The organism is Limnohabitans sp. Jir72 (assembly GCF_003063575.1).
Lineage (GTDB): Bacteria > Pseudomonadota > Gammaproteobacteria > Burkholderiales > Burkholderiaceae_C > Limnohabitans_A.
Genome location: NZ_NESC01000001.1, coordinates 573,381 through 629,584 on the forward strand (window position 1 = coordinate 573,381; position 56,204 = coordinate 629,584).

General features: G+C 60.4%; 53 protein-coding genes and 1 tRNA gene (2 of these 54 cut by a window edge). 18 read left to right on the plus strand and 36 right to left on the minus strand.

Translation table 11 applies throughout. From position 1 onward, the window contains the following. From nuoL to rpsO, 18 genes are all read right to left on the minus strand, one after another. A protein-coding gene (nuoL, locus tag B9Z52_RS02455; RefSeq protein ID WP_108412247.1) for an NADH-quinone oxidoreductase subunit L crosses the window boundary here: on the minus strand, window positions 1–721 show its beginning. The gene continues 1,298 nt to the left of window position 1, outside the view; 721 of the gene's 2,019 nt are visible here — the first part of the coding sequence; it begins with the start codon at window positions 719–721; the stop codon falls past the left edge of the window. A 7-nt stretch (window positions 722–728) separates the two neighbouring features. After that, window positions 729–1,037, minus strand: a complete 309-nt coding sequence (gene nuoK / locus B9Z52_RS02460) for an NADH-quinone oxidoreductase subunit NuoK (protein WP_108412357.1) — start codon at window positions 1,035–1,037, stop codon at window positions 729–731. Then, the gene (locus B9Z52_RS02465; protein WP_108412248.1) at window positions 1,037–1,687 is read right to left on the minus strand and encodes an NADH-quinone oxidoreductase subunit J; all 651 of its coding nucleotides are present in this window, start codon (window positions 1,685–1,687) and stop codon (window positions 1,037–1,039) included. Before B9Z52_RS02465 ends, nuoK begins: the two co-directional genes overlap by 1 nt. Before the next feature lie 37 nt (window positions 1,688–1,724). Next, window positions 1,725–2,222, minus strand: coding sequence for an NADH-quinone oxidoreductase subunit NuoI (gene nuoI, locus B9Z52_RS02470; RefSeq protein ID WP_369907838.1), 498 nt, complete (start codon window positions 2,220–2,222; stop codon window positions 1,725–1,727). A gap of 23 nt (window positions 2,223–2,245) precedes the next feature. Beyond that, window positions 2,246–3,328, minus strand: coding sequence for an NADH-quinone oxidoreductase subunit NuoH (gene nuoH / locus B9Z52_RS02475; RefSeq protein WP_108412249.1), 1,083 nt, complete (start codon window positions 3,326–3,328; stop codon window positions 2,246–2,248). Continuing rightward, window positions 3,325–5,433, minus strand: a complete 2,109-nt coding sequence (nuoG, locus tag B9Z52_RS02480) for an NADH-quinone oxidoreductase subunit NuoG (RefSeq protein WP_108412250.1) — start codon at window positions 5,431–5,433, stop codon at window positions 3,325–3,327. Before nuoG ends, nuoH begins: the two co-directional genes overlap by 4 nt. Beyond that, a complete protein-coding gene (gene nuoF / locus B9Z52_RS02485) occupies window positions 5,426–6,802 on the minus strand; it encodes an NADH-quinone oxidoreductase subunit NuoF (protein ID WP_108412251.1) in 1,377 nt (458 codons plus the stop codon). The genes nuoG and nuoF overlap by 8 nt, the downstream gene beginning before the upstream one ends. Further along, window positions 6,802–7,290 carry an NADH-quinone oxidoreductase subunit NuoE gene (gene nuoE, locus B9Z52_RS02490; protein WP_108412252.1) on the minus strand — a complete coding sequence of 163 codons (489 nt, stop codon included), beginning with the start codon at window positions 7,288–7,290 and terminating at the stop codon, window positions 6,802–6,804. The genes nuoF and nuoE overlap by 1 nt, the downstream gene beginning before the upstream one ends. After that, window positions 7,287–8,540 (minus strand): NADH-quinone oxidoreductase subunit D, encoded by a 1,254-nt coding sequence (locus B9Z52_RS02495; RefSeq protein ID WP_108412253.1) that lies wholly within the window; start codon window positions 8,538–8,540, stop codon window positions 7,287–7,289. The genes nuoE and B9Z52_RS02495 overlap by 4 nt, the downstream gene beginning before the upstream one ends. A gap of 1 nt (window position 8,541) precedes the next feature. Continuing rightward, window positions 8,542–9,150, minus strand: a complete 609-nt coding sequence (locus B9Z52_RS02500; RefSeq protein ID WP_108412254.1) for an NADH-quinone oxidoreductase subunit C — start codon at window positions 9,148–9,150, stop codon at window positions 8,542–8,544. Between the two features lie 10 nt (window positions 9,151–9,160). Beyond that, window positions 9,161–9,640, minus strand: a complete 480-nt coding sequence (locus B9Z52_RS02505; protein WP_108412255.1) for an NADH-quinone oxidoreductase subunit B family protein — start codon at window positions 9,638–9,640, stop codon at window positions 9,161–9,163. Between the two features lie 46 nt (window positions 9,641–9,686). After that, a complete protein-coding gene (locus B9Z52_RS02510; protein WP_108412256.1) occupies window positions 9,687–10,046 on the minus strand; it encodes an NADH-quinone oxidoreductase subunit A in 360 nt (119 codons plus the stop codon). 64 nt (window positions 10,047–10,110) lie between these two features. Then, window positions 10,111–10,195 (minus strand) — tRNA-Leu (locus B9Z52_RS02515). Window positions 10,196–10,339: 144 nt separating this feature from the next. Continuing rightward, window positions 10,340–10,708, minus strand: a complete 369-nt coding sequence (gene secG, locus B9Z52_RS02520; RefSeq protein WP_108412257.1) for a preprotein translocase subunit SecG — start codon at window positions 10,706–10,708, stop codon at window positions 10,340–10,342. A gap of 31 nt (window positions 10,709–10,739) precedes the next feature. Next, a complete protein-coding gene (gene tpiA / locus B9Z52_RS02525) occupies window positions 10,740–11,486 on the minus strand; it encodes a triose-phosphate isomerase (RefSeq protein ID WP_108412258.1) in 747 nt (248 codons plus the stop codon). Next, window positions 11,483–12,502: an NAD(P)H-quinone oxidoreductase gene (locus B9Z52_RS02530; protein WP_108412259.1), complete on the minus strand. Its 1,020-nt coding sequence runs from the start codon at window positions 12,500–12,502 to the stop codon at window positions 11,483–11,485. The genes tpiA and B9Z52_RS02530 overlap by 4 nt, the downstream gene beginning before the upstream one ends. Window positions 12,503–12,561: 59 nt before the next feature. Further along, on the minus strand, window positions 12,562–14,667 hold the full coding sequence (pnp, locus tag B9Z52_RS02535; RefSeq protein ID WP_108412260.1) for a polyribonucleotide nucleotidyltransferase: 2,106 nt from the start codon (window positions 14,665–14,667) through the stop codon (window positions 12,562–12,564). Window positions 14,668–14,876: 209 nt separating this feature from the next. Continuing rightward, window positions 14,877–15,143 (minus strand): 30S ribosomal protein S15, encoded by a 267-nt coding sequence (gene rpsO / locus B9Z52_RS02540; protein WP_019428565.1) that lies wholly within the window; start codon window positions 15,141–15,143, stop codon window positions 14,877–14,879. Between the two features lie 315 nt (window positions 15,144–15,458). On the opposite strand from rpsO, the gene pobA reads away from it, so the two are divergent. Both pobA and B9Z52_RS02550 read left to right on the plus strand, forming a co-directional pair. Beyond that, on the plus strand, window positions 15,459–16,655 hold the full coding sequence (gene pobA / locus B9Z52_RS02545) for a 4-hydroxybenzoate 3-monooxygenase (RefSeq protein WP_108412261.1): 1,197 nt from the start codon (window positions 15,459–15,461) through the stop codon (window positions 16,653–16,655). A 275-nt stretch (window positions 16,656–16,930) separates the two neighbouring features. Continuing rightward, window positions 16,931–17,800, plus strand: a complete 870-nt coding sequence (locus B9Z52_RS02550) for a CoA transferase (protein WP_108412262.1) — start codon at window positions 16,931–16,933, stop codon at window positions 17,798–17,800. A gap of 231 nt (window positions 17,801–18,031) precedes the next feature. Here the strand turns inward: B9Z52_RS02550 and B9Z52_RS02555 are convergent, their stop codons facing one another. The 4 genes from B9Z52_RS02555 to B9Z52_RS17815 all read right to left on the minus strand — a co-directional run bounded on the left by B9Z52_RS02555 (window position 18,032) and on the right by B9Z52_RS17815 (window position 20,840). Beyond that, window positions 18,032–18,844: an enoyl-CoA hydratase gene (locus B9Z52_RS02555; protein WP_108412263.1), complete on the minus strand. Its 813-nt coding sequence runs from the start codon at window positions 18,842–18,844 to the stop codon at window positions 18,032–18,034. Window positions 18,845–18,871: 27 nt separating this feature from the next. Further along, window positions 18,872–19,369: a nuclear transport factor 2 family protein gene (locus tag B9Z52_RS02560; protein ID WP_108412264.1), complete on the minus strand. Its 498-nt coding sequence runs from the start codon at window positions 19,367–19,369 to the stop codon at window positions 18,872–18,874. A 35-nt stretch (window positions 19,370–19,404) separates the two neighbouring features. Next, the gene (locus B9Z52_RS02565; protein WP_199222018.1) at window positions 19,405–20,631 is read right to left on the minus strand and encodes an MFS transporter; all 1,227 of its coding nucleotides are present in this window, start codon (window positions 20,629–20,631) and stop codon (window positions 19,405–19,407) included. Between the two features lie 62 nt (window positions 20,632–20,693). Beyond that, entirely contained in the window at window positions 20,694–20,840 is a 147-nt protein-coding gene (locus B9Z52_RS17815) for a hypothetical protein (protein WP_158270496.1), read from the minus strand. Here B9Z52_RS17815 and B9Z52_RS02570 point away from each other — a divergent pair. Then, complete coding sequence (locus tag B9Z52_RS02570) at window positions 20,839–22,941, plus strand: alpha/beta hydrolase domain-containing protein (RefSeq protein WP_108412266.1); 2,103 nt, start codon at window positions 20,839–20,841, stop codon at window positions 22,939–22,941. The genes B9Z52_RS17815 and B9Z52_RS02570 overlap by 2 nt on opposite strands. Before the next feature lie 23 nt (window positions 22,942–22,964). Further along, the gene (locus tag B9Z52_RS02575; protein WP_108412267.1) at window positions 22,965–23,936 is read left to right on the plus strand and encodes a tripartite tricarboxylate transporter substrate binding protein; all 972 of its coding nucleotides are present in this window, start codon (window positions 22,965–22,967) and stop codon (window positions 23,934–23,936) included. A gap of 212 nt (window positions 23,937–24,148) precedes the next feature. On the opposite strand, the gene hppD is transcribed toward B9Z52_RS02575, so the two are convergent. After that, window positions 24,149–25,231 (minus strand): 4-hydroxyphenylpyruvate dioxygenase, encoded by a 1,083-nt coding sequence (hppD, locus tag B9Z52_RS02580; protein WP_108412268.1) that lies wholly within the window; start codon window positions 25,229–25,231, stop codon window positions 24,149–24,151. Between hppD and B9Z52_RS02585 the strand changes: the two genes are divergently transcribed. After that, window positions 25,230–25,673, plus strand: a complete 444-nt coding sequence (locus B9Z52_RS02585) for a hypothetical protein (protein ID WP_108412269.1) — start codon at window positions 25,230–25,232, stop codon at window positions 25,671–25,673. The genes hppD and B9Z52_RS02585 overlap by 2 nt on opposite strands. Window positions 25,674–25,838: 165 nt before the next feature. After that, window positions 25,839–26,387, plus strand: coding sequence for a DUF1003 domain-containing protein (locus tag B9Z52_RS02590; RefSeq protein ID WP_108412270.1), 549 nt, complete (start codon window positions 25,839–25,841; stop codon window positions 26,385–26,387). 17 nt (window positions 26,388–26,404) lie between these two features. On the opposite strand, the gene B9Z52_RS02595 is transcribed toward B9Z52_RS02590, so the two are convergent. The 4 genes from B9Z52_RS02595 to B9Z52_RS02610 all read right to left on the minus strand — a co-directional run bounded on the left by B9Z52_RS02595 (window position 26,405) and on the right by B9Z52_RS02610 (window position 31,386). Then, on the minus strand, window positions 26,405–26,953 hold the full coding sequence (locus B9Z52_RS02595) for a hypothetical protein (RefSeq protein WP_108412271.1): 549 nt from the start codon (window positions 26,951–26,953) through the stop codon (window positions 26,405–26,407). 105 nt (window positions 26,954–27,058) lie between these two features. Then, the gene (locus tag B9Z52_RS02600; protein WP_108412272.1) at window positions 27,059–28,660 is read right to left on the minus strand and encodes a DHA2 family efflux MFS transporter permease subunit; all 1,602 of its coding nucleotides are present in this window, start codon (window positions 28,658–28,660) and stop codon (window positions 27,059–27,061) included. Window positions 28,661–28,675: 15 nt separating this feature from the next. Then, window positions 28,676–29,890 (minus strand): HlyD family efflux transporter periplasmic adaptor subunit, encoded by a 1,215-nt coding sequence (locus tag B9Z52_RS02605; RefSeq protein WP_369907839.1) that lies wholly within the window; start codon window positions 29,888–29,890, stop codon window positions 28,676–28,678. A 41-nt stretch (window positions 29,891–29,931) separates the two neighbouring features. Next, window positions 29,932–31,386 (minus strand): efflux transporter outer membrane subunit, encoded by a 1,455-nt coding sequence (locus tag B9Z52_RS02610; RefSeq protein ID WP_233251777.1) that lies wholly within the window; start codon window positions 31,384–31,386, stop codon window positions 29,932–29,934. Window positions 31,387–31,704: 318 nt separating this feature from the next. Between B9Z52_RS02610 and B9Z52_RS02615 the strand changes: the two genes are divergently transcribed. Both B9Z52_RS02615 and B9Z52_RS02620 read left to right on the plus strand, forming a co-directional pair. After that, window positions 31,705–33,108 (plus strand): phosphatidylserine/phosphatidylglycerophosphate/cardiolipin synthase family protein, encoded by a 1,404-nt coding sequence (locus B9Z52_RS02615; protein WP_233251778.1) that lies wholly within the window; start codon window positions 31,705–31,707, stop codon window positions 33,106–33,108. Between the two features lie 158 nt (window positions 33,109–33,266). Further along, window positions 33,267–33,860 (plus strand): DUF4377 domain-containing protein, encoded by a 594-nt coding sequence (locus B9Z52_RS02620; RefSeq protein WP_146182765.1) that lies wholly within the window; start codon window positions 33,267–33,269, stop codon window positions 33,858–33,860. 127 nt (window positions 33,861–33,987) lie between these two features. On the opposite strand, the gene B9Z52_RS02625 is transcribed toward B9Z52_RS02620, so the two are convergent. Continuing rightward, window positions 33,988–35,349: an MATE family efflux transporter gene (locus B9Z52_RS02625; RefSeq protein ID WP_108412276.1), complete on the minus strand. Its 1,362-nt coding sequence runs from the start codon at window positions 35,347–35,349 to the stop codon at window positions 33,988–33,990. A 28-nt stretch (window positions 35,350–35,377) separates the two neighbouring features. Beyond that, window positions 35,378–35,845 carry a MarR family winged helix-turn-helix transcriptional regulator gene (locus tag B9Z52_RS02630; RefSeq protein WP_108412277.1) on the minus strand — a complete coding sequence of 156 codons (468 nt, stop codon included), beginning with the start codon at window positions 35,843–35,845 and terminating at the stop codon, window positions 35,378–35,380. Between the two features lie 201 nt (window positions 35,846–36,046). On the opposite strand from B9Z52_RS02630, the gene B9Z52_RS02635 reads away from it, so the two are divergent. After that, window positions 36,047–36,598, plus strand: a complete 552-nt coding sequence (locus tag B9Z52_RS02635; protein ID WP_108412278.1) for a hypothetical protein — start codon at window positions 36,047–36,049, stop codon at window positions 36,596–36,598. A 130-nt stretch (window positions 36,599–36,728) separates the two neighbouring features. Continuing rightward, window positions 36,729–37,994 carry a D-alanyl-D-alanine carboxypeptidase family protein gene (locus B9Z52_RS02640; protein ID WP_108412279.1) on the plus strand — a complete coding sequence of 422 codons (1,266 nt, stop codon included), beginning with the start codon at window positions 36,729–36,731 and terminating at the stop codon, window positions 37,992–37,994. A 112-nt stretch (window positions 37,995–38,106) separates the two neighbouring features. Here the strand turns inward: B9Z52_RS02640 and B9Z52_RS02645 are convergent, their stop codons facing one another. The 4 genes from B9Z52_RS02645 to hrpA form a co-directional block, all read right to left on the minus strand. After that, window positions 38,107–40,317 (minus strand): OsmC domain/YcaO domain-containing protein, encoded by a 2,211-nt coding sequence (locus tag B9Z52_RS02645; protein ID WP_108412280.1) that lies wholly within the window; start codon window positions 40,315–40,317, stop codon window positions 38,107–38,109. Between the two features lie 193 nt (window positions 40,318–40,510). After that, entirely contained in the window at window positions 40,511–40,819 is a 309-nt protein-coding gene (locus tag B9Z52_RS02650; protein ID WP_108287065.1) for a HigA family addiction module antitoxin, read from the minus strand. A gap of 12 nt (window positions 40,820–40,831) precedes the next feature. Further along, window positions 40,832–41,113 carry a type II toxin-antitoxin system RelE/ParE family toxin gene (locus tag B9Z52_RS02655; protein ID WP_108412281.1) on the minus strand — a complete coding sequence of 94 codons (282 nt, stop codon included), beginning with the start codon at window positions 41,111–41,113 and terminating at the stop codon, window positions 40,832–40,834. Between the two features lie 67 nt (window positions 41,114–41,180). Further along, window positions 41,181–45,206, minus strand: coding sequence for an ATP-dependent RNA helicase HrpA (hrpA, locus tag B9Z52_RS02660; protein WP_108412360.1), 4,026 nt, complete (start codon window positions 45,204–45,206; stop codon window positions 41,181–41,183). 87 nt (window positions 45,207–45,293) lie between these two features. On the opposite strand from hrpA, the gene argA reads away from it, so the two are divergent. After that, window positions 45,294–46,640: an amino-acid N-acetyltransferase gene (gene argA, locus B9Z52_RS02665; RefSeq protein WP_108412282.1), complete on the plus strand. Its 1,347-nt coding sequence runs from the start codon at window positions 45,294–45,296 to the stop codon at window positions 46,638–46,640. A 95-nt stretch (window positions 46,641–46,735) separates the two neighbouring features. On the opposite strand, the gene B9Z52_RS02670 is transcribed toward argA, so the two are convergent. Both B9Z52_RS02670 and B9Z52_RS02675 read right to left on the minus strand, forming a co-directional pair. Next, a complete protein-coding gene (locus B9Z52_RS02670) occupies window positions 46,736–47,236 on the minus strand; it encodes a disulfide bond formation protein B (RefSeq protein WP_108412283.1) in 501 nt (166 codons plus the stop codon). Window positions 47,237–47,336: 100 nt separating this feature from the next. Then, window positions 47,337–48,113, minus strand: a complete 777-nt coding sequence (locus tag B9Z52_RS02675; protein WP_108412284.1) for a ferredoxin--NADP reductase — start codon at window positions 48,111–48,113, stop codon at window positions 47,337–47,339. Between the two features lie 212 nt (window positions 48,114–48,325). On the opposite strand from B9Z52_RS02675, the gene B9Z52_RS02680 reads away from it, so the two are divergent. Beyond that, on the plus strand, window positions 48,326–48,601 hold the full coding sequence (locus B9Z52_RS02680; RefSeq protein WP_108412285.1) for an oxidative damage protection protein: 276 nt from the start codon (window positions 48,326–48,328) through the stop codon (window positions 48,599–48,601). A gap of 2 nt (window positions 48,602–48,603) precedes the next feature. Then, entirely contained in the window at window positions 48,604–49,812 is a 1,209-nt protein-coding gene (gene mnmC, locus B9Z52_RS02685; protein WP_233251779.1) for an FAD-dependent 5-carboxymethylaminomethyl-2-thiouridine(34) oxidoreductase MnmC, read from the plus strand. 47 nt (window positions 49,813–49,859) lie between these two features. Here mnmC and B9Z52_RS02690 read toward each other — a convergent pair whose 3' ends face one another. After that, on the minus strand, window positions 49,860–51,071 hold the full coding sequence (locus B9Z52_RS02690) for an ABC transporter substrate-binding protein (RefSeq protein ID WP_233251780.1): 1,212 nt from the start codon (window positions 51,069–51,071) through the stop codon (window positions 49,860–49,862). 75 nt (window positions 51,072–51,146) lie between these two features. Here B9Z52_RS02690 and B9Z52_RS02695 point away from each other — a divergent pair, with 75 nt between their 5' ends. The 5 genes from B9Z52_RS02695 to B9Z52_RS02715 all read left to right on the plus strand — a co-directional run. Then, a complete protein-coding gene (locus tag B9Z52_RS02695; RefSeq protein WP_233251781.1) occupies window positions 51,147–52,508 on the plus strand; it encodes an MFS transporter in 1,362 nt (453 codons plus the stop codon). A gap of 82 nt (window positions 52,509–52,590) precedes the next feature. Continuing rightward, entirely contained in the window at window positions 52,591–53,382 is a 792-nt protein-coding gene (locus tag B9Z52_RS02700) for a sulfite exporter TauE/SafE family protein (protein WP_108412287.1), read from the plus strand. A gap of 19 nt (window positions 53,383–53,401) precedes the next feature. Further along, window positions 53,402–55,210 carry a nitrite/sulfite reductase gene (locus tag B9Z52_RS02705; RefSeq protein WP_108412288.1) on the plus strand — a complete coding sequence of 603 codons (1,809 nt, stop codon included), beginning with the start codon at window positions 53,402–53,404 and terminating at the stop codon, window positions 55,208–55,210. Between the two features lie 96 nt (window positions 55,211–55,306). After that, window positions 55,307–55,684, plus strand: coding sequence for a DUF934 domain-containing protein (locus B9Z52_RS02710; RefSeq protein ID WP_108412363.1), 378 nt, complete (start codon window positions 55,307–55,309; stop codon window positions 55,682–55,684). Window positions 55,685–55,819: 135 nt separating this feature from the next. Next, window positions 55,820–56,204: the 5' portion of a phosphoadenylyl-sulfate reductase gene (locus B9Z52_RS02715; protein WP_108412289.1), read on the plus strand. The gene runs 371 nt beyond the window's last position; only the first 385 of its 756 coding nucleotides appear in the window; it begins with the start codon at window positions 55,820–55,822; the stop codon falls past the right edge of the window.

Here is a 56,204-nt window from a genome sequence, read left to right on the forward strand (position 1 = left end):
TGGCACCGATGAAAAGGCAAATGCAGATCACAGTCACCAGCATCCAGTCGGTACCGGGGAATGTGAGTGCGCCCAGTTCGGCGGTCTTGGCAAACGCTTCGGCATAGTTGAGCGTGCCGGCATAAGCGGCGATCAGGCCAATGCCCAGGATGAAACCGAAGTCACCCACACGGTTGACCAAAAAGGCCTTCATATTGGCAAAAATGGCCGTGGGCTTGTTGAACCAGAAACCGATCAGCAGATAAGACACCAGGCCCACGGCTTCCCAGCCGAAGAACAGCTGCAGCATGTTGTTGCTCATGACGAGCATCAGCATGGAGAAGGTGAACAGAGAGATGTAGGCGAAGAAGCGGTTGTAGCCTTCGTCTTCTTCCATGTAGCCAATGGTGTAGATGTGCACCATCAGCGACACAAAGGTCACCACGCACATCATCATGGCCGTCAGGCTGTCGATCAAGAAGCCCACTTCCATCTTGAGGCCACCCACCACCATCCAGGTGTAGATCGTCTCGTTGAATCGGGCGCCATCGATCACGCTCTTGAGCGTCATGGCCGACAGGATGAATGCCACCAAGACACCCAAAATGGTCAGGGTGTGCGACAGGCGGCGGCCAATCCAGTTGCCACCGAATTGCGTACCAAAGATACCGGCCAGTGCCGAGCCCACCAGGGGCGCGAGCGGCACAACCAGCAGCGTGCTTGCGTTGAGGGTTTGACTCATATTCTTATTAACCCTTGAGCGAATTGAGTTCGTCTACGTTGATGGTGTTCTTGTTGCGGAACAACAGCACGAGGATCGCCAGACCGATGGCCGACTCGGCCGCCGCCACCGTCAGGATGAAAAACACGAACACTTGGCCGTGCATATCACCCAAGTAGTGAGAAAAGGCCACAAAGTTCATGTTCACGGCCAGCAACATCAGTTCGATGGCCATGAGCAAGACGATCAGGTTCTTGCGATTCAAGAAAATGCCGATCACGGCCAATGCAAACAGCATGGCACCGAGCGACAAGAAATGTCCGAGGGTCAGGGCGATCATTTGTTCTCCTGTGCAGCTTCGGGAGCCACGGGGGCGGGGGCCGCTTGGGTGACAGCGACTTTGACCACACTCAATCGGTCAGCAGCGCGCACACGGACCTGGATCGAGGGATCGATCGCTTTGCTGTCCTTGCGTTGACGCAGTGTCAAGGCAATTGCAGCGACCATCGCCACCAGCAAGATCGCTGCAGCAATTTGGATGGGCATGAGGTACTCGGTGTACAGCAAGATACCCAAGGCTTTGGCATTGGAGACCGGTGCGGCACCAGCCACGGCAGCCACCGCTTTGGGCACCGAAGACAAGCGAAAACCGCTCATCAGCACGGCGGCCATTTCGAGAGCAACAATGGTGCCCAAGGTGGCGGCCAGCGGGAAATGCTTCCAGAAGCCTTCGCGCAAGGTGTCGATGTTGATGTCCAGCATCATCACCACGAACAAAAACAGCACCATCACCGCACCCAAGTACACCAGCACCAGGGTGATGGCCAGGAATTCGGCGCCGAGCAGCAGCCAGATGGCGGAGGCCTGAGAGAAGGCCAACATGAGGTACAGCACAGCGTGCACAGGGTTGCGCGCCGTCACCACGCGGAAGGCTGAAAACATCAGCACCACCGAGAAGAGATAAAAGAAACCGGTCTTGACGTCCATAAGTCTGTCTTTTTAAATGTTCAGGACTGGGCCACGTTCAACGGTAAGGAGCGTCAGCCGCTTTGGCAGCTGAGATCTCTTTTTCGTAACGGTCGCCCACGGCCAGCAACATGTCCTTGGTGAAGTACAAGTCGCCACGCTTTTCGCCGTGGTATTCGAAAATGTGGGTCTCGACGATGGAGTCCACCGGGCAGCTTTCTTCGCAAAAACCGCAAAAAATGCACTTGGTCAAGTCGATGTCATAACGCGTGGTGCGCCGGGACCCGTCTTCGCGTTGACCGGCCTCAATGGTGATGGCCATCGCGGGGCACACGGCTTCGCACAGTTTGCAGGCGATGCAACGCTCCTCACCGTTGTCATAACGGCGCAGCGCATGCAGGCCTCGAAAACGGGGCGACAGGGGTGTTTTTTCCTCCGGGAACTGCACCGTCACTTTGCGAGCGAAAGCGTAGCGTCCGGTCAGGGCCATGCCCTTGAGCAACTCCACGAGCAGGAAGCTCTTGAGGAAGTCCTTGATGGAGAAAGAAGATGTCATGGTGGTCATGTTCTGTACACCGCTCATTTCCAAATGTTCCAGGGTGAGAACAGCCAAGCGCCCACCACCAGCAGCCACACCAAGGTGACCGGAATGAAAATCTTCCAGCCCAGACGCATGATCTGGTCATAACGGAAGCGCGGGAATGTGGCACGGATCCAGATGAACATGGACACGACCAAGAAAGTTTTCAGGCCCAGCCAGATCCAGCCGGGGATCAGGTTAAAAACGGTGCTGTCGATGGGCGACAACCAGCCACCCAAAAACATGATCACAGCCAGGATGGACACCAGCCACATGCTGGCGTATTCGGCCAAGAAGAAGATCGCAAAGCCCATACCCGAATACTCGACCATGTGACCGGCCACGATTTCGGCTTCACCTTCCACCACGTCAAAGGGGTGACGGTTGGTTTCGGCCACACCCGAGATCAGGTACACCAAGAAGATGGGCAACAAAGGCAACCAGTTCCAGGACAGGAAGTTCAGACCCATGCGAGCCATGCTGCCTTTGTCTTGGGCCAGCACGATGTCGGTCAGGTTCATGCTGCCGGACACCATCAAGACCACCAAGAAGCAAAAGCCCATGGCAATTTCGTAGCTGACCATCTGCGCGGAGGCACGCAAGGCACCCAGGAAAGCGTACTTGGAGTTCGAGGCCCAACCGGCAATGATCACGCCGTACACCTCGATCGAGGTGATCGCCATCACCAGCATCAGGCCGGTGTTGATGTTGGTCAGCGCCACTTCAGGACCAAAAGGAATCGCCACCCAGGCAGCCAGTGCCGGCATGATGGCCATGATCGGGCCCAAACGGAACAAGCCTTGGCTGGCTGCGGTGGGGTTGATCAGTTCCTTGGTCAGCAGTTTGAGCGCATCGGCGATCGGTTGCAGCAAACCCATGGGGCCCACGCGGTTGGGACCATGGCGCACTTGCATGAAGCCCAGCAGCTTGCGCTCCCAGAGCGTCAAATAAGCCACTGCACCCATCAGGGGGGCCAAAACGGCGACGATCTTGAGCAAGATCCACAGGACCGGCCAAACCATGGTTGCCCACCAAGTGGCAGCGACCAGGTTCAGACCGCCGTTGTACAGAGCGTCAATCATGCTGTCACCTCCTGGCGAGCGTCTGCAGTCAACTGCAAGGACGGTGCGCGGCGCACGATGCCATCCAGTTGGTAAATGGCAGCCACTGCAGGCGTACCCGCTGCTGCAGCCAAGTTGATCGCAGCGCGTGTGGCGTTGGATGCTGCCAGCGGCTTGGCCGTGGCACGTGCCAGCACGTCTTGCGATGTCTCGAAAGACACGCCCGGCACGTCCAGCAAGTTGGCAAGCACGCGCAGCACTTTCCAGGCTGGGCGGGTTTCGGCCAAAGGCTTGACCACAGCGTGGAAGCTTTGCAGGCGGCCTTCGGCATTGACGAAGGAGCCCGAAGTCTCGGTGAACGGGGCAATCGGCAACAACACATCGCTGAAAGCCATGTTGGCTTTGAACGGGCTGAGCGTGACGACCATCTCGGCCTGACCCAAAGCCTGTGCAGCGGCGCTGCCTGCGGCGCTGTCGAACTCGGGTTCGGTGTTGAGCAAGATCGCGGCTTTGAGGCCGCCTGCCAGCATCTGGCCAGCGTTCTTGCCACCGGTTTGCGGCTGAGCACCCACCCACTGCGCACCCACGGTGTTGGCCGATTCGGTCAGGTAACCCACGGTCGCGCCGGTTTGCTCAGCAATCCAGTTGGCAAGGGCCAGCAGGCTGGAGGCATTGGCGTGGTGCGCTGCGGCATTGCCCAGCAACACGGCCTTGCGTTCACCGCCGAGCAAGGACTTGGCGATGGCTTGTGCCTGCGTTGTTGCATTACCAGCAGCAGGGGCTGCAACGCCCTTCTCTGCTGCAATCGCGGCGGCCACATCGGCCAGGGTTTGAGCCCAGCCCGAAGCATCGGCCAGCACCGCTTGCGCCACGGGCATGGCCCAAGCGTCGGCGTGGCTGAAAGCGACTTGCGAAGTGATCACGTTCAGCTGAGCACCGTGGCGCACAGCGTGGCGCACGCGCAAAGCAAACAGTGGATGGTCCTTGCGCAGGTTGGAGCCCACGACCAGCACGCGCTGCAGTGTGGACAGCGATGCAATCGATGTGCCCAAGGTGCGCACGCCTTCAGCAGCGCCAAACTCGGCGTTGCGCAGTCGGTAATCGATGTTGTCCGAACCCAAGCCACGCACCAAGGCGCCAGCCAAGTACAACTCTTCAACCGTGCTTTGAGGGCTGACCAATGCGCCGATGCTGTTGGCACCGTGGTCACGCTGGATGTTTTTCAGGCCATTGGCCACGTATTCCAGAGCGGTCTGCCAGTCAACGGTTTTCCACTCGCCGCCTTGCTTGAGCATGGGCTGTGTCAGGCGCTCGGTGCCATTCAAGGCTTCATAAGAAAAGCGATCACGGTCGGCAATCCAGCACTCGTTGACCTCTTCGTTTTCGAGAGGCACGACGCGCATGACCTGGTTGTTCTTGACCTGCACGATCAGGTTGGCACCCGAGGAGTCGTGCGCAGCCACCGACTTGCGGCGCGACAACTCCCAAGTGCGGGCGTGGTAGCGGAATGGCTTGCTGGTCAAGGCACCCACAGGGCAGATATCGATCATGTTGCCCGACAGCTCGGAGTCGATCGTCTGGCCCAAGAAGGTTTCGATCTCGGCGTGCTCACCACGGTGGGACATGCCCAACTCCATGGCACCGGCCACTTCTTGACCGAAGCGGACGCAACGCGTGCAGTGGATGCAGCGGCTCATCTCTTCCATCGAGATCAACGGACCGACTTCCTTGTGAAAGACCACGCGCTTTTCTTCTTCGTAACGCGAGGTCGAACCACCATATCCCACAGCCAAGTCTTGCAACTGGCACTCACCGCCTTGGTCGCAGATGGGGCAATCCAGCGGGTGATTGATCAGCAAAAACTCCATGACCGACTTTTGGGCCGCAATGGCCCGGTCGCTCTTGGTGCGCACAATCATGCCTTGCGTGACCGGTGTCGCACAGGCGGGCATGGGCTTGGGGGCTTTTTCAACCTCGACCAAACACATGCGGCAGTTGGCAGCGATGGAAAGTTTCTTGTGGTAGCAGAAGTGAGGAATGTAGGTGCCGGCTTTTTCGGCTGCATGCATGACCATGCTGCCTTCGGCAACTTCCACTTTCTGACCGTCGAGTTCTATTTCAACCATGGGTCTTCACCGTTGTTGCATCGGCACCGACCATGGAGGTCTTGTGCTCGATAAGGTGTACAAATTCGTGACGGAAATGCTTGAGCATGCCGCGCACCGGCATGGCCGCTGCGTCGCCCAAGGCGCAAATCGTGCGGCCCATGATGTTGCCGGCCACGCTGTCGAGCATGTCGATGTCGCTGGCACGGCCCTGACCGTGTTCAATGCGGTCGACCATGCGCCACAGCCAACCTGTGCCTTCGCGGCAAGGTGTGCATTGGCCGCAAGACTCGTGAGAATAAAAGTAAGACAAACGCGCCAGAGCCTTGACCATGCAGCGCGTCTCGTCCATGACGATCACCGCGCCCGAACCCAACATCGAACCGCCTTCTTTGGCGATGCTGTCGTAGTCCATGGTCAGCTTCATCATCAACTCGGCTGGAACCACCGGCGAAGACGATCCGCCAGGGATCACGGCCTTGAGCTTGCGGCCGCCGCGCACGCCACCAGCCAGTTCGAGCAGCTTGGCAAACGGTGTGCCCATGGGCACTTCGTAGTTGCCGGGGCGCTCCACGTCACCGCTGACCGAGAAGATCTTGGTGCCGCCGTTGTTGGGCTTGCCGCATTCGAGGTAAGCCTGACCACCGTTGCGGATGATCCAGGGCACCGCTGCGAATGTTTCGGTGTTGTTGATGGTGGTGGGCTTGCCGTACAGACCAAAGCTGGCTGGGAACGGTGGCTTGAAGCGTGGCTGGCCTTTTTTGCCTTCCAGCGATTCGAGCAAAGCGGTTTCTTCGCCGCAAATGTAAGCGCCAAAACCATGCGAGGCATGCAGCTGGAAGCTGAAGGTGCTGCCCAAAATGTTGTCACCCAGATAACCCGCAGCGCGGGCTTCTTCCAGAGCCGCTTCAAAGCGCTCATAAGTATGGAAAATTTCGCCGTGGATGTAGTTGTAACCCACGCTGATGCCCATGGCATACGCCGCGATGATCATGCCTTCGATCACCGTGTGCGGGTTGTACTCCATGATGTCACGGTCTTTGCACGTCCCCGGTTCGCCTTCGTCCGAGTTGCAAACCAGGTACTTTTGACCGGGGAACTGGCGGGGCATGAAGCTCCACTTCAGACCCGTGGGGAAACCCGCGCCGCCACGACCACGCAGACCGGACTCTTTCACAGTGGCGATCACTTGGTCTTGCGTCAGACCTTCGCCTCCATCTTTACCCAAAATCTTGCGCAAGGCCGCGTAGCCGCCGCGCGCTTCGTAATCTTTGATGCTCCAGTTCTGACCGTTCAGACCTGCATAAATTTGCGGGTTGATGTGGCGATCATGGAAGCACGTGTCCACGCCTGAGGCCTGGAATTGACCGAGGATTTGCTCGACGTTCATCAGACCGCCTCCGCTTTCTTCAAGCTGTCGATCAACTGATCGAGCTTGTCGTTGCTCATGAAGCTGCACATGTGGCGATCGTTCACCAGCATGACGGGGGCGTCAGCACAAGCACCCTGGCATTCGCTGGGCTGCAAGGTGAACAGGCCGTCAGCCGTGGTCTCGCCCGCGTGCACACCCAATTTGTGTTCCAGGTGTTGCAAGGCCTGCTGACCTCCGCGCAACTGGCAAGGCAGGTTGGTGCAGACGTTCAGTTTGAACTTGCCCACCGGCTTTTGGTTGTACATGTTGTAGAAGGTGGTGACTTCGTGCACCGCCATCGCTGGCATGCCGAGGTAGTCAGCAACGCCCTGCTCGCTCTCAGGGCTGACCCAGCCCTGCTCTTGCTGAACGATCGACAAGCAGGCCATCACGGCCGACTGTTTTTGGTCAGCCGGGAACTTGGCAACTTCACGCGCAAAGCGTGTTTTTGTGGATTCCGAGATCATCGGTCAATCTCTCCAAACACAATGTCCATGGTCCCGATGATGGCGACAGCGTCGGCCAGCATGTGGCCACGGGCCATTTCATCGAGGGTGGCCAAATGGGCAAAGCCCGGGGCACGGATTTTCAGGCGATAGGGCTTGTTGGCACCATCGCTGACCATGTAAATGCCGAACTCGCCTTTCGGGTGTTCGACGGCGGCATAGGCTTCGCCTTCGGGCACATGAAAACCTTCTGTGAAAAGCTTGAAATGGTGGATCAAGTCTTCCATGTTGGACTTCATGCCTTCACGCGAGGGCGGCGCGATCTTGTGGTTATCGGTGATGACCGGACCCGGGTTGGCGCGCAACCAAGCCACGCACTGCTGGATGATGCGGTTCGATTCGCGCATCTCTTGCACACGCACCAAATAGCGGTCGTAGCTGTCACCGGTCTTGCCTACAGGCACGTCGAACTCGACTTGGTCGTAGGCATCGTAAGGCTGCGTCTTGCGCAAGTCCCAAGCGAAGCCCGAGCCACGCAACATGGGACCGGTCATGCCCAGATTGAGGGCGCGCTCAGGTGGCACCACGCCGATGCCGACAGTGCGCTGTTTCCAGATGCGGTTGTCGGTCAGCAGGGTTTCGTACTCGTCCACGCACTTGGGGAAGCGCTGCGTGAAGTCATCGATGAAGTCCAGCAAAGAACCGCAGCGGTTCTTGTTCAGCTGCTCAATCGCCTTGGCGTTTTTGATCTTGCTGACCTTGTACTGCGGCATGCTGTCGGGCAGGTCACGGTACACGCCACCGGGACGGAAATAAGCGGCGTGCATGCGGGCACCCGAGACAGCTTCGTACATGTCGAACAGGTCTTCACGTTCACGGAAGGTGTAGATCAGGATAGTCGAGCTGCCGCAATCGTTGCCATGCGAGCCGAGCCACATGAGGTGGTTCAGAATGCGCGTGATTTCCGAGAACATCACGCGGATGTACTGGGCGCGCATGGGCACTTCCAGACCGAGCATCTTTTCGATGGCCAGGCAGTAAGCGTGCTCATTGCACATCATCGACACGTAGTCCAAGCGGTCCATGTAGGGCAGCGACTGGATATAGGTCTTGTGTTCGGCCAGCTTTTCGGTGGCGCGGTGCAGCAGGCCAATGTGCGGATCGGCGCGTTGCACGACTTCGCCGTCCAACTCCAGCACCAGACGCAACACACCGTGTGCTGCAGGGTGCTGAGGACCGAAGTTCAGGGTGTAGTTTTTGATTTCGGCCATATCAGTTCAGGCCTCCGTAGTTCTCTTCACGGATGATGCGCGGCGTGATTTCACGTGGCTCGATGCTCACGGGCTCGTACACCACACGCTTGCGCTCGGCGTCGTAACGCATTTCGACATGACCCGACAGCGGGAAGTCCTTGCGGAAGGGGTGACCAATGAAACCGTAATCGGTCAGGATTCGGCGCAAGTCGTTGTGACCTTCGAACACGATGCCGAACAAATCGAAGGCTTCGCGCTCGTACCAGTTGGCCGAGTTCCACAAGTCGTTGACCGAAGCCACTAAAGGCAAATCGTCATCGGGGCACAGCACCTTCACGCGCACGCGCTGGTTCAGACTCACGGACAAAAGGTGGACGGTCACACCAAAACGGGGGCCGTCGGTGCCAACTTCGCGGTAAGTGGAATAGTCCACACCGGCCAAGTCGATCAGCTGTTCAAATTTGCAGCCTGCAGTGTCGCGCAGGGTCTGCATGACGCTCAGATAGTGGGCGGCGTTGACATGCACCGTCACTTCGCCCAAGGCGATGGTGATGCGTGCAGCACGCTCACCCAGCGCAGCGGCCAAGGTGCTTTGCAGGTCTTCGGGGCGAATGGCGAACTGGGTCATCGTCTTTCCCTCAAACACGCGCGATGGTGTGCGTGCGGCGGATCTTCTGCTGCAGCTGGATGATGCCGTAGATCAGCGCTTCGGCCGTGGGCGGACAACCGGGCACATAGACATCCACCGGCACCACACGGTCACAACCGCGCACCACCGAATAGCTGTAGTGGTAGTAACCACCGCCATTGGCGCAAGAGCCCATCGAGATCACCCAGCGTGGCTCGGACATCTGGTCATACACCTTGCGCAGGGCCGGAGCCATCTTGTTGCACAAAGTACCGGCCACAATCATCAAGTCAGCCTGACGGGGACTCGCACGAAACACTTCAGCACCAAAACGGGCCAAGTCATAACGCGCTGTTGCCGAGTGCATCATCTCGACCGCGCAACAAGCCAGACCAAAGGTCATCGGCCAGAGCGAGCCGGTCTTGGCCCAATTCACCACGGAGTCGTAACTCGTGGTGATGAAACCTTCCTTCATCACGCCTTCAATCATTTTTTATATCCTCAAGCAGGCTGAACGCTGTGGTCTGTGCGAACGATCATTCCCAGTCCAGGGCGCCTTTTTTCCACTCATAGACAAAGCCCACGACCAAAATAGCCAGAAAAATCACCACGGCGATGAAGCCGGTCAAACCCACCTCCTTGAGCGCCACGGCCCAGGGAAACAAGAAGGCAATTTCCAGATCGAACAAGATGAACAAAATGGCCACCAAGTAGTAGCGCACATCGAACTTCATGCGAGCGTCTTCGAAAGCTTCGAAGCCGCATTCATAAGGGGAGTTTTTTTCTGCGTCAGGTCGATTGGGGCCCAGGATGTAGCCCAAAACCTGCGGGATGACGCCGACAGCGATGCCGACCAAAATGAACAAGAGAATGGGGAGGTATTGGTCGAGGTTCATCTTGAGACTGACGGTATTACCGAATGAAGAGCTCAGGCACGGTGCCTGAGCTGTTCTGATTGTCTGGTGCCGTCGGCGAGACTCGAACTCGCACAGCTTTCGCCACTACCCCCTCAAGATAGCGTGTCTACCAATTTCACCACGACGGCGGGATGCACTGTCCGGATGGCTTGAGGAAAGCATGCAAGCACGCTTTGGGCTCTCCGGACAATCCCTGATTCTACTCTGAAAACCGGGTCATTTCCCTGTCAAAACCCGGAAATTTGTGCACAGCAACAAAGCTGATGCCAAGCTTACTTGGCAGGTGCTGCAGGGTTGTTGCCGGGGATCTGCGAAGCAGTGCTGTTATCGGCAGCAGGCGCTGCCGGTGCGGGTGCAGTCACTGCAGCGCCTTCGAGCACGCTGCCCGATGCGCCTGCCGGGCGGTTGTTGCCCAAATAAGCCAGCAGCAAGGTGCATACGAAGAAAACACCGGCCAGCACGGCCGTGGTGCGGGACAGGAAATTGGCACCACCCGTCGCACCAAACAAGCTGCCCGAGCCGCCGCTGCCAAAAGCTGCCCCCATATCCGCGCCTTTGCCATGCTGCACCAAGATCAAACCGATCATGGTCAAAGCAGACAACATTTGTACCACCAAAATCACAGTCATCAAAAAGCTCATCTTTTTCTCTCCAATATCAATCTTCAAAAGCTCAGCGGGAAGCTGAAGCCAAAATAGTCAAAAAGTCATCCGCTTTCAAGGCAGCGCCGCCGATCAAACCGCCATCCACATCGGGCTGGGCCAGCAAGGTCGCAGCATTTTCCGCGTTCATGCTGCCGCCATACAAGATGGCCATACGGTCAGCTTGAGCAGTGGCCGCCTGCAGCTGCTTGCGCAGCAAACCATGCACGACCTGCGCCTGCTCAGGGCTGGCCGTCAATCCCGTGCCAATGGCCCAAACCGGCTCATAAGCCACCACGATTTCGCTGATGCAATGACCGTTGGCGTGGATCACTGCGGCCAATTGGCGCTTGACCACCGCTTCGGTTTGGCCTGCAGCACGCTCAGCCTGCGTCTCACCCACACACACGATGGGGGTGATCCCGGCAGACAAAGCACGTTGTGCCTTGGTGGCCACCAAGGTATCGCTTTCCGCATGGTATTGGCGGCGCTCTGAATGGCCCACCAGGCAATAACGCACTCCGAAGTCTCGCAACATGCTGGCCGACACTTCACCGGTGTAAGCACCGGATTCGTGCGCAGACACATCTTGCGCGCCCCAGGCCAAAGAAGAACCCACCAAAAGCGTTTGCATCTGCGCCAGATAAGGCGAAGGCACACACACCGCAGCACGGCATGTCACACTGGACAAGCCCGATTGAATGGCCGACAGCAAGGCTGAATTGGCCTGCAGGCCTCCATTCATCTTCCAGTTGCCAACAATCAGTTTGCTTTTCATGCCTGCGCCCAAGTCAAAACAATCTTGCCGACGTGTTGATTGGATTCCATCAGGGCATGCGCCTGCGCTGCGCCAGAAGGCAAACCAGCACCGGCTTGCGCCGCCACAAATACACTGTGGATCACGGGTTTGATGCGGCCCGACTCCAAGGCAGGCCAAACGTTTTCACGCAATGCGCGAGCAATGACGCCCTTGAATTCGATGGGGCGTGGACGCAGTGTCGAGCCCGTGATGGTCAAGCGCCGACGCAGCACAGCACCCGCATTGAAGCCGCTGTCGAGCCCGCCTTGCACCGCGATGATGACCAGACGGCCATCTTCGGCCAAGGCCTCCACCTCACGCGCGACATAGTTGCCAGCGACCATGTCCAAAACCACATTCACCCCTGCCCCGCCGGTCAGGCGCTTGGCCTCGGCGACGAAGTCGGTGGTTTTGTAGTTGATGGCGTGGTCCGCACCCAATGCCAAGCAAGCTTGGCATTTGTCGTCCGATCCAGCCGTCACGATCACGGTCGCTCCTGCGGCCTTGGCCATCTGGATGGCCGTGACGCCAATACCGCTTGAGCCGCCCTGAATGAGCAAGGTCTCGCCCGCTTGCAGATGCCCGCGGTCAAACACATTGCTCCAGACGGTGAAGAAGGTCTCAGGCAGCGATGCCGCCTCGATGTCCGTCAGGCCTTTGGGCACGGGCAGACATTGGGCCACCGGCGCCACGCACAGTTCGGCATATCCACCACCAGCGACCAAGGCACACACCCGGTCACCCACAGCCAGGCCCGATGCAGCCATGGCCAGGGCATCGCCCGCCACCACCACGCCGGCCACTTCCAAGCCAGGAATATCCGAGGCACCGGGTGGCACGGGGTACAAGCCCTTGCGCTGCAGCACATCAGGGCGATTGACCCCGCTGGCCGACACGCGGATAAGCAACTCCCCTGCCCCGGCAACCGGGTCAGGGCGTTGTGCAGGCACCAGCACCTCTGGGGCGCCAGGACTTTGAATTTCAATGACATTCATGAAGCAATGCTCCGTTGGAATCCAGCACGGGCGACCTCTCGGTCACCCGCAACCCTTGATCAGCCCTGTGCAGGACGGTCCAGCAAGGCCTTCATAGACAGCTTGATGCGGCCTTTTTCGTCGGTTTCCATGACCTTGACTTTGACGATCTGACCTTCGGTCAGGTAATCAGAAACTTTTTCAACACGCTCGTGCGCAATCTGGCTGATGTGCAGCAAGCCGTCTTTGCCAGGCAGCAGGTTGATCAGTGCACCAAAGTCCAGAACCTTGGTCACTGGGCCTTCGTAGATCTTGCCAATTTCAACTTCGGCCGTGATCTGCTCGATCCGCTTCTTGGCAATGTCGGCCTTCTCGCCGTCAGTGGCCGCAATGGTGATCGTGCCGTCTTCACCGATGTTGATCTGGCAGCCGGTTTCTTCGGTCAGGGCGCGGATGGTCGCGCCGCCCTTGCCGATCACGTCACGGATCTTCTCGGGGTTGATCTTCATGGTGAAGAGTTTGGGCGCGAAATCCGACACTTCGGTGTTGGCCGTGCTCATCGCCTCTTGCATCTTGCCCAAAATGTGCATGCGCGCTTCTTTGGCTTGGGCCAAAGCGACTTGCATGATTTCTTTGGTGATGCCCTGGATCTTGATGTCCATTTGCAAAGCAGTGATGCCGTTGGTGGTACCGGCCACTTTGAAGTCCATGTCACCCAGGTGGTCTTCGTCACCCAGGATGTCGGTCAACACCGCAAAGCGGTTGTCTTCCTTGATCAGGCCCATGGCGATACCGGCCACGTGGGCTTTCATCGGCACGCCAGCGTCCATCATCGACAAGCAGCCGCCGCAGACCGAAGCCATGGACGAAGAACCGTTCGATTCGGTGATCTCGGACACCACACGCATGGTGTAGGGGAACTCTTCTTTGCTCGGCAGCACAGCGGCCAAAGCACGCTTGGCCAAACGGCCGTGACCGATTTCGCGGCGCTTGGTGCTGCCCATGCGGCCCACTTCGCCAGTGGCAAAGGGAGGCATGTTGTAGTGGAACATGAAGCGGTCTTCGAACTCGCCAGCCAGCGCGTCGATGCGCTGTGCATCGCGCTCGGTGCCCAGGGTGGTCACGACCAAAGCCTGTGTTTCGCCACGTGTGAACAGGGCCGAGCCGTGTGTGCGGGGCAGCACGCTGTTGCGGATTTCGATGGGGCGCACGGTGCGTGTGTCGCGGCCGTCGATGCGGGGCTCACCGGCCAAAATCTGGCTGCGCACGATGCGCGCTTCGATTTCGAACATCAGGCCATCGAGCTTGACGCTGTCGAAGGCCACGCCCTCTTCGGCCAAAGCGACTTTGACCGAGGCGTAAGCTTCACGGCAAGCGTGTGTGCGGGCTTGCTTGTTGCGCAACTGGTATGCAGCGCGCAGTTTTTCTTCTGCCAAGGAAGCCAGCTTGGCTTCGAAAGCCAGGTCACGGGCAGGCGCTTGCCAGTCCCATGCGGGCTTGCCAGCCTCACGCACCAGTTCGTGGATCGCATTGATGGCAATGGCCGATTGGGCGTGACCGTAAACCACACCACCCAACATGATTTCTTCGGACAGTTGCTGGGCTTCGGATTCGACCATCAGCACAGCGGCTTCGGTACCAGCCACAACCAGGTCCATCACGCTGTCTTTGCGCTGGGTCTGGCCAGGGTTCAGGACGTATTCGCCATTGATGTAGCCCACGCGTGCGGCGCCGATGGGGCCGTTGAACGGGATGCCCGAGATGGACAAGGCGGCAGACACGGCGATCATCGCAGCGATGTCGGCGTCAACTTCAGGGTTCAAAGACACGGTGTGGATGACCACGTGCACGTCGTTGTAGAAACCTTCGGGGAACAGGGGGCGGATCGGACGGTCGATCAGGCGGCTGGTCAGCGTCTCGTGCTCGCTGGGCTTGGCTTCACGCTTGAAAAAGCTGCCAGGGATCTTGCCTGCGGCGTAGGTCTTCTCGATGTAATCGACAGTCAGGGGAAAGAAGTCTTGACCGGCTTTGGCGATCTTGGAACCCACGACGGTGGCCAGCACCACAGTGCCTTCCATGTCGAGCAGCACAGCGCCGCCGGCTTGGCGGGCGACTTCGCCGGTTTCCATCTTGACCGTGTGCTGGCCCCATTGGAATGTCTTGGTAACTTTGTTGAAAATGGACATGTTCAGAACTCCTGAAATCTAAAGCGCATGAGGCTGCACTGTGGGCCCGGAAATTGACGCTCTGAACTCGATGCCATTCCACAAATCCTGGCTTGACAAGCCTTGTGGAATGACACAGCGCGGGTTCTTCCTGACAAATTCCGACTGAAAAAAGAATAAAGCGCCTGAGCTAGTGTCCTAACTCAGGCGCTTTTCATCTGGAGAGACGATTACTTACGCAGGCCAAGCTTGGCGATCAGCGCAACGTAACGGTCAGCATCACGGGACTTGAGGTAGTCCAGCAGCTTGCGGCGACGGCTGACCATGCGCAGCAAACCACGGCGACCGTGATGGTCTTTGGCGTGTGTTTTGAAGTGGGGAGTCAACTCGTTGATGCGAGCAGTCAGCAAAGCGACTTGGACTTCTGGGGAGCCAGTGTCGTTTGCAGCACGTGCGTTGGCCTTGACGACCTCGGCTTTGATTGAAGATGCAATCATGGGTTTTCCTTGTATTTCGCGTGGATTCAAAAATGAATTTCAGCGTGTGAATGACTTGCGCCAACTGCCGGAAAAGCGGATGGCGTGCGCTTTGCAAATCGCAAAACAGATCAATTATAGCGCGAAACGATTCAAGCCCAAACACCGTGCCGCCAGCAATTTGTATGACTGAGAAAAAATGACAAGCGTCAATTTGCGCGATATTCGCACAAAAAAACCAACAAACGTGCAAAGCATCCCACCAAATCACCTAAGGCCGTCAAGCACTGCATAAGCTCGCGCTCAAGGTTTTGAGACACCAACACGGAGACACCCATGAGCACCACACGTACCCAAGTTGCCATCATCGGCGCAGGCCCTTCGGGCTTGTTACTGGGCCAATTGCTTTTCAAAGCAGGCATCGATGCCATCATCGTAGAGCGCCAAACCGGAGACTACGTGCTCTCGCGCATCAGGGCAGGCGTACTGGAACAAGTCACCATGGACCTGCTGGATGAGGCCGGTGTGGGTCAGCGGATGCACGCAGAAGGCCTGATCCACGGCGGCTTTGACCTGCTGTTCAAGGGTGCGCGCCACCGCATCGACATGAACAAGCTCACCGACGGCAAAAACGTGATCGTCTATGGCCAAACCGAAGTCACCCGCGACCTGATGGACGCACGCCAGGCTGCAGGGCTGCCGACGGTGTACGACGCAGGCAAGGTGCAGGTGCACGACTTCGACAGCCAAAAGCCCCGCGTCACTTACGAAAAAAACGGCCAGCTGCACACCATCGAATGCGACTTCATCGCCGGTTGCGATGGCTTTCACGGCGTGTGCCGCGCCAGCGCACCCAAGAGTGCCATCAAGGAATACGAAAAGGTCTACCCCTTCGGCTGGCTGGGCGTGCTGTCTGACACACCGCCCGTCCACCACGAATTGATTTACGCCAACAGCACACGCGGCTTTGCCCTGTGCTCGCAACGCAGCGCCACGCGCAGCCGTTATTACCTGCAAGTGCCGCTGACCGACAAGGTTGAGCAATGGTCCGACGAAGCCTTCTGGGACGAACTTCGCAACCGACTTGACCCCGAAGCCCGGGAACACTTGGTGACCGGCCCGAGCATCGAAAAAAGCATCGCCCCGCTGCGCAGCTTTGTGACCGAGCCCATGCGCTTTGGCCGCATGTTCCTGGCGGGTGACGCCGCGCACATCGTGCCGCCCACCGGTGCCAAGGGCCTGAACCTGGCCGCCACCGATGTGAAGTACCTGTCCACCGCCATCATCGAGTTCTACCAGGACAAGACCGACGCGGGCATCGACAGCTACTCCGAACGGTGCCTGCGCCGCATCTGGCGCGCCGAGCGCTTTTCGTGGTGGTTCACCAGCCTGATGCACCACTTCCCGGAAAACGGCGAGATCGGCCAAAAGTTCCAGGACGCCGAACTCGACTACCTGATCCACAGCGAAGCGGGCTCGCGCACCATGGCCGAGAACTATGTGGGCTTGCCGCTGGACTTTGGCGATCATTAAGGCTCCGGTCACCCGCCCCATGGAGACCGGGACACAGCCCACCAACGCAGCTGGGGTCAGCACTGTTGATTGCCAGAAACACACCCTGCGGGCGATTGCCGATTTCTGTAGGAGCCCACCCTGTGGGCGATTCCGTGAATGGCCGGTATGCCCAAAATCGCCCACGGGGTGGGCTCTTACAAGGACACCGACAAAGCGTGCAAAGCCTGCGTGACACGGTACGGATCAGGGCATACCGATAATGTCAAGTGTCTTTCACTGCCCTCAGATTCAGCATGTCTTCCACAAAACCCCTGCGCGGTGCGCGCGTCCTCAGCCTTGCCTTGAACCTGCCTGGCCCTGCCGCGCTGATGCGCCTGGCGCAAATGGGGGCCAGCTGCACCAAGGTCAACCCGCCATCGGGCGACCCGATGCAACACTACACACCCGACGGCTATGAGCTGCTGCACAAAGGTGCCAAGCACAAAACGCTGGACCTCAAAAACGCCGCCGGTCAGGCCGCACTGCACAAGCTGCTGACCAAGACCGATGTGCTGCTGACCTCGTTTCGTCCTTCGGCCCTGCGGAAATTGGGCTTGAGCTGGAAAACACTGCACAAGCAATACCCCACACTGAGCTTGATCGAAGTGGTCGGTGCCCCCGGCCCGCTGGCCGAAATCCCTGGGCACGACCTCACGTACCAAGCGGAAGTCGGCTTGGTCAACGGCATGGACTTGCCCCCCAGCCTGTTCGCCGACATGGGCGGTGCGCTCATGGCCAGTGAAGCGACACTCAAGGCCTTGATCACGCTCAAGACCACCGGCAAAGGCAGCCACCACGAAGTGGCCTTGTCAGACGCTGCCAAGTGGCTGGCACTGCCCCGCCAGTTGCGCATGACCACACCCGAGGGTGCAGTGGGTGGTGCGCACGCGGGCTACCGCATTTATGCCTGCAAGAACGGCCGCGTGGCCGTGGCGGCGCTGGAGCCGCACTTTGCCATCAGCCTGTGCGAAGCCGCTGGCGTGAAGCTGGCGCACCCGGTCAAAGACCTGTTCAAGCCCGCCACGCGACAAGCCATCGAGACCTTCCTGGCCAGCCAGACCCGCGCGCAACTGGACAAACTGGCCACGGCCAAAGACATCCCCCTGATGACACTCGACAAGTGATTCGTTGACAGCCCCTGCGTCTGCCCCTTATGGAACCGGCCCCTTGAAGTCTTGAGTGACAGGCAAGGGATGGGTGCTTTGTAGGAGCCCACCCCTGTGGGCGATGGCTTGCGATGGAGGTATGGGTTCAATCGCCCACGGGGTGGGCTCCCACAAAAACAAACGCATGGCCGAGCAACACAGGGGCAATTCAAACTTCATGGAGCCGAATCGACAGTCCGCCCCTGAGCTTCATTTACCCGTGAATTGCGGCGCGCGTTTTTCCATGAAATGCGCCACGCCTTCGCGGAAGTCTTCACTCGCAAAACTGCGGGCCATCTCTGTGTTGGCCTGGCGGGTGTTTTCTGCCAGCGTCTGGAACGGCGCGTCGTACTGCTGGCGCTTGATCACCGCCATCGAGCGCGGCGACACGTTGTCCACCAAGTCACGCGCATAGGCGTACGTTGCGGCGGCCAAAGCCTCGGGCGCAAACACCTTGTTGACCAAGCCCATGGCCTGCGCCTCGGGGGCCAGCACCTTGCGGGCCGACAGCAGCAAATCCATGGCGTTGGCGTGGCCCACGATCTTGGGCAGCATCCAGCTCAAGCCGTGTTCGGCAATCAAGCCGCGCCTTGAAAACGCGGTGGTGAACACCGCGTTTTCCGCCGCAAAGCGGATGTCGCAATACAAGGCGTGCACCAAGCCAATGCCCGCTGTTGCGCCGTTGAGCATGCCGATGACCGGCTTGGGGATCGCCGGGTAAAACCCGTAACGCGTCTGGTAGTCCAGCCGCTGGTTCACATCAAAAGGCCGCGTCCAGCTGGTGGCGGTGATGTCGCTCGGGTCCAGGCCCTTGAGCAAATCCATGTCGGCCCCCGCGCAAAAGCCCCGCCCTGCCCCCGTGAGCACGATCGCGCGCACGCCCTCGTCTGCGGCGGCCGCGTCCATGGCCTCGCGCACCTCGCGCTCCATGACGGCGGTCCAGGCGTTGAGCTTGTCCGGGCGGTTCAAGGTGATGGTCGCGATGCGGTGTTCCACCTTGTAAATGATGTCTTGGTAACTCATGACAGGCCTTTCAAAGCGTTTAACCACTCACACCGTGCGTTTGGCACGGGCCAAAAATGCTTGGGTGGCAGGCTGGTCAATCAACTGCTGACTCCAGCGCTTGAGCACCTTCTCCAGGCGCGGCGCAGCCACCCCCAGCTGCACCATGGCCACACCGCCGTTGACCGATTCGCTGTAGTCGGCAATCAAGCCATCACGCAGCTCAAAGCGGCTGATGCCGTCGATCACCACCTGTCGCCCCGCAAAATCATGCACCTTGGAGGTGAAGCTCGACAAAGACCGGGCATAGGCCAATGACCCATTGCACACAGGCTCGAACATCTCCCAGCGGTAATCGGGGCCGGCATCGCGGTGAAACAGGTCGCTCATCATGTGGGCGATGTCGGCCCGGCCCGTGTGGTCGCCGTAGATGTAGTCGTGGTACACGCCGTCCGGCGTGAAGCACTGCGCAAAGGCCTCGCCATCGCCTGCTTCGGCGGCGGCCGAAAACCGTTTCAACAACGCTTCAAATGCGGCTTGTTCCATGGTCTTGTCTCCTCTGTGGTTTCTCTTCAATCGGCTCAGGTGTCGGGTAAGGGGTCAGGCAAGCGCTGGAGTGTGCGCACCTTGGACGCGGTGATGATCACGGCCTGCAAGCCAAAGCCCAACACCACGCACCACAGGCTGACCGAGGCCGGGAAATACACCCCCAACACACCGCCCAGCGCCGCACCCAGAGGCCGTGCGCCCGTGCTCGCCACGATGATGATGGACGTGACCCGCCCGATCATGGCGCGTGGCGTGACCGTCTGGCGCAAGGTGGTCGAGGTGATGACCCAAAGGATCGGGCCCGCACCGTACAAAAAGTAGGACAAAGCCGCCAACCAACCGTAGGGCCAAAACAAGGTCAAGGCCATCGTCAGCGCCGACAGAACCGAGACATACGGCCCCACCAAAATCGCCCGGCCAAAGGGCAATGCCGCCACCACGCGCGGTGCCAGCAAAGACCCCACGATCATGCCCACGCCATAGCAAGCCAGCGTCACCCCCACGCCGCTGGCGTCCAGCCCCAGGTCGTGGATGGCATAGGGCACATAAGCCGCTTGCAGCATGAACCACGAGATGTTCCAGGCGACCGAACAAAACACCATGGGCCTGAGCAGATCACTTTGCCAAACCCACTTGGCACCATCTTGCAACTCCAACAAGGGGTGCCTTGCGGGCATGGCCGCCCGTGCGGGTTCGGCAATGCCGCGCAAACACAGCACCGCAGCCACCGACAACATGCCCGACAGCACAAACGCCGCTGGTGCACCGGTCCAAGCGATCAGCGCACCGGCCAATGCAGGCCCTGCAGCAAAGGCAGCGCTGCGGGCCAGCTCCAATCGGCCATTGGCCCGCGCCAACCCCTCCACCTGCACCAGCGCGGGCACCAGCGAAGGCGCGGCCACGCTGAAGGCCACCGTTCCCACAGCGGCCATGAAGCCGATCACCGCCAGCGCCGTGATCGACACCTGCCCTGTGAGGATCAAGACCAACAACAGCAACAAGGCCAGCGCCCGCAAGGCCTCGGCCAAGGCCATCAGGCGCGTGCGTGAGGTGCGGTCGGCCAGCAAACCCAAAGGCATGGACATCAGCAAAAACGGCAAGGACTGAACAGTGGCGAGCAAGCCGATCTCGCCAGGCCCGGCCTTGAGCATCAGCACCGCCACAATGGGCACCGCCGCCAAGCTCAATTGTTCGGCCGATTGGGCCAAAAGGTTGGACAGCGCCAGACGCTTGAATGCAGCGGAAAAAGGTGGAGACATCAAAAGCCTTTCAATCTGGCCCATGCTAGGGCCTGCCAGCGCGGCGGGCAGTCACGCATGCTTCAGCCGCACACCGTTCCAGCGCTGTCACCAAGGCGGCTGTTCAGACCTTCGCGCCCCCGCCACTGCGGGTCTGCACCCTTGAAGCCACCGTGCGATTCCGATTGAATCGAAATCCACTGCCATCCGGCAGCCCCTGGAGTTTTCATGAACGCACCCTCCTCTTGGCTCTTGGCCAGCGCACTGCTCGGACTGGTGAGCACCACCACCCAAGCCCGCGTCACCCGCATCGTGATCGACGACACACGACCTGTGACAGCCGTCCCCGGCAAGCCTGCGGGCATCGCATACGAACAAGTCGTTGGCCGCGCCTTTGGCGAACTGGACCCCAAGCTGGCGCAAAACGCCATCATCCAGGACATTGAGCTGGCCAAAGACGCCGACGGCAAAGCCCGCTACATGGCGTCCTTTGTGATCTACAAGCCCGTGAACCTCAAAGACGCCAATGGCCTCATGTGGCATGACGTGCCCAACCGGGGCCGGGTGGGCTTGCCCGCTGAGCAAGAGCTGGCTGCAGGCGACATTGGCCTGCTCAGCGCCTGGCAAGGCGACAACGCAGGCGCCACCACCGTCAAACCCAAGGCCACCATCGACGGCATGCAGTTTTTGCAGGTGCCCGTGGCGCGCAACGCCGACGGCAGCCCAGTCATTGGCCAAGTGTTCGCCCGCATCGTCAACCGCTCTGGCCCGGCATCACAGCCGCTCATGGTGCAGACCAACCCCGTGCCCTACAAACCCGCCAGCCTCGACACCACCCAAGCGACCTTGGTCTCGCGCGGGCGCGAGAACATGAACGGCGAAGTCTTTGACGAGCAAAGCATCGCCCCCACCGACTGGGCCTGGGCCCAATGCGACGCGCAAAACCCCTTTCCGGGCACGCCCGACCCCACACAGATTTGCCTGAAAAACGGGTTTGATGCCAAGCGCCTGTACCAGGGGGTCTTCACGGCGCAAGACCCCTATGTGCTGGGCATCGGCTTTGCCGCTTGGCGCGATGTGGCTGTGTTCTTCAAGCACGCCAAGGCCGACGACGCGGGCACCCCCAACCCGGTGGCCAGCGCGGTCACGCACAGCATTGCGCGGGGCGTGTCGCAGTCGGGCAATTACCTGCGCGGCTGGCTGCACCTGGGCTTCAACCAGGACGAGGCAGGCCAACAAGTGCACGAAGGCCTGTGGCCCATCATCGCGGGCCGCCGCATCGCGCTCAACTTCCGCTGGGCGCAGCCCGATGGCGTGCTGGAGCTGTACCAGGCGGGCAGCGAAGGCCCGCAGTGGTGGCTGCCCCACCCCGACCCGGTGCGCGGCACGCCCGCAGCGGGCATCTTGGACCGCTGCACCCAGACCCGCACCTGCCCCAAGATCATGGAGCACTTTGGCTCGGCCGAAGTCTGGGCCTTGAAGCTCACGCCCGAATGGATCGGCACCGATGCCAAGCAAGACCTGCCGCTGCCCGCCCATGTGCGCCGCTACTACATCGCCAGCAGCAACCACGGCGGTGGCGCAGGCGGTTTTGACACCAGTGTGCCTGGCGCAGGCTTGCCCAAGGCTGGCCCCATGTGCCCGGGCAACAACTTCGGCCAGGGCTTGCTGCCTGCCAACCCGGTGCCGCACAAAGAGACCGTCAACGCCTTGCGCCTGCACTTTCGCCACTGGGTCATGAAAGGCACCGAGCCGCCCGCCAGCCGTTACCCCATGTTGGGCAAAAACCAATTGGCTGTGGCCGAGAAAACCGCGCTGGGCTACCCCAGCCTGCCGGGCCTGCGCCCCACCGTGCCTGAGCGCGACTTCATCATGCCCGTGCACGACTACGACTGGGGCCCTGGTTTCAAGGCCGTCGATGGCTCGGGCGTGCCCAGCAACGCACCTCCAAAAATCAAACAAGTGCTGAAGATGTACGCGCCCAAAGTGGACGCCGATGGCAACGAAGTCGGTGGCGTGCCCGTGGTGCTGCTCGATGCCCCGTTGGGCACGTACTTGGGCTGGAACGTGACCGCAGGCGGCGCCAAACCCTTCCATCAGGGCGAGATCTGCAACTACGTGGGCGGCATGGTGCCCTTTGCCAAAACGGCTGCCGAGCGGCAAGCCAACAACGACACCCGCCTGTCGTTGCAAGAGCGCTACGGCTCGCACGACGGTTATGTGCAGGCTGTTCAGAAAGCGGCTGACAGCGCCATGAAAGAAGGCTTCCTCTTGCCCGAAGACGCGCAAGCCCTGATCGACGCCGCCCAAAAGAGCGCCGTGCTGCGCTGACACCAACTCATCTGAATCCGACCATGAAAAAACACATCTTTTGTCTGGCCACCGCACTGTGCATGGTGCCTGCCCTCGCGCAGGCACAAAGCGCCGACTGGCCCAGCAAGCCCATCCGCCTGATCGTGCCGTTTCCGGCGGGCGGGCCGACCGATCTGGTGGCCCGTGAAGCGGCCAACATCTTGCGTGAAGAGTTCAAACAAACCGTCATCGTGGACAACAAGCCCGGTGGCAACGGCACCCTCGGTCATGCCGTGTTGGCCAAATCACCGGCCGATGGTTACACCATTGGCCTGCTGGTCATCACCGTGGCGATTGCGCCGCACTTGGGCAACGCCCCGTTTGACACCTTTAAAGACTTCGCGCCCATCAGCAACATGGTCTCGATGACACCCATCGTGGTGGCCAACAACAACGCGCCTTTCAACACCCTGGCCGAACTGGCCAGCCAAGCCAAGGCCAGCCCCGGCAAGCTGGCATTTGGCACACCGGGCGTGGCCACCGTGCCGCACCTGGCTGCCGAGCTGTTCCAGATGCAGTCAGGCACACAGCTCAACCACATCCCTTACAAAGGCGCAACGCAACAAATCCAGGATTTGATCGGCGGCTCCACGCAGCTGGACTTCCAAAGCTCCTTGGTGGTGGCCATGCCGCAAATCAAGGCTGAACGCATCAAGGCCCTGGCCGTGCTGTCCGACCAACGCTCACCCCAGCTGCCCAACGTGCCCACGGCCAAAGAGTCAGGCTACCCAGGTCTGGTGGTGTCGCCCTGGTTCGGACTGGGTGCGCCTGCGGGCACGCCCGCTGACATCGTTCAGAAAATGCATGGCGCCATTGCCAAAGGCTTGGGCAGCAAGGAAGTCCAAGACCGCTTCGCGGCCATCGGCGCGTCAGTACATCCCAACAAATCCCCCGCCGAATTCTCGGCCTACATCAAATCGGAGTTCGAGCGCTGGGGCAAAGTCATCAAAGCTGCCAACATCAAGGCCGAGTAAGCACCCAGTGACGGCCAGCCCAAGCCCTGCTGTCGACATTTGCGACAATACGGCCCATGCATTCAGAAAACCTGTTGGAACAATGGACCATGCTGGCTTATCGCTTGGCCGGTTACGCCACGACCAACCTGATCGATGACCCGGCCATGCTGGCCCTGATTTTTTGCTGAGCCCTTGGGCCCACAGCGTGATGCTAATGGGCCCCATTTTTTTCAGGCCGCGTCCACTTCGATCGCCCCTCGGCGAATCTGATCGCGCTCCAGACTCTCAAACAAGGCCTTGAAGTTGCCTTCGCCAAAGCCCTCGTCGGCCTTGCGCTGGATGAACTCGAAGAACACCGGACCCAGCAGCGTTTGGCTGAAGATCTGCAGCAGCAAACGCTTCTCGCCATGGGCCGTGGAGCCGTCCATCAAAATGCCACGCGCCTGCAACTCGGGCACGGGCTCGCCATGGCCCTTCAGGCGCTCTTCGAGCATCTCGTAATAGATGTCGTTGGGCGCGGTCATGAGCGGAATGCCCGCCATCTGCAAGGCATCCACACTCTTCAAAATGTCGTCGGTCAGCAGCGCAATGTGCTGGATGCCCTCGCCGTTGAATTGCATCAGGAACTCCTCGATCTGCCCGCCGGTCTTGCCCGACTCTTCGTTGAGCGGGATGCGGATCATGCCGTCGGGTGCCGTCATGGCGCGGCTGGTCAGGCCCGTGTGCGTGCCTTGAATGTCGAAGTAACGGATCTCGCGAAAGTTGAAGATCTTCTCGTAAAAGCTGCCCCAAAAAGCCATGCGACCTTTGTAGACGTTGTGCGTCAAGTGGTCGATGAGTTTGAAGCCATGGCCGGGCGGGTGACGGTCCACGCCCTCGATGAATTCAAAGTCGATGTCGTAAATGCTCTTGCCGTCTTCATAGCGGTCGATCAAATACAGCGGCGCACCGCCGATGCCCTTGATGGCGGGCAGGCGCAACTCCATGGGCCCGGTGGGCACATCCACCGGCTGCGCGCCCATCTCCAATGCGCGGGCATAGGCCTTGTGCGAGTCCTTCACACGAAAGGCCAAGGCGCAGGCACAAGGGCCGTGCTCGGAGGCGAAGTAACCCGCCAGGCTCTTGGGCTCGCGGTTGACGATGAAATTGATATCGCCCTGACGGTACAGCACCACGTCTTTGGACCGGTGTTTGGCCACCAGCGAAAAGCCCATTTTTTCAAACAAGGGTTCCAGCAAACCAGGCACAGGCGAGGCGAACTCGACAAACTCAAAACCGCACAAACCCATGGGGTTCTCAAACAAATCAGCCATGAAATTCTCCAGCCATAAACAGGGCCATACTGCCTTGTACGCACGGCCCGAATTGAAATCGGTCAAACAAAAAAGGGGGTTTGCAGGACGGATCTTCAGGTCCGACGTGGCGCTTGTGGATCACCAACATGTCGGGGCTGAAGCCGCCGACCTGCAAGGAAAAATTCACACCGACTGCGGCGGCGCACAAGGCTTGCCCCGCGTGCTGCGCGCGAGGTGGATACCGACGATCAAGACTTGGATGCTCATGGGGAAATTGTCAACAGCAGCCTTTGAGTTTGCCTGCATTTGGGTCATCGGTCCAGTTTTAAAATATGAACACATCGGCCAAGGCCACACTGACCCCTCTTGCAGACAGCGCACCGCCGTGCCCAGCCCAATGCCAATCGCAGTACCCGTGATGAGGTTCGTTTTCTGGGGCAATCGCATGGCCATTTCTTGAATGTGAAAGCGCCTGACCGACAAACGCGCCAAACCAAGAGACCTTCGCAACTCAAACGCCACTGCGAAGCACTGCACCAAACCCGGTAAAGAGCCAGCCGGCATGACGCGAAGCCTGCTAGCCTGCTAGCCTGCTAACCTGCAACGCCACACCGACGAGGTCCACATGACATCCAAAAACAACGCGGTCAAACTCTCCCCGCATGACGAAGCCCAGCAGCTTGAGTTGCTGCGCAAGCACCGTCGGGCTCACCGGGAAAAACACGCCATCATCCCGACCCTGTCGGTCGAACACATCAAAATTGCGCCGCCCACCCGCGGCCAATGGCTTGCCGACATCGTGGCCGCCACGGTGGGTTCGTGGCGGTTCATCATCATCCAGAGCACCGCCATCGTGGTCTGGATCGTGGGCAACGTCTTGAGCGGCACAGCGGCCTGGGACCCCTACCCCTTCATCTTGCTGAACTTGCTGCTCTCGTTTCAGGCGGCCTACACCGCGCCAGCGATCATGATGAGTCAAAACCGCCAGTCCGAGATGGACCGCCGACATGCGCAGAACGACTACGAGATCAACGTCAAGGCGGAGCTTGAAATCGAACTCTTGCACGAAAAAATCGACATCATGAAAGAACAGGAATTGCTGATGCTGACCCAGGCCGTGCGCGAGCTGTCCGAGGAAGTGAAGGTTCTCTCAAAGCGGCTGACTGCCCACTGAACAGGCCAAACAAACCCTCAGAAACCTCGACCCGCACCCATGCCACCACTCATGCCACCGCCTCGGCGGCGCATCTCATTGCCAGAGCGCGACTCAGGGCGACGCCCATCGCCGAAAGCGCTGTCGGGCCCCGCCATGGGCAAAAAACTGGGTAAGGTGCCCAGCAAAGCCTGATTGGCCAACAGCTGCTGGGGCGGCGTCAATGCGGCATACAAATGCTTGGCCGCCAGCTCTGCGTCTTCCAGCAAGGTCAAGCGGTTTTGCAAATTCATCACCAAAAGACCCATTTGTGCAGGTGCAGACTCCTGTGCGCTCGGCACCACAGGCCGCTCACGGTAAAAATGCTGGGTGTAAGCCTCGACCTTGGACTGGTATGCCCGCCATAAGGACAATTGCTCTGCGTTCAACTGCAGTTGAAGTTGCACCTGCTCCAGAGAATCCACGGGACGCGCGGCCGAGATGCCCTGAGCACGAGGCACCGCATCTGGCGATGCATCAGCCAACGTGGGCTGCGCGTGACTGGCCAGCGCAAACACCCACCCCAACAAGCCAACGATTTTTTTCATGTACCAACAATGCCTTGGATGAGCACCCAGCTTAGCGCTTGCAGGGGGCGAAGCGCAACGCGGCAAAGCAAAGTTAAATGAAGTGGCGAGGCTGCGCTGACCTGTTCAATGCGCACCACCCGCATCTGAAGTGCCAGAAGCCGCACCACGCGCAGCCGGTCTGCGGGTCAGCCAGATCATGCTGATCAGGCCCAGGAAAATCCAGGCCGAGGCCATGAAAATGTCATCGGCGGCACGCGTGTAGGCCTGCTGGTCAATCAGCCGGTTGATTTGCAGCAAGGCCTGTTCAGCGCTCAGGCCTGATGCCTGCAACGAGGCCACGGTCACACCAAACACCCCTTGGCCCTGCACCAGGGTTTCGGTCAGGTGGGCATGGTGCATCGCAGCGCGGCTGTCCCACAGCGTGGTCACAATGGATGTGCCCATGGCCCCAGCCGTGATGCGGGTGAAATTGCTCAAACCCGCAGCCGAAGGGATCCGTGCAGGTTCAATGCCCGCCAGCGTCAGCGTGGTCAGCGGAATGAAAAACATTGCCATGGCGGCGCCTTGCAACACGGTGGGGATCAGGATGTGCGCCATGTCGGTTTGGGTGGTGAATTGCGAACGCATCCACAACACCACGGCAAAACCGATGAACGCTACCGTCGCGATGCGTCTGGGGTCCCAAACAGCGATCTTTTTGCCCACCACCGGTGTCAGCAAAATGGCCAGCAAACCCACCGGAGCCAGCGCCATGCCGGCCGATGTGGCGGTGTAACCCATCCACTGCTGCAACCACAAAGGCAAGAGCACCACATTGCCAAAAAACAAGGCATACGCGACCGACAAAGACAGCGCACCGAATGAGAAATTGCGCCGCTTGAACAGGCGCAAGTCCACCACCGGGTGCGCGTCGGTCAGCTCCCAAACCACAAAGACCGCAAACGAAATCACGGCCACGAGACCCAAGATGACGATCTGATCAGAAGCAAACCAGTCCAGCTCTTTGCCCTTGTCGAGCATGAGCTGCAAGGCCCCCACCCACAGCACCAGCAAGGTCAAACCGACGCTGTCGATGGGCAGTTTGCGTGTGGGCGTCTCGCGGTGTTTGTAAATGCTCCAGGCCATGCCCACCGCCAACAAACCAACCGGCACGTTGATGTAAAAAATCCACGGCCAAGAAATGTTGTCGGTGATCCAACCGCCCAAAAGCGGCCCGACCACGGGTGCCACCAGCGTGGTCATGCCCCACACCGCCAAGGCCATGCCAGCTTTGGCCGCTGGGTAACTGCTGAGCAACAAGGTTTGCGACAAAGGAATCATCGGCCCCGCCACCAAGCCCTGGATCACCCTGAAAAATATCAGCATCTCCAGCGATGGCGCAAAGCCACACAGCCAGCTGGCCAGTACAAACAGCAGGATGCTCATGCAAAAAAGACGCACTGCACCGAATCGCTGCGTCAACCAGCCCGTCAAAGGCACAGAAATCGCATTGGCCACACCAAAGCTGGTGATCACCCAAGTGCCTTGGCCCGGGCTCACGCCAAGATCACCCGCGATGGCGGGAATGGACACGTTGGCAATCGACGAATCCAGCACATTCATGAAGGTCGCCAAGGACAAGGCCAAGGTGCCCAGCAACAAGGTTGGGCCTTGCAAAGGCGGCAAAACTGCCGGTGCCAGTGAGCCCATGCCGGGTGGTGTGCTTGCAGTGTCGGTAGAACTCATACGAGGTACTGCAGATCAGCGCACCGTGACCACCGGGCGGCCTAAGTTGGCCGCGATGATCTGCTTGACCCGCTGCTGGGCACCTTGCTGCTGCGAATCAAATACCGCCGTGGTCACCGCAGCCGCTGCGCGCGGGACATCGGCCAGCGACTTGCCACTGCTGTCTTTGGTGTCCACGGTCACGTCCATCGACAGGCCCACGCGCAAAGGGTGCTCAGCCAAGTCTTTGGGTTCAATCGTGATGCGCACCGGTACGCGCTGCACCACCTTGATCCAGTTGCCCGTGGCATTTTGCGCAGGCAGCAAGGCAAAGGCCGCGCCCGTGCCAGCACCCAGCCCCAACACTTTGCCGTGGTAGACCACTTTCTGACCATACACATCGGCTTGCATCTCGGCAGTCTGACCTATGCGCAGGCTTTGCAACTGGCTCTCTTTGAAATTGGCATCGACCCACAACTGGTCCAAAGCGACCAGGGTCATCAGCGGCGCTCCAGCCTGCACCCGCTGGCCCAACTGCACACCGCGTTTGGCGATGTGGCCATCAATGGGGGCCAGCAGCTCTACACGTTGGCGGGCCAAATAAGTCTCCTGCACTTTGGCCGCGGCCCGCTGCACGCCAGGGTGCTCGGACACACTCGTGCCATCGGTCTGGGCCTGGCTGGCAGCCAGCTGCTCCTTGGCCGCCTGCACGGCAGATTGGGCTGCCGTCACAGCGCTTTGAGCTGCCGTCACCTGGGCGGTGGCGTGCTGGAACTCTTCTTTGCCAATGGCCCCGCTGGCCACCAAGGGCGCACGGCGCTGGGCATCGGCCTCAGACCGCGCCAAATCGGTCTGAATGCGGCGCAAATCTGCTTCGCGGGCTTGAACCTGGGCCTGCACGGTGCTGGTGTTGGCAAACAGCGTGCGCACCTCGCGCACCGTCTGTGCCAACTGGGCTTCGGCCTGGGCCAGCGCCACTTGCGCATCCGCCGCATCAAGCTTGACCAAAACCTGGCCGGCTTTGACAAAGTCGGTGTCCTCCGCGCCGATGGCCACCACCGTGCCGCCCATTTGTGGCGTGATTTGCATCACATTGCCCGCGACATAAGCGTTGTCGGTGTTTTGGTAGTGCCGCCCGGTGAACCAATGCCAGCCCCCCCAAATCAAGCCGCACACGCCCACGGTGACGGCAATGAGGGTCAAGCCCTTGCGGCGGGCGGTACTGGATTCGGTCGGCGTCAATGAAGTCATGGTCATGCTTTGAAAAATTGGTCTTGTGCTTGAAGACCGGCTCACAGGCCAGTCCGTGCGATAGGGGCTGTCGGGGTCGATGTGTCATGCCAGCCACCGCCCAAGGCCCGCATGAGGTTCACTCGGGTATCGAGCTGGCGAGCCTTCAGGTCAATCGCGGCCCGGCGCTGCGACAACACCAAGGACTCTGCCGACAACACGGCCAACAGATTGCCCAAACCGGCTTGGTAACGCTGTTGCGCCAAGGCATGGGCGCGCTCGGCACTGGCCAGCGCCAAAGATTGCTGGCCGTACTGGCGATCTACCGATTGGCTGGAACTGATCGCATCGGTGGTTTCCTTGACAGCCTCCAACACCGTGCTGTTGTACTGGGCAATGGCCATCTCGCGCTCGGCCTGACGGCCCGACAGCTGCGCACGCAGGCGCCCACCATCAAACAGCGGCAGGCGCAAAGCCGGGGTCACGCCGTACTGGCGGCTGCCCGAGTCCAGCAACTGGTTCAGGCCCAGTGCGTTGAAGCCGACGAAAGCACTGAGATTGATGTTGGGATAAAACTGCGTGCGGGCTTGCTTGACGTCCTGCTGGGCCGCCTCGACCCGCCAAAGCGCAGCCACCACATCAGGGCGGCGCCCCAGCAAATCAGCACCCACCCTGGCTGGCAAAACTTCCAACTCAAGGGCGCTCAGCTGAGGGCTCAGTCCATCCAGTGCGTGGGGCGGCTGCGCACTGAGCGCCGCCAGTTGGTGACGCGTCAGTGCCACTTGTTCTTTCAGGCCCTCGACTTGTGCCTGTGCATCGGACAGGCTGCTGTCCGACTGGGCTTGGTCCAATTGCGTGTCCAGGCCCGCCTCGCGGCGCTGCACCACGATTTGCTGAACCGCCTGGCGCTGCTGCTGCATGCGCTCGGCCACGGCCAGCTGCGCCATCCAACGGGCCAACACCACATAAGCATGGGCCACCTGACTGGCCAGTGCGTTGGCAGCCACAGCCGCGTCAGCCTGGGCTGCGCGGGTTTGGCCAATCGCCGAGGCCAGCTCGGCAGCATGCTGACCCCAGACATCGGGTGACCAGCCCAGGTTCAGCTGCGCCGTATCGTTGCTCCAGACGCTGCCAGCAATCGGTTTGGGGAACAGGCCATTGGCGCTGTAACGCTGGCGGCTGAAATCGGCCCCCAGGGTGGCCTGCGGCAAACTGGCCGCACCGACCACACCAGCGAGCGCCTGCATGCGCTGCACCCGGGCCTGCGCCGTGGCCATGGACGGGTTGTCTTGCAAACTTTGCCGAATCAACGCATCCAGCTGAGGATCGCGCCAGCTTTGCCACCAGGCATCCATCACCAGCGATGTGCGGACCTCCGGCAAACCCAAGGCTGGTGCTTGCAACAGTGCGGCAGAAGTTGGCCCCGTGTCGGGGGTCGAACACGCGACCAGCCCTGCGGTCACGCTCACGGTCAAAGCGATGGTGCGGCCCGCAGAAAATGTGGGGGGGAACTTCATGAGGGAACTCATTTTCAAAATAGAGAAGGCTGGAGGCTGCGCTGAACATCGGCTCAGGCACCACCCGACCTTGTGAGAACCGTTGATGCTAACCGCCGCAGCCGTGGCGGGTCTTCGTCAAGGTCATTCACCTGCTGTTATTTCGCCTCGCTGCGCGATCCCCGAACGCTGCAATGGGTGGACAATCAACACCGCCCATGCTCAAATTTTCAACACATTCATCCCATCTTGTGATGGGCCTTCTGATCGCTTGTGTCGGACTGGCCCAAGTCGATTGGGAAGACATGCCCAACCAGCCCCTATACAGCGAGCCCGTGCATGTGGCGTGAACTTTTCGCGCCGCAATGGGTTTCAGTGCACGGGCTGGTGACCACATTGGCTTTGGGCATCTACTTGGCCAATTCGCATGCCCGCAAACAGCGCAGGCACCCATCGGCCGCCATCGCTTGGTTCGTGTCCTTGGCACTGATGCCCTACCTGGCGCTGCCGCTTTACCTGCTGCTGGGCAGCCGAAAGATACCGCGCAATCTTGTCGGTCTGCACGTCCAACCCACGGCTGCAGCTATGAAGCCTCCAGGCTTGTCGCGTACCCAGATCCTGGCCAGCACGCTGGGCCTGCCTCCGGCCTCAACTTACGAGCATTTTGAACTGCACGAAGACGGCCGCCAGGCGAGGCAGTCCTTGATGGCCATGATCGACAGCGCCACCACCACACTGGACATCTGTGTGTTTGTGATGGGGCAAGACGCGCTGGGTCAGGAAGTGGCTTTGCACCTCATTCAAAGTGCTCAAAAAGGCGTTCAGGTCAGACTGCTGGTGGATGGTGTCGGGGCCTATCTGGGCGGGCGCCTCAATTGGCGCGCATTGACCGACGCGGGTGTGCATGTCAGCCGGTTTGTCTCCCCTTTCCTCTCGCCTTTGCCGGGACGAACCAACCTGCGCAACCACAGAAAAATGGCCATAGCAGACAGCTGCCGCGTGTGGATGGGCGGACGCAATTTGGCGGCCGAATATTTTGAAGGCGACCCCAGCCGGCGCCAGCCCAAAACAGCCTGGACCGACCTGAGTTTCGTATTGAGCGGTGCCATCGCGCTGCAAGCGCAAAACCAATTCCACCAAGACTGGACCTTTGCCACACAAGCGCAGCGTCAAGAACCCACAGCGCCGCCAGATATGACCGTGGCTGCACCCTGCGTGCAATGGCTGCCCAGCGGTCCAGACCAGGCCGAAGACACGCTCTACACCTTGTTGATCTCCAGTTGCTTTGCAGCGCAAAACCGAATCATGGCGGTCTCGCCTTATTTTGTTCCGGATGCCACGTTGCAAATGGCACTCACTTTGGCCGCACGGCGCGGCGTGCTTGTCGATCTGGTGCTGCCTCGCAAATCGAATCACCGATTGGCCGACATGGCCCGCCACGCCGCACTTCGCGAGCTGACAGCAGCCGGCGCACGTGTCTGGCTGACGCCTGAAATGATCCACGCCAAAGCCGTGGTCATTGACGATGAACTGGCCATGGCAGGCTCGGCCAACTTGGATGAAAGAAGCCTCTTCCTCAACTACGAAGTGATGGTGGCCTTCTACAAACCCACCGACATTGAACAATTTGCCCAATGGATGGCGCGCCGCCGCCAAAGCGCTCAGCCTTACGAAGCCCAAGCCACCAGCCTGCTGCGAGAACTGTTGGAGGGCATGGTGCGGTGGCTGGCCTTCCAGCTCTGATGCGCAGGCGACCCAACAAAAAATTTCCAGCAAATCACCAGCAAAGGCACAAGCGCCTGTGAAATCAACAAAACCGCTACGCGGCTTTTCGTACACTGAGCCAGCTGCACACACCGCTTGGTGGTACACCGTTGATGGCCACACGATTTGAAAACTTCATGAAAAAAGCCCGACTCCTCCCGTCGCTCTGTGCCAGCTTGATCGCGGCCATCGGCTTGTGTGCCAGCAGCACGGCCTTGGCACAAATTTGCACCCGCGAATACGCACCCGTGTGCGGTCAAGTGCCAGGAGAGCCAGCCCCCCACACATTTGCCAACCGCTGCTTGCTTGACGCGGCGAAAGCCAGCTTCGTGTCGCAAGGCGAATGCACAGCGAAGCGCACACCATCCCCCACACCGACGCCCATGGTCGGCAACGATGTCGATGCCCACGGCTGCAAAAGCTCGGCAGGCTTCGTCTGGAACGAGGAGCTCAACCAATGCGTGCGGCCCTGGATGAGCAGCGCCATCACGCTGGAAGTGGCCCCCCACCGCCGCACCTGCACCGGCGTGATGGTCATGCAATGCCTCAAGGTGCGCGAACGGGTGCCTGGACAAGCCACCCCCAAATGGGTTCCGTTTTTTGGCGACATCGCAGGTTTCAAGCACGTGCCAGGCCAGCACTACACCCTGCGCGTGCGCAAAGACAAACTCGAAACACCACCCGCCGACGCGCCTGACATCACCTACACACTGCTGAAGGTCTTGCCTTGACAGCGCCACTGGCGCCACTGAAAAACCCCAGGTCGTCGGCACCTGCGACGAAACACCACAGAAAACCCTCAAACTGCGTTCTCTGTCTACACCTGTCCGGCTTCGCCAGCATGCACAACGGGCCAGGCTAGACCTTGCTGGCGCTCTCGCCCCAAGGCGTGGCGCGCATGATGAGCACCGTGCTCAGGCCATAGACGGCCATGCCTGCCCCCACCAAGGCAAAGATCATCCAAGCGGGGGACTGCCAATCAGCCAGCAGCCACCCACCCAAGGCCACCACCAGCAGTCGCAAGGTGCCAGCGATCACGGGGCCGATGGCTTTGCCCGCGCCGAGTGACGAAAAGTAGAGCGACAAGCCCAAACCAAAAAATCCATAGAACGGCCCGGCCCACAAAAAGTAGCTGCCTGCGGACGCGAGCACCGACGCGTCTTTGGAATACAGCGACGTCCACACATCAGGGGCCAAGGTCACGATCAGGCCCAACACCGCCAGCAAGGCGGTGGCCACGGCAGCAGCCGTCCACGCCACTTGGCGAGCCCGGGCAATGTGGCCCGCACCAATGGCCATGCCCACCAAAGGCACCGAAGCCACGCCCACAGCAAACGCAATGGGTACCAACAAAAACTCCAGGCGCGTACCGATGCCATAACCCGCCAAAGCCTCGGTGCCAAAAGTGGCCACCAAACGGGTCAGGATCAAAATGGTCAGCACCGTTTGAAAAGGCGAAATGCAGGCCACCGCCCCCACGCGCAAAATGTCCAGCAGGTGCTTGCGATCGAGTGGCGTGTTGCGCACGGTGAGTCGGATCTTGCCGCGCCCAGACGACAGGTAGACCCATAAAAACACCGCTCCGCCCAGGTTGGCCAACACACCACCCGCCGCCACGCCGTGCATGCCCAGTTGCGGCATTGGGCCCCAGCCCAGACCCAGGGCCCCTGCCAGAAGCACCTGCGCCAAGGCCACCACAAAGAGTGTGACCGAGGGCACCAACATGTTGCCGCTGCCGCGGATGACCGAAGACAGCGTGTTCACGATCCACACGAACACCGAGCCGACAAAGGCCACTTCGCAATACGCCACGGCTTGGGCCAGTGCCTCGCCCTTGCCGCCCAGCGCAGACATCATCGCCCCGCCCAACAGCGCCATCAAGAGCATGAACACCAGGCCCAGCGAACACCCAATCCACAAAGCATGCACCGCCAGCACATTGGCCCGCGCAGCATCGCCTGCGCCCAAAGCCCGACTCACGGCAGACGACACGCCACCGCCCATGGCCCCGGCAGACATCATGGTCTGAAGCATCACAAACGGAAACACCAACGCCATGCCCGCCAAGGCGGGCGCGCCAAACTGCCCCACATAACTGGTCTCGGCAATGGCGGCCAGCGCCGTGGCCAGCATGGCCACCATATTGGGCAGAGAAAACTTCAGCAACATCGGCAAGATCGGCCCGACCAGCAAAGGGTTGGCTGTAGCGTTTGAATTCATGGGGTTTCCGTTCAGGGGTGGTTTGAATTCACTCACCGCTGGCCACACCGGCCAGGGGTTCGAGCAAAGCCATGGAACTGTCAATCAAATCATGCAGCTGCGCGACCTTGTCCGGGCCGAGCATGCGGTGGATGTCGTCTTGCGCCACACGCCAGCGGCGCTGCGCTTCGGTGCGCTTGAGGCGCCCGGCTTCGGTCAGGCTCACCAAGCGGCTTCGGGCGTCTGGGCCCGCAGACACCAGCACCCATTGCGCATCCACCAAAGGCTTGAGGTTGCGCGACAGTGTGGATGTGCCCATCTTGATGCGACCGGCCAGCTCGGTTTGCCCAATGGGCCCCAACTTGGCGATGTAAGAGAGCAAAGAGTATTGGGTGGTCTTCAAGCCCACCTTGGCCAGCTGCACGTCGTAGTGCTGCGTCACACGCCGCATGAACTGCCGCAACTTGAGGTTGGTGCAACCCTGTGGACTGGCCGCAAGAGAAAAAGTCTCTGTCATTGAACAATTGTAACTGCAACAATTGCATATGCAATCAAAAAGCACTGATGACCAAGCCTCTGATCTGAGCACGGCACGACATGCTGCTTTTTTACTTTGGACGGATGCCAGCCCTTGAGCCAAATGCGTACGTTGCCGCACTGAAGCCCCAGGGCCATGCGTGAGTCAATAGGTCCTCCTCATCACCCCAAGGCCATCTTCATGAAAAACCACCCATACATCCCAACAGCCATCTTGTGCCTGAGCCTGCTGACACTGACGGGTGCGCACGCCCAGACGCTGAGCAAAACCGAGTACAAGGCCAGTAAATCGCGCATCAGCGCAGAGTACAAAACCGAAAAAATGGCTTGCAATTCGCAGGCGGGCAATGCCAAGGACATCTGCGAAGAAGAAGCCAAAGGCAAAGAAAAAGTAGCACGCGCCGAACTGGAGTACAGCTTCACAGGCAAACCCGCCGACCGCAATCATGTGTTGGTCACCAAGGCCAAAGCGGCATACGAGGTGGCCAAAGAACGCTGTGACGATCAGGCGGGCAACGCCAAAAACGTGTGCATCGAAGAAGCCAAGGCGGCCGAAAAGAAAGCCTTGGCCAACGCCAAGATGAATAAAGACATAGGCGATGCCAAAAAAGACGCCGCGACAGAAAAGTTGGACGCTGACTACAAAGTGGCACACGAAAAGTGCGAGGCCCAAGCAGGCGATGCCAAAGCCAGCTGCATTGCTGACGCCAAAACCAAGTTCGGCAAACACTGAGTCACGACCCCAGTCTCACGGGCCAGAGGCACAAAGTGCCTTTGCGCCCTGCAGTCGATTCAGATTTCGCTGACCGGGCCGGTCATGCCCAATTTGATCGGCGACAATCGAGACTCTGACCGTGAACACCATGCAAGCCAAGACCCCCCCATTTTTGACGCTCCTCTTCGCCATCGCCGCTGGCGCTTTGATCCCCGCCTCGGCCGCCTTCGCTGCCAGCCACAAACCCGCCAAGCCTGCCGAGCATCAAAAGGCCTCCTCCAACAAGAAGGCCGCTGCTGCTGCCAATGCACTGCCCCCCTTGGCGGCCGAGGCCGCTTTGGCAGACAACGCCCCGGCACTCTCCGCCAAAGCCTGGCTGCTGATGGACTACGACTCCGGCCAAGTGCTCGCCTCGGCCAACGCCGACGAAGCCCTGCCACCGGCCTCGCTCACCAAGATGATGACCAGCTACATCGTCGAGCAGGCCCTGCGCACGGGCAAGCTCAAGCCCACCGACCTGGTTTCGGTCAGCCAAAACGCCTGGTGCCGAGGCTCTAGCACCGAGTCGTGCATGTACCTGCCACTCAACGGTCAGGCCACCGTCATTGACATCTTGCGCGGCATCATCATCCAGTCAGGCAACGACGCCTCCAAAGCAATTGCCGAGCACATGGCCGGCTCCGAAGCGGGCTTTGCCAAGCTGATGAACGCCGAAGCTCAGCGCCTGGGCATGACGCACACACATTTCGTCAACCCCACAGGCCTGCCCGACCCGACGCACAAATCGTCTGCGCGCGACCTCGCCATTCTGGCGCGCGCCATCATCGGGGGCAGCGCAGACTATTACCCGCTCTATGCGGAACGCGAATTCAAGTACAACGGCATCAAGCAAGGCAACCGCAATGCCCTGCTCTACACCGATCCCAGCGTGGATGGCTTAAAGACAGGCCACACCGATGAAGCCGGTTACTGCTTGGTCACCTCCTCCAAGCGCAACGACATGCGCCTGATCACGGTCATCCTCAACACCAACAGCCCCCAAGCACGCGCTGACCAGACCCGCACCATGCTGGGCTGGGGATTTGGCAACTTTGAAAAAACCACCCCGATTCAAGCCAACACTGTCGTCACGACAGCCAAGGTCCGCTTCGGCAAAGCAGCCACCGTTGCCGCAGGCTTGGGCGCACCGTGGCTCTTGACCGTGCCACGCGGGCAACAACAAGTGCAAACGACAGTGGAACTCACACCAGGCCTGGAAGCGCCTGTGGCAAAAGGTGCAGTGATCGGCAAAGTGATCGCCTCTGCCAACGGCAAACCCGTGGGCGAAGCGCCACTGGTGGCTCAAGCCGAGGTGGAACGCGCAGGCTTGCTGCTGCGCGGCTGGCAGCATGTGACGCAGTTGTTTGGCCAATAAGCGTCAACCAGGCCTGCCCTACAAACATCAGTCACCAAGGCACCTGCGGGTGCCTTTTTCATGGGCAGGCATCTGCAGACACCCTGCAAGGGCAGCTGCCCTCTTGGCGGGTTTAAACCAAGGCCTGCTTCGCCGCCACACGCGCCCGCGCCGCGTGCAGTTTTTTGTAGCTGTCAAGCAAGCGCTGGTGGCGGTCCAAGCCCTCCAGCTGCAAGCTGGTGGGCGTGAGGCCATGAAAGCGCACGCTGCCGTCCACCGAGCCGGTGGCCGCATCCATGCGCTCGTTGCCAAACATGCGCCGGAAATTCACCACGTAGTCTTCCAACGCCAACTCGTCATCCAGCGTGACTTCCAGCACCACATTCAGGGCTTGGTAAAACAAGCGGCGCTCCACCGTGTTGTCGTTGTATTGCAAGAAAGCGCCCACCAGCTCATGCGCCTCTTCCAGCTGCTGCAACGCCAAGTGAATCAAGAGCTTGAGCTCCATCACCGTCAACTGGCCCCACACCGTGTTGTCGTCAAACTCGATGCCGATCAGGGTGGCGATGTCCAGGTAATCGTCGAGCTCGTTGTTCTCCAAACGGTCGAGCAAGGCCTCCAAGGCTTCATCGTCCAAGCGGTGCAGGTTGAGCACATCGGCACGGAACAAGAGCGCTTTGTTGGTGTTGTCCCAGATCAAGTCGTCGATCGGGTACACCTCAGAATAGCCCGGCACCAAGATGCGGCAGGCGGTGGCGCCCAGTTGGTCGTGCACCGCCACATAGGCTTCTTTGCCCATGGCCTGCAAGATGCCGAACAGCTTGGCGGCCTCTTGGGCGGTGGCGTCGTGCCCTTGCGAAGAAAAATCCCACTCCACAAACTCGTGGTCGGCTTGGGCGCTGAAAAACCGCCACGACACGATGCCGCTGGAGTCAATGAAGTGCTCTACAAAATTATTGGGCTCAGTCACCGCGTTGCTGATGAAGGTGGGCGCGGGCAAGTCATTCAGGCCCTCAAAACTGCGGCCCTGCAGCAGCTCGGTCAGGCTGCGCTCGAGTGCCACCTCCAAGCGCGGGTGTGCGCCAAAAGAAGCGAACACACCGCCCGTGCGCGGGTTCATCAGGGTCACGCACATCACTGGGTACACACCACCGAGCGACGCGTCTTTGACCAAGACCGGGAAGCCCTGCGCCTCCAAAGCCTCGATGCCGGCCACGATGCCGGGGTACTTCGCGAGCACGGCTGGCGGTACATCGGGCAAAGCCATCTCGCCTTCCAAGATCTCGCGCTTGACGGCCCGCTCAAAAATTTCTGACAGGCACTGCACCTGCGCTTCGACCAGCGTGTTGCCCGCGCTCATGCCGTTGCTCACGAACAGGTTTTCCACCAAGTTGGACGGAAAGTAGACCACCTCACCGTCGGACTGGCGCACATAGGGCAGCGCACAAATGCCGCGCTCGGTGTTGCCCGAGTTGGTGTCGAACAGGTGCGATGCCTTGAGCTCGCCGTCGGGGTTGTAAACGCTCAGGCAATGCTTGTCCAACAAGCCCTTGGGCAGCGCGTCGCGCTTGCCGGGCTGGAACCAGCGCTCGCGGGGGTCGTGCACAAAGTCGGCCTGCGCAATGTCTTCGCCAAAAAACACGCCTGCATAAAAGTGGTTGTTGTTCAGGCGCTCGATGTATTCACCCAACGCCGAGGCCAAGGCACTCTCTTTGGTCGAGCCCTTGCCGTTGGTGAAGCACATGGGCGAATGCGCGTCGCGGATGTGCAGCGACCAGACGTTGGGCACCAAATTGCGCCAAGACGCGATCTCGATCTTGATGCCCAAGTTGGCCAAGACCGCGGTCATGTTGGCGATGGTCTGCTCCAGTGGCAAGTCCTTGCCCGCAATAAAGGTCTGCGCCTGCGCATCAGGGCTCAGGGTGAGTAAGGCCTGTGCGTCAGCGTCCAGGTTGTCCACCGCCTCAACGATGAAAGTGGGCCCCGCTTGAATCGCCTTTTTGACCGTGCAACGATCGATAGACCGCAAAATTCCCAAGCGGTCTTTGTCGGACATGTCGGCCGGCAACTCCACCTGGATCTTGATGGTCTGCAGGTAGCGGTTGTCGGGGTCCACGATGTTGTTTTGCGACAGGCGAATGTGCTCGGTCGAGATGTTGCGCGTCTGGCAATACAACTTCACAAAATACGCGGCACACAAAGCCGACGACGCCAAAAAGTAATCAAACGGTCCCGGCGCCGAGCCATCGCCCTTGTAGCGAATGGGCTGATCGGCCAGCACGGTGAAGTCGTCAAACTTGGCCTCCAGGCGCAGTTTGTCGAGAAAGTTGACTTTGATTTCCATGCGGTGGTTCCTAGGAATGGATGCGCCCCAGCGGTCGACTATCAGTCGATCAGCGGCTGGGTAGGTGAACAAAAGGTATGTAGGTTTACTGAACGGGGCAGCCCGGCAGTTTTCATCCTTGACCTTGTCGAATTCCCGGATATAGCACGATCCAGAACAATCAATAAGTCGGTCTCAGGGGTCAAGGATTCACTCATGCCACTGCCAATGGCCGCACATCTTTCAAACTGTCTTTCATTTGAATCTGCGCCACTTTCAGGTCATAAGCAGATTGCAGGTTGAGCCAATATTGCGGCGTTTGACCCAAGGCACGACCAAGGCGCAGAGCCAACTCGGCTGTAACAGGGCGATCGCCTTTGAGTAAATGCGATACACGCATGGCGGATACCCCAATGGCTTCGGCGAATGCAGCTTGGGTCATGGCCAGTTCTTCCAGTGTCTCGTGCAAGAACTCGCCTGGGTGGATGGCAGGCAGACCATCCACAGGATTTTTGGCAGTCATCTTCATCACTCCTCAGTGGTAATCCACAATTTCAACGTCATGCGCATGCCCATGCTCAAACCGAAAGCACAAACGCCAGCGGTCGTTGACACGAACGCTCCATTTACCGACAAGGTCACCCGTCAACGCCTCCAAGCGGTTGGAAGGCGGCATGCGCAAGTCATCCACTTCAACCGCCGCGTGAAGCTGCAAGAGGCGCATCACGGCTCGCTTGAGGATCTCAGGTGGCAGACGGCGCGATTTGCCCGTCGCAAACAGACGCTCAGTTTCGTCGCTGGCAAAGCTTTCGATCATGTCGCCATTATAAACAATTTGTTTATAAATAGCATTCCGCGTTGAATATCAAGGCAAAGATGACGCCTCAATGGTTCAATTGCCCCCAAGCCTTCTCCAGCCGCTTGATGCTGACCGGCTGCGGGGTGCGCAGTTCTTGCGCAAAGAAGCTCACGCGCAGCTCTTCGAGTAGCCAGCGGAACTCCAGCATGCGGGCGTCTTGCGCGCCTTTGCGTTCGGCCACCAGGCGCCAGTAGCGTTGTTCTTGGGGTTTGAGCTCAGCCAAGCGCTGGGCGTCGCGGGCGGGGTCGGCGCGGTATTTGTCCAGGCGCAGGGTGATGGCCTTGAGGTAGCGGGCGTAATGCTGCAACTGCGGCCAGGGGGTGGCGGCCATGAAGTTTTTGGGCATCAGGCGTTGCAGTTGCTGCGTGCAGTCTACCGTCGCGTCGGGGGCGTTTTTGGTGTCCTTGATCTTGCGGGTGGCTGCGCCAAACTCCAGCAAGATGGTGCCTGCCAGCCGGGCCACTTCGTTGGCGATCAGGGTCAGGCGGCCCCGGCCCTCGTCGATGCGGCGCTTGAATGTGGCCTCATCGTTGGGCAGCGGGTCGAGCAAGAAGGCGCGGTCCAGGGCTACATCGATGATCTGGGTTTTCAACTCGTCGGCGGTGCCCAGCGGCATGTAGGCCACGGCCATTTTTTGCAGGTCGGGGATGTTTTTCTCAAGGTATTTGAGCGCGTCTTTGATCTGCAGCGCAAACAGGCGGCGCAGGCCCGCTCGGTTTTTGCTGGCGGCCACTTCGGGTTCGTCAAACACTTCGATGGTGACGGCGTCTTGCACGTCCACCAGCGCGGGGAAGCCAATCAAGGTCTGGCCGCCTTTGCTGATTTCCATCAGCTCCGGCAGTTCACCAAAGGTCCAGACGGTGTAGCGCTGGGGGGCGATGGGCTGGGGGGTGGCTGGCTTTTCCCCTCGGGCTGAGGTGTTGCGTCCGACCGCATCGCGCTGAGGCAAATGGGGGTCTGACCCCGATTTTTTGGTGTCCCCCTTGTTTGGGGGTTCAGAGGCAGAAGCAGGCGCTGCCGCCACCTTCAGCTGCGCAAGTGCCTGGAATGCACCCCGCGCTTTGGCACCCAGCTCGCCTTTGAGCGCCCCCAGATTGCGGCCCATGCCCAGCTGGCGGCCGTGCTCGTCCACCACCAGCAGGTTCATGAACAAATGCGGGCTGAGCATCTCGTGTTTGAAGTCGGTGCGCTTGACGTCCAAGCTGGTTTCGTCGCGCACTTTTTTGAGCAGCACGTCGGTGAGCGACCCACTGCCAAACAATTCGGGCACCGACAGCTCGGCGGCCAAGCGGGTGGCCGATTCGGGCAGCGGCACGAAGCGGCTGCGCGGGCGTTGCGGCAGGCTTTTGAGCAGGGCCTGGATCTTGTCTTTGAGCAGGCCGGGCACCAGCCATTCACAGCGGTCTTCGCTGACCTGGTTCAGCACAAACAAAGGCACCGTCACGGTGACACCGTCGCGGGCATCACCCGGCTCGTGCAAATACGTGGCTTGGCAGTCGGTGCCGCCCAGTCGGATGTGTTTGGGGAAGGCCTGCGTGGTGATGCCTGCGGCTTCGTGGCGCATCAGCTCTTCGCGGGTCAGCAACAGCAGGCGTGGCTGCTTGGCGCTCTCGGTGCGGTACCAGTTCTCCAGCAGGCGGCCGCTGCACACGTCGGCGGGCAGTTGCTGGTCATAAAAAGCGTAGATCAGCTCGTCGTCCACCAACACGTCTTGGCGGCGCGACTTGTGTTCCAGCTCTTCGACCTTGGCGATCATCTTGTGGTTAGCGGCCAGGAACGGCAGCTTGGTTTCCCACTGGTCGCCCACCAGCGCTTCGCGGATGAAAATCTCGCGTGCCCCATGCAGGTCCACCCGGCTGTAGGGCGTGCGGCGGCCGCTGTAGACCACCAGGCCGTAAAGCGTGGCCCGCTCCAGCGCCACCACTTCGGCCGATTTCTTTTCCCAATGCGGGTCGAGCAGTTGCTTCTTGAGCAGGTGCGCGCCGACCTGCTCAAGCCACTGCGGCTCAATCGCGGCAATGCCCCGGCCAAACAGGCGCGTGGTCTCCACCAGCTCGGCCACCACGATCCAGCGACCCGGTTTTTTGCTCAGGTGCGCGCCGGGGTGTTTGTGAAACTTGATGCCGCGCGCGCCGAGATAGGCCTCTTCGTCTTCGAGTTTGTAGCCCACGTTGCCCAGCAGACCCGCCAGCATGGACAGGTGCAACTGCTCATACGTGGCAGGCTGGGTGTTGATGCGCCACTTGTGTTCGGCCACCACGGTGAGCAGCTGGGTGTGCGTGTCGCGCCACTCGCGCACACGGCGAATGTTGATGAAGTTCTGGCGCAGCAGTTGCTCGTATTGGCGGTTGCTCAGCTTGTGCTGCGGAGCTTCTTGCGCCGCCATCTGCCGCCCTTTAATTGGCATAATTGGCATAATTGGGGTCAGATCCCGATTATTTGCACCCTGTGACGCAGGCGAATTTAATTGGGATCTGACCCCGATTGTTTTGGTGGGTCCGCCTCGGGCGTCGTGAATCCATTTCCACAGCTTCAGATAGCCGGTGAACTCGCTTTTGTCGTCGTCGAACTTGGCGTGTTGCTGGTCGGCTTGGGCCTGCAAGTCCATGGGGCGGTCGCGCACGTCTTGCACGCTCATGGCGCTGGCAATGACCAGCACTTCCTCCAGGGCGTTGCGGCCACGCGCTTCCAAAATCATGCGGCCCACGCGGGGGTCGAGCGGCAGGCGGGCCAGCTCTTGGCCAATGGGGGTCAGCTCGTTGTCGTCATCCACCGCGCCCAGCTCGGCCAGCAATTGGTAGCCGTCGGTGATGGCACGTTTGGAGGGCGCTTCGATGAACGGAAAGTCTTCCACCACACCCAGGTGCAGCGACTTCATGCGCAAGATCACGCCTGCCAAAGACGAGCGCAAAATTTCCGGATCCGTGAAGCGCGGGCGGCCTGCAAAGTCTTTGTCGTCGTAAAGCCGGATGCAAATGCCATTGGCCACGCGGCCGCAGCGGCCCGCCCGCTGGTTGGCGGCGGCTTGGCTGATGGGCTCGACCATCAGCTGCTCAACCTTGCTGCGCAGGCTGTAGCGCTTGACCCGCGCCGTGCCTGCGTCGATCACATAACGGATGCCAGGCACCGTCAATGAGGTTTCGGCCACGTTGGTGGCCAGCACAATGCGGCGGCCGTTGGACGCTTCAAAAATCTGGTCCTGCTCGGCCTGCGACAGGCGGGCAAACAGGGGCAGCACTTCGGCGTTGCGCGTGAGCGGCTGGTGCACCAAGTGTTTACGCAGGTGGTCGGCAGCCTCGCGGATTTCGCGCTCACCGGGCAAAAAGATCAGGATGTCGCCCCCTGCCCCGCCCTGCCAGAGTTCGTCCACCGCATCGGCCATGGCCTCGTTCAGGCCATAGTCACGCGACTCTTCAAACGGCCGGTAGCGCTGCTCCACCGGGAAGGTGCGGCCAGACACCATGATGACCGGGGCCGGTCCTTGGCGCGAGGCAAAGTGTTTGGCAAAGCGGTCCGCGTCGATGGTGGCCGAGGTGACGACGATCTTCAGGTCCGGCCTGCGCGGCAGGATCTGGCGCAGGTAGCCCAGCAAGAAGTCGATGTTCAGGCTGCGTTCGTGCGCCTCGTCGATGATGATGGTGTCGTAGGCCTGCAGCAGCGGGTCGGTTTGCGTTTCGGCCAGCAAAATGCCGTCGGTCATGAGCTTGACCGAGGCGTTTTTGGAGAGTCGATCCTGAAAGCGCACCTTGAAACCCACCACCTCGCCCAGTGGCGTTTTGAGTTCTTCGGCAATCCGTTTGGCCACCGAGCTGGCCGCAATCCGCCGGGGCTGGGTGTGGCCGATCATCCGCGCCCGCTCGCCCGGCTTGGCGTTGAGCTTGCCACGCCCCAGCATGAGGGCGATTTTGGGCAGCTGCGTGGTCTTGCCCGAGCCGGTTTCACCGCAAACGATGATGACCTGGTGCTGATCCATGGCGGCCATGATTTCGTCACGGCGGGCCGAGACCGGCAGGCCTTCGGGGAAGTCGATTTGGAGGGGGGTGTCGGACAAAGCGGAAACTTCTGTGAAAATCAAAGCAAGAACAGCTGGGGATTATCCCAGCCCCACGCCCACACTGCCCGAAACGCTTGATTGCCCATGTCCACAGTCTTCAACTTCACCTTCGTGCCCTGGTTCCGGTCGGTGGCGCCCTACATCCACATGCACCGCGGCAAGACTTTTGTGGTGGGCATCGCGGGCGAGGCCATTGCAGCGGGCAAGCTGGGCCTGATTGCACAGGACCTGGCGCTGATCCAGAGCATGGGCGTGAAGATCGTGCTGGTGCATGGCTTTCGGCCGCAGGTGAACGAGCAGCTGGCGGCCAAAGGCCATGTGCCAAAGTATTCGCACGGCATGCGCATCACCGACGAGGTGGCGCTGGACTGCGCGCAAGAGGCCGCAGGCCAGCTGCGTTACGAGATCGAAGCGGCCTTCAGCCAGGGCCTGCCCAACACGCCGATGGCGGGCTCCACGGTGCGGGTGATTTCGGGCAACTTCATCACGGCGCGCCCGGTGGGCATTGTGGATGGCGTGGATTTCCGGCATTCGGGTCTGGTGCGCAAGGTGGACGTGGACGGCATCATGCGCACACTGGACATGGGCGCGATGGTGCTGTTGTCGCCCTTTGGCTTCTCGCCCACGGGTGAGGCTTTCAACCTGACCATGGAAGAAGTCGCCACCAGCGTGGCCGCCGAGCTGCAGGCCGACAAGCTGATTTTTGTGACCGAGATTCCAGGCATCCGCATCCACCCGAACGAGCCGGCCAGCGAAGACAACCCGATCGACACCGAGCTGCCTTTGGCCGCGGCCAAGAAGCTGCTGGCAGAGTCGCCCAACCCCACTCAGCCAACCGACTTGGCGTTTTATCTGCAGCACTGCGTGAAGGCGTGCGAAGAAGGCGTGGAGCGCAGCCACATCCTGCCCTTTGCGGTGGATGGCGCTTTGTTGTTGGAGATTTATGTGCACGACGGCATCGGCACCATGGTCATTGATGAAAAGCTCGAAGAACTGCGGGAAGCAACTTCCGACGATGTGGGTGGCATCTTGCAACTGATCGAGCCGTTTGAGAAAGACGGCACGCTGGTCAAACGCGACCGCACCGAGATCGAGCGCGACATCGATCACTACACCATCATCGACCACGACGGCGTGATCTTTGCCTGCGCAGCGCTCTACCCCTACCCCGAAGCCAAGACGGCCGAGATGGCGGCGCTGACCGTGTCACCCCAGTCGCAAGGCCAGGGCGATGGTGAAAAAGTGCTCAAACGCGTGGAGCAACGCGCCCGGGCCATGGGCCTGAAAAGCATCTTTGTGCTGACCACGCGCACCATGCACTGGTTCATCAAACGCGGTTTTGTGCAGGTCGACCCCGACTGGCTGCCCGAAGCGCGCAAACGCAAATACAACTGGGACCGCAAGAGCCTGGTGCTGGTCAAGAAACTCTGAGCCCATTCAAGCGGAGCATCGCGCACGGGGTGCAGCTCCTACAAATGCCGCGCTGCCACCTGTAGGAGCAGCGCCCTGCGCGCGATGGACTGTGGTCAGCGGCTGCGCCAAACCTGCACAGCGATCAGCAAGCCCATCAGCGCAAACCCGACAAAAGCCACGAACGACCAATTGGCAATCGAGCCGCCGAGGAAGGTCCAGTCGACCTTGGTGCAGTCGCCGCTGCCTTTGAAGATCATGGGAATGGCGCGGTTGATCGGGAAGTTTTCGACCATGCCGTAAAAATCACGGCCGCAGGTGACGATCTCGGGTGGGTACCACTGCAGCCAGCTTTGGCGGGCGGCCACAAATGCGCCAAAACCGGCCATCAGCGCCAGCAACACGCCCAACACAGCTACAGCGCCGGGCTTGCGCAAGCGCGAACCCACCCAAGCGATGAGCATCACCCCGATCAGAGCATAGCGCTGCACGATGCACATGGGGCAAGGGTTCAGGCCCACCACATGTTGCAGGTACAGGCCAAACGCCAGCATGCCGATGCACGAGAGCGCGATCAGCAACATCCAGCGGTTGAAGGAGATGGAAAACAGTTTCATGGGGATGCGAATTTCCAATAGAAAACGGGAGCATTGTGCTCCCGTTGTCTGGAGGATGGCGTGACGCAGATCACAAAGCCATCAGGCCCGTCCTGAAATATCAGGCGTCGGCAAACGCCCGCTCGATCACAAAGGCGCCAGGGGTGCTGGTGTTGCCTTCTTTGAGACCGCTTTCTTCGCAGATGCGCTTGAGGTCTTTGAGCATTTCGGGCGAGCCGCAGATCATGATGCGGTCGGTTTCGGGGTTGAGCTTGGGCAGGCCCAAGTCAGCGAACAGCTTGCCGTTTTCGATCAGATCGGTCACGCGGCCCTGGTTTTTATAGGGTTCGCGGGTCACGGTGGGGTAGTAAAGCAGTTGTTTGCTCACCATCTCGCCCAAGAACTCGTTGGCCGGCAGGTCCTTGGTGATGTAGTCGTGATACGCCAGCTCGTTGACCTGACGCACGCCGTGCACCAGGATGACTTTTTCGAAACGCTCATAGGTTTCGGGGTCACGGATGATGCTCATGAAAGGGGCCAGGCCCGTGCCGGTGGACATCAGGTACAGGTTTTTGCCAGGCAGCAGGTAGTCGCACAGCAAGGTGCCCGTGGGCTTGCGGCCCACCACAATGGTGTCGCCCACCTGGATGTGTTGCAGCTTGGAGGTCAGCGGACCATCGGGCACCTTGATGCTCAAGAACTCGAGGTGCTCTTCGTAGTTGGCGCTGGCGATCGAATAGGCGCGCAGCAGCGGTTTGCCGCTTTCCTGACGCAGGCCAATCATGGTGAAGTGACCATTCGAAAAACGCAGGGCCTGGTCACGCGTGGTGGTGAAACTGAACAGGCGGTCGGTCCAGTGGTGAACGCTCAGAACGCGTTCTTCGAGAAATGCACTCATGAAATCTTTTTGGGTTGGAGGCCAGGGCAAGAGTCCCGTGGCCACTGAGGGGAGCTGAAAGCTTGCTACAGTTGCGTTTGGAATGACCGCGCGAGAAGTCGACCTGTCGCAAAACAGGCGGTATTTTCGCCCGAACCGCTTACAACTGGAAATACTGAAATTTTATATCCGTATAACCAGTGCTTCTTAAGATAGATCAAGGCAAGACACACATGGCACGCACCGTTCAATGCATCAAACTCGGCACCGAAGCAGAAGGCTTGGACTTCGCGCCCTATCCTGGCGAATTGGGCAAGCGCATCTGGGAGAGCGTGAGCAAGCAGGCCTGGGCCGACTGGCTCAAGCACCAGACCATGCTGGTCAATGAAAACCGCCTGAACCTGGCGGATCTGCGCGCCCGCCAGTACCTGGCCCGTCAGATGGAAAAGCATTTCTTTGGCGAAGGGGCTGACGCGGCACAAGGCTTCGTGCCCCCACCTGCCAACTGAGTTTGAGCTCGACGCCTTTGGACGGTGGCCCCCAGGCGCGCCGCGCACTGGTCATCGGTGCAGGCCTGTCGGGCTCGGCCGTGGCGCACAGCCTGGCATCGCGCGGCTGGTCCGTCATGGTGCTCGACCAAGCCGAAGGGGTGGGCGCGGGCGCATCGGGTTTGCCTGCGGGTTTGGCCGCGCCCCATGTCTCGCCCGACGACAACGTGCTCTCGCGCATCACACGGGCTGGCGTTCAGGCCACACTGCAGCGCGCCCAGGCACTGCTGCAAAGCGGCACCGACTGGGCCCTGACCGGGGTTCTGGAACACAACCTGGCCGGGAAACGCAGGCTGCCCACGGGCAATGCCGTCCCTGAGGAAGCTCAGGACAACACCAACGAATGCAGCACCCAAGCCAGCGAAGAACAAGTCGCTGCGGCTGGACTGCCCCCGGGCACACCCGCGCTGTGGCATGCGCGGGCGGGCTGGATCAGGCCCCGGCAACTGGTGGCAGCGCAGCTGCAAACACCGGGCGTGCAGGTTCTGTGGGGGCGCAAGGCCAATGCCATTGAGCGGCGCGGTGAGCTGTGGGTCGTGACCGATGCCCAAGGCCAGACTTTGGGCCAGGCCCCCTTGATGGTGGTGGCCAGTGCTTTTGACAGCCTGGCTTTGCTGCGGCCACTGCCCGGCTTTGCCGTGCCACTGAACCCCTTGCGTGGGCAAATCAGCTTTGGCCACATGCACGGCTTGACCGATGCCCAGCGCCGGCTGCTGCCGCCCTTCCCAGTCAATGGCCACGGCAGCTTCATCAGCAACGTGCCCACACCGAACGGTCAGCCCGGCTGGTACATCGGCTCCACCTTTGAGCGCAACTGCGAACAAGCCCCCGTGCGAGAAGAAGACCACGCCGCCAACCAGCTGCGCTTGGCCACTTTGCTGCCCAACTTGGGCGCGGCCATGCAACACCAGTTTGGCCCTGAACACATACACGGCTGGGCCGGCTTGCGCTGCACCCTGCCCAACCGCCTGCCCGCAGTGGGCCCCATCGACAGCGAGCGGCTGCCCGGCCTGTGGCTGTGCGCGGGCATGGGGGCACGCGGCATCAGCTTGGCGGTGCTGTGCGGCGAACTCACGGCCGCCTGGTTGTGCAAGGAGCCTCTGCCTCTGGAGCCCGCTTTGGCCAAGCACTTGACGGCCGAGCGCTACATCGGAAAAGCCAAGCCCCCATGACAACAGGCCCATGACCCGGGCCTGTTTTGCTTGAAGACTGTGAAGCTTTACTTCATCGCATCCGCCGGGCGGCGCGATTTCACATACGCGTCGGTCGGCTGGTAAGCCTTACCGTCGGCATACCGCCACTGGACCATGGTGCCTTTGCCGCCGCGCAAATCGAGCTTGCCCACATAGGCGCCCATGGTGGACTGTTGGTCAATGGCGCGGAATTCGGCCGGGCCAAAGGGGGTGCTGAATTTCAGGCCCCGCATGGCGATGACCAACTTCTCGTTGTCCACACTGCCAGCCTTTTTGATGCCCGCAAAGATCGACTGCATCGTGGCGTAGCCCACCACCGAGCCCACCTTGGGGTTCTCGTTGAACTTCTTGTAGTAGTTCGCGGCAAAGCTCGCGTGCTCTTTGTTGTCGAGCTGGTCCCAGGGGTAACCGGTCACGATCCAGCCCTTGGGCGTTTCGTCTTTCAGCACTTCCAGGTATTCAGGCTCGCCCGACAGCAACGACACCACCGGGGTCTTGGGGAAGACGTTGCGTTGGTTGCCTTCGCGCACCAGTTTGGCCAAGTCGGCACCAAAGGTCACATTGAAAATCGCGTCAGGCTTCGCTGCAGTGGTGGCGGTCAGCGTGCTGCCCGCGTCGATCTTGCCTTGGGCGGGCCACTGCTCGCTCACAAACTCCACATCGGGTCGCTTGGCTTTGAGCAACTCCTTGAAGCTGGCCACGGCGCTTTGGCCGTATTCGTAGTTGGGCGCAATCGTGGCCCAGCGCTTGGCGGGCAGCTTGGCCGCTTCTTCCACCAGCATGGCCGCTTGCATGTAAGTGCTGGGGCGCAGGCGGAAGGTGTAGCGGTTGCCTTTGTCCCAGACGATGGCGTCGGTCAAGGGCTCGCTGGCCACAAACAGGCGTTTGTTCTTTTGGGCGTGGTCGGCCAAGGCCAGGCCCACGTTGGACAAAAAGCCCCCGGCGAGCACGTCGACCTTTTCCTTGGACGTCAGCTCGATGGCGTGGCGCAAAGCTTCTTCGGGCTTGCCCGCGTCGTCCCGAGCGATGACTTCGACCTTGCGACCGAGCAAGCCGCCTTGGGCGTTGATTTCTTCCACGGCCAATTGCCAGCCTTGCTTGTAGGGCTGGGTGAACTGCGGGATGGCGGAATAGCTGTTGATCTCGCCGATCTTGATGGGGGTCTGGGCGAATGCTGCGCTGCTGGCGGCCAAGGCCAGCCAGCTGGCCGTCCTCAAGTGCTGGATAAGGTGCTTCATAAGGTCCTAGAGGGGTTAGCGTGAAAGGCGTGACTTTACCAGCGTGATCCGCCCCTGTCGCAACAGTGACATTTCATGAAAACGCTGCGCGCCCTCGACGTCCACCACTTCATGCGTCAGGCTCTGAACCCGATTCAGAAATCGGTCGGTGTCGCCTACATGCGGCGCAATGGGCTCTTCATGAAAATAATCGCCCCCATGAAACAAACAGACCTGTCCCGATTCCATGTGGCCTTGATCATGGGCGGCGCTGCCGTGATGCTGAGTTTGGCCATGGGCATGCGCCAAAGCTTTGGCCTGCTGCAGCCGCACATGATCCGCGAGATCGGCATCACGGCCGCCGATTTTTCGCTGGCCATCGCCATCCAGAACATCGTGTGGGGCGCCACACAACCCTTCATGGGCATCTTGGCCGACCGGCATGGGGCGCGCCCCGTGGCTTTGCTGGGGGTGGCGGTTTATGCCTTGGGACTGGCCTTTGCCCTCACCGCGTCATCGGCCTGGGGCGTGACCCTGGGCATGGGTCTGTGTGTGGGTTTGGCCTTGTCGTGCACCGCATCCAACATCGCCATGAGCGTGACCGCCAAAGCCGTCTCACCCCTGCAGCGCAGCATGGCCATGGGCTCGGTGTCTGCCTTGGGCTCTTTGGGTTTGACCTTGGCCTCGCCCATGGCGCAGCACCTTATCAGTACTGCGGGCTGGCAAGCGGCGGTGATCGGCTTTCTGGGCCTGGTGGCCGTGATGGTGCCCGCCGCTTTCATGGCCAGCCGGGCGGACCAGATCGAGGTGCCTGCGCCTCTGGGCGCGGCACAAACGGTTGGCGAGGCCGTGCGCGAGGCCTTGGGCCATCGGGGCTACCTGGTGCTGGCCATCGCGTTTTTTGTGTGCGGCTTGCAATTGGTGTTCATCACCACCCATTTGCCCACTTACCTGGACATTTGTGGCATGGACCCCAGCGTGGGCAGCACGGCGCTGGCGCTGGTGGGCCTGTTCAACGTGATCGGCTCTTACCTGTTCGGCTGGTTGGGCGGCAAGTATTCCAAACGCATGCTGCTGGGCGGCATCTATGTGCTGCGCTCCATCTTTATTGCGGTGTATTTTTTGATGCCGCCCACGCCCACCAGCACCTTGGTCTTTGCCGCCGCCATGGGGACGCTGTGGCTGGGGGTGGTGCCGCTGGTGTCGGGGCTGGTGATCCATCTGTTCGGTTTGCGCTACATGGCCACTTTGTCGGGGGTGGCGTTTTTCAGCCACCAGGTGGGCTCCTTCATCGGCGCTTGGGGCGGCGGTTTGATTTACAGCCGCTTGGGCAATTACGACCTGGCTTGGCAAGGTGCCGTGGCCATTGGTTTGGCAGCAGGCCTGTTTCAAATGACCATGAATGTGAGACCTTCGGCCCGGATCTTGGCAGAGCGACCCGCAGCGCTTGGCGCCTGACAGCGCTCTTATATCGATTTGGCATATATCTACAACCAATAAATCGTTTGTTTTGGCATAAAGGACGTTTACAGTCCTGCCCATGATTGATTTGGGCTATGTCTTTGCAGGTTTCTTCGTGGGCACCATCGTGGGCCTGACGGGGGTGGGTGGCGGCTCGCTGATGACGCCGCTCTTGATCTTTTTCTTTGGCGTGAAGCCTTACATGGCGGTGGGCACCGACCTGCTGTTTGCGGCCTTCACCAAGCTGGGCGGCACCGTGAGTTTTGCCCGCCAGCGCATCGTGCCCTGGCGCGTGGTGGGTTTGCTCAGCGCGGGCAGCATTCCGGCTTGCCTCGTCACCCTTGGCGTTTTGCGCTGGGTGGGCCCGGCCGACCCCAAAGTGCAGGCCCTGATGACCACCACCTTGGGCGTAGCCCTGCTGCTCACTGCAGCCGCCATGCTCTACAAGGCCGTTCGCGGCAAACAAGTGCCCCGCCAACTGGCACCAGAGGACGAAGCCCTCGCCAGCACACCCCGCCACTGGAGCCTGCCGCTGCTGTTTGGCGCCCTGATTGGCACCTTGGTCACCCTCACCTCGGTGGGCGCGGGCGCCATTGGCGTGACGGTGCTGATGGTGCTGTATCCTCTGCTGCCTTTGCCGCGCATCGTGGCGGCCGACATCGCTTATGCCGTGCCCCTGACCTTGGTGGCGGGCCTGGGCCATGCGTCGCTTGGCTCGGTGGACTGGCCGCTTTTGGCCAAGCTGCTGGCCGGATCGATCCCCGGCATTTGGCTGGGCTCGCGCCTGACACACCACACGCCTGACCGCGTGATCCGTTCATTGCTGTCCGTGCTGCTGGCATGGGCGGGCACCAAACTCGTTCTGATCTGATTTTTTTACAGCTGTTGATATGTACCAGTACACCGAATTCGACAAAGCCTTTGTGCGCGCCCGCGCTGCAGAGTTCCGAGACCAGTTGGGTCGTTGGCAGACAGGTCAATTGACCGAAGACCAGTTCCGCCCCCTGCGCCTGCAAAACGGCTGGTATGTGCAGCGCTACGCGCCCATGCTGCGCGTGGCCGTGCCTTATGGCGAGATCAACGCGGCTCAGATCAAGGTGCTGGCCCAAATCGCCCGCGACTACGACACGCCGGACGCCGCCCTGCTGGCCGAAGCCCAAGACACCCAAGACAAAATTGCCGGTCTGGCCCCTAAGCTCACGACCAACTACGGCCACTTCACCACCCGCCAGAACGTGCAGTTCAACTGGATTCCACTGGACAAATCGGCCGACGTGATGGAGCTGCTGGCCACCGTGAACATGCACGGCATCCAGACCAGCGGCAACTGCATCCGCAACACCACCACCGACGAGCTGGCGGGTGTGGCGGTGGACGAAGTGGTCGATCCCCGGCCGTATGCCGAGCTGATCCGCCAGTGGAGCACGCTGCACCCCGAGTTTGCGCACCTGCCGCGCAAGTTCAAGATCGCCATCACCGGCGCCACCGAAGACCGCGCCGCCATTGGCTGGCACGACGTGGGCCTGCAAGTCATCCACAACGCTGCAGGCGAAGTGGGCTTCAAAGTGCTGGTGGGCGGCGGCATGGGCCGCACGCCGGTCAACGGCGTGGTCATCCGCGAGTTCCTGCCTTGGCAGGACATCATGAACTACCTCGAAGCCGTGGTGCGTGTGTACAACCGCTGGGGCCGCCGAGACAACAAGTACAAGGCCCGCATCAAGATTTTGGTCAAGGCCGAAGGCCAGCGCTACTTTGACGAAGTGGAAACCGAATTCCGCGAAATTTTGGAACGCGACGGCGCGCCACACACCCTGCCGCAGGCCGAACTCGACCGCGTGAAAGCCGGTTTTGTGGACCCAGCGCTGAACCTGCCCGAAAACACCGATGCGTGGTTGGCCCAGGCCGAAGCGGCGCTCAGCATCGAAGCGGCCAAGACGCCCGCTTTTGCACGCTGGCTGGCGCGCAATGTGCGCCCGCACCGCAACCCGCAACTGCGCGCCGTGTCGCTGTCCTTCAAGCGCTCGGGTTATGCCCCGGGTGACGCCACTGCAGAGCAACTCGACGCTGCCGCAGCTTTGGTGGAAAAGTATTCCGCAGGGGAAGCCCGTGTCTCGCACACCCAAAACCTGCTGCTGCCTTGGGTGCGTCTGGACCAGCTGCACGCGCTGTGGCGCGAAGCCCAGGCGCTGGGTGTGGCCCAGCCCAACATCGGTTTGCTGACCGACATGATCGCCTGCCCCGGCGGCGACTACTGCGCGCTGGCCAATGCCCGCTCCATCCCTACGGCCAGCGCCATCACCGAGCGCTACCAAGACCTGGACGAGCTGGAAGACCTGGGCCACATCGACTTCCACATCAGCGGTTGCATCAACTCTTGCGGTCACCACCACTCGGGCCACATTGGCATCCTGGGTGTCGATAAAGACGGCAAAGAGTGGTACCAGGTCACGCTGGGCGGCTCAGACGGCAAGGACCTGTCCGGCGCGGCCACGCCCGGCAAGGTGGTGGGTCCGTCCTTCTCTTCGTTTGAAGTGCCGGATGTGATCGAAGCGATTTTGAACACCTACAAAGAGTTGCGCGCTCCCAGTGCCGAAGGCAAGCAAGAAGCCTTCATCGAGACGCTGCGCCGTGTCGGTCAAGACCCGTTCAAAGCCGCAGCCAACGCGGCACGTCATCCGGCAGAGGAAACCGCCGCCTGAAGCACCCCGTAGGAGCCCACCCCTGTGGGCGATTCTTTCTATTGGGATTTGCAGGCGATCGCCCACAGGGTGGGCTCCTACAAAAACAAAACGACCATGAAAATCATCACCGCACAAGAACACGAGAGCGCCAACTCCACCGGCATCTTGGAACTCGCCAACGACGTGGACCCGCGCACGCTCGACCTGACCGGCATCACCCGCATCGACCTGCAGTTTCCGGCCTTCACCGACGGTCGTGCATACAGCCAGGCCTTTTTGCTGCGCCGCCGCCTGGGCTTTGCAGGTGAGCTGCGCGCCACAGGCGATGTGCTGATCGACCAGTTGGTGCAGATGCAGCGCACCGGCTTTGATGTGGCCGTGCTGAGCGAAGGCGTGGACGCTTCGGCGGCGCAACGCCAATTTGAACGGTTTACCGGGTTCTACCAAGGCTCGGCTGTCGAAACGAAACCCCAATTCGCCAAAGCCACCTGAGGTCAGTGGCCACAGGACGATCCACAAAACCAATCCGCCGACACACATCCCTGTAGGAGCCCACCCCGTGGGCGATGTCCCCTGCGAAGGACCACCCACCATCGCCCACGGGGTGGGCTCCTACAAAAAAACGCCATGACCTCTTCCCTCATTACTTCCCGCAACACGCCGCTCAAGGCCACCGAGCAAAACGCCAAAGCCAGCCCTGACTTTCCCGCCAAGCTGGCCGAGACCCAAGCCTTGCTGCAACGCGCTGCGGCCGAGTTCACCCCCGTCACGCAAGCGTCCAGCCTGGGCGCTGAAGACGTGGTGATCACGCACCTCATCAACACCCTGCAGCTGGACATCCCGGTGTTCGTGCTGGAGACAGGCGCGCTGCACACCGAAACCCTGGCCCTGCTGGAACGCACCCAGGCGCATTCGCGTGCGCCCATCGTGGTTTACCGCCCGGTGCAAGAGTCGGTGATCCAGTTCGTGCGCGACCAAGGCCAGGATGCGATGTACAAGTCGATCGAACTGC

Coding starts and splice junctions, on each gene's coding strand:
- B9Z52_RS02465 (WP_108412248.1), bottom strand. CDS start 1,687: ATGGACGTCAAGACCGGTTTCTTTTATCTCTTCTCGGTGGTGCTGATG.
- nuoI (WP_369907838.1), bottom strand. CDS start 2,222: ATGACATCTTCTTTCTCCATCAAGGACTTCCTCAAGAGCTTCCTGCTC.
- nuoH (WP_108412249.1), bottom strand. CDS start 3,328: ATGATTGACGCTCTGTACAACGGCGGTCTGAACCTGGTCGCTGCCACT.
- nuoG (WP_108412250.1), bottom strand. CDS start 5,433: ATGGTTGAAATAGAACTCGACGGTCAGAAAGTGGAAGTTGCCGAAGGC.
- nuoF (WP_108412251.1), bottom strand. CDS start 6,802: ATGAACGTCGAGCAAATCCTCGGTCAATTCCAGGCCTCAGGCGTGGAC.
- nuoE (WP_108412252.1), bottom strand. CDS start 7,290: ATGATCTCGGAATCCACAAAAACACGCTTTGCGCGTGAAGTTGCCAAG.
- B9Z52_RS02495 (WP_108412253.1), bottom strand. CDS start 8,540: ATGGCCGAAATCAAAAACTACACCCTGAACTTCGGTCCTCAGCACCCT.
- B9Z52_RS02500 (WP_108412254.1), bottom strand. CDS start 9,150: ATGACCCAGTTCGCCATTCGCCCCGAAGACCTGCAAAGCACCTTGGCC.
- B9Z52_RS02505 (WP_108412255.1), bottom strand. CDS start 9,640: ATGATTGAAGGCGTGATGAAGGAAGGTTTCATCACCACGAGTTACGAC.
- B9Z52_RS02510 (WP_108412256.1), bottom strand. CDS start 10,046: ATGAACCTCGACCAATACCTCCCCATTCTCTTGTTCATTTTGGTCGGC.
- secG (WP_108412257.1), bottom strand. CDS start 10,708: ATGAGCTTTTTGATGACTGTGATTTTGGTGGTACAAATGTTGTCTGCT.
- tpiA (WP_108412258.1), bottom strand. CDS start 11,486: ATGAAAAGCAAACTGATTGTTGGCAACTGGAAGATGAATGGAGGCCTG.
- B9Z52_RS02530 (WP_108412259.1), bottom strand. CDS start 12,502: ATGAATGTCATTGAAATTCAAAGTCCTGGCGCCCCAGAGGTGCTGGTG.
- pnp (WP_108412260.1), bottom strand. CDS start 14,667: ATGTCCATTTTCAACAAAGTTACCAAGACATTCCAATGGGGCCAGCAC.
- rpsO (WP_019428565.1), bottom strand. CDS start 15,143: ATGATTGCATCTTCAATCAAAGCCGAGGTCGTCAAGGCCAACGCACGT.
- pobA (WP_108412261.1), top strand. CDS start 15,459: ATGAGCACCACACGTACCCAAGTTGCCATCATCGGCGCAGGCCCTTCG.
- B9Z52_RS02550 (WP_108412262.1), top strand. CDS start 16,931: ATGTCTTCCACAAAACCCCTGCGCGGTGCGCGCGTCCTCAGCCTTGCC.
- B9Z52_RS02555 (WP_108412263.1), bottom strand. CDS start 18,844: ATGAGTTACCAAGACATCATTTACAAGGTGGAACACCGCATCGCGACC.
- B9Z52_RS02560 (WP_108412264.1), bottom strand. CDS start 19,369: ATGGAACAAGCCGCATTTGAAGCGTTGTTGAAACGGTTTTCGGCCGCC.
- B9Z52_RS02565 (WP_199222018.1), bottom strand. CDS start 20,631: ATGTCTCCACCTTTTTCCGCTGCATTCAAGCGTCTGGCGCTGTCCAAC.
- B9Z52_RS02570 (WP_108412266.1), top strand. CDS start 20,839: ATGAACGCACCCTCCTCTTGGCTCTTGGCCAGCGCACTGCTCGGACTG.
- B9Z52_RS17815 (WP_158270496.1), bottom strand. CDS start 20,840: ATGAAAACTCCAGGGGCTGCCGGATGGCAGTGGATTTCGATTCAATCG.
- B9Z52_RS02575 (WP_108412267.1), top strand. CDS start 22,965: ATGAAAAAACACATCTTTTGTCTGGCCACCGCACTGTGCATGGTGCCT.
- B9Z52_RS02585 (WP_108412269.1), top strand. CDS start 25,230: ATGAAATTCTCCAGCCATAAACAGGGCCATACTGCCTTGTACGCACGG.
- hppD (WP_108412268.1), bottom strand. CDS start 25,231: ATGGCTGATTTGTTTGAGAACCCCATGGGTTTGTGCGGTTTTGAGTTT.
- B9Z52_RS02590 (WP_108412270.1), top strand. CDS start 25,839: ATGACATCCAAAAACAACGCGGTCAAACTCTCCCCGCATGACGAAGCC.
- B9Z52_RS02595 (WP_108412271.1), bottom strand. CDS start 26,953: ATGAAAAAAATCGTTGGCTTGTTGGGGTGGGTGTTTGCGCTGGCCAGT.
- B9Z52_RS02600 (WP_108412272.1), bottom strand. CDS start 28,660: ATGAGTTCTACCGACACTGCAAGCACACCACCCGGCATGGGCTCACTG.
- B9Z52_RS02605 (WP_369907839.1), bottom strand. CDS start 29,890: ATGACTTCATTGACGCCGACCGAATCCAGTACCGCCCGCCGCAAGGGC.
- B9Z52_RS02610 (WP_233251777.1), bottom strand. CDS start 31,386: ATGAAGTTCCCCCCCACATTTTCTGCGGGCCGCACCATCGCTTTGACC.
- B9Z52_RS02615 (WP_233251778.1), top strand. CDS start 31,705: ATGTGGCGTGAACTTTTCGCGCCGCAATGGGTTTCAGTGCACGGGCTG.
- B9Z52_RS02620 (WP_146182765.1), top strand. CDS start 33,267: ATGAAAAAAGCCCGACTCCTCCCGTCGCTCTGTGCCAGCTTGATCGCG.
- B9Z52_RS02625 (WP_108412276.1), bottom strand. CDS start 35,349: ATGAATTCAAACGCTACAGCCAACCCTTTGCTGGTCGGGCCGATCTTG.
- B9Z52_RS02630 (WP_108412277.1), bottom strand. CDS start 35,845: ATGACAGAGACTTTTTCTCTTGCGGCCAGTCCACAGGGTTGCACCAAC.
- B9Z52_RS02635 (WP_108412278.1), top strand. CDS start 36,047: ATGAAAAACCACCCATACATCCCAACAGCCATCTTGTGCCTGAGCCTG.
- B9Z52_RS02640 (WP_108412279.1), top strand. CDS start 36,729: ATGCAAGCCAAGACCCCCCCATTTTTGACGCTCCTCTTCGCCATCGCC.
- B9Z52_RS02645 (WP_108412280.1), bottom strand. CDS start 40,317: ATGGAAATCAAAGTCAACTTTCTCGACAAACTGCGCCTGGAGGCCAAG.
- B9Z52_RS02650 (WP_108287065.1), bottom strand. CDS start 40,819: ATGACTGCCAAAAATCCTGTGGATGGTCTGCCTGCCATCCACCCAGGC.
- B9Z52_RS02655 (WP_108412281.1), bottom strand. CDS start 41,113: ATGATCGAAAGCTTTGCCAGCGACGAAACTGAGCGTCTGTTTGCGACG.
- argA (WP_108412282.1), top strand. CDS start 45,294: ATGTCCACAGTCTTCAACTTCACCTTCGTGCCCTGGTTCCGGTCGGTG.
- B9Z52_RS02670 (WP_108412283.1), bottom strand. CDS start 47,236: ATGAAACTGTTTTCCATCTCCTTCAACCGCTGGATGTTGCTGATCGCG.
- B9Z52_RS02675 (WP_108412284.1), bottom strand. CDS start 48,113: ATGAGTGCATTTCTCGAAGAACGCGTTCTGAGCGTTCACCACTGGACC.
- B9Z52_RS02680 (WP_108412285.1), top strand. CDS start 48,326: ATGGCACGCACCGTTCAATGCATCAAACTCGGCACCGAAGCAGAAGGC.
- B9Z52_RS02690 (WP_233251780.1), bottom strand. CDS start 51,071: ATGAAGCACCTTATCCAGCACTTGAGGACGGCCAGCTGGCTGGCCTTG.
- B9Z52_RS02695 (WP_233251781.1), top strand. CDS start 51,147: ATGAAAACGCTGCGCGCCCTCGACGTCCACCACTTCATGCGTCAGGCT.
- B9Z52_RS02700 (WP_108412287.1), top strand. CDS start 52,591: ATGATTGATTTGGGCTATGTCTTTGCAGGTTTCTTCGTGGGCACCATC.
- B9Z52_RS02705 (WP_108412288.1), top strand. CDS start 53,402: ATGTACCAGTACACCGAATTCGACAAAGCCTTTGTGCGCGCCCGCGCT.
- B9Z52_RS02710 (WP_108412363.1), top strand. CDS start 55,307: ATGAAAATCATCACCGCACAAGAACACGAGAGCGCCAACTCCACCGGC.